Source organism: Virgibacillus sp. 7505 (assembly GCF_002272135.1).
In the GTDB taxonomy this organism is placed as follows: domain Bacteria; phylum Bacillota; class Bacilli; order Bacillales; family Amphibacillaceae; genus Terribacillus.
This window is the reverse complement of sequence record NZ_NPBF01000033.1, coordinates 112,620-170,290: the sequence shown is the minus strand read 5'-3', so window position 1 is coordinate 170,290 and position 57,671 is coordinate 112,620. Positions and strand designations below refer to the sequence as shown.

Sequence of the window (57,671 nt, the reverse complement as noted above, 5' to 3'; positions counted from 1 at the left end):
TACATTTGCTACACCGATTTTGAGCAAACCGATTACGCTTGGTGCTGATATTGTCGTCCATAGTGCAACAAAGTGGATTGGCGGTCATGGTACTTCTATAGGAGGGTTGATTGTAGACGGAGGCAGGTTTGATTGGAATTCACCGAAATTTCCGACATTTACAGAACCTGATCCAAGCTACAACGGCATCCGTTATGCATTTGATTTTGGCACACTCGCTTTCAGCACGAAATTGCGTGTGCAATTGCTCCGCGATTTAGGTGCTGCGCTAAGCCCGTTTAATGCATGGCAGCTGATTCAGGGGCTGGAAACGTTGCACCTGCGCGTTGAACGTCATGTTCAAAATGCAGAAAAGCTTGCGACCTATCTGGAACAGCATCCGGCAGTCGATTGGGTTGCTTACCCTGGGCTCAGCAGCCATCCATCGTATGAAATAGGTAAGAGAGTGCTTCCGAACGGTACTGGTTCGATTGTCAACTTCGGTATCAAAGGCGGCAGAAAAGCTGGTGCTACTTTGATCAACAATGTTGCACTATGGTCACACGTTGCCAATGTCGGGGATGCCAAATCATTGATTATTCATCCTGCGTCAACAACACATCTACAGCTGGATGCGGAAGGACTCGCTGCTACAGGAGTAAAAGAAGAATTGGTACGTCTATCTGTTGGAATCGAGTCAGTAGATGATCTAATCCACGATTTAGACCGTGCCTTGGAAAAAGCGACGGGAATCCGTTCTGAGTCAAGGAAAATCGTTATCAATGATGAAGCCGTCATCCGGGAAGCGCTCGGCAGTGCGACAGATGCGACAGGACGTCAGAAAACTATTGCAGTAGTGGGCTTGAGCAGTAAGGAACAACGTCCAAGTAATCGTTTGGCACGGAAGATGCAGCGACTCGGATACAAAATCATCCCTGTTAATCCTGCCGAAACGAGTGTATTGGGAGAAAAAGCTTATCCTGATTTGACAAGCGTACCTGAGAAAATCGATATTGCTCAGATTTTCCGCAGTCCTGAAGCAGCTGTGGAACTCGCTAAAGAAGCGGCGGAAGTTCGCCCGGAAATCTTCTGGCTCCAAGAAGGAGTCGTTTCGCAGGAAGCCGCAGCTATTGCAAGAGAAGCAGGATTGGAAGTCGTTCACAATCGCTGCACATACAAAGAAGCACAGCGCTTGCGCGGTTCGATCAGCACGTATGCCTGTGAACTAGATAACAAAGGAGTAACGATTGATGAATAAGATTCCCCTTATAGATAAAAGAAGTTTACTAGCTTTACTTAGTTTAGTTGTCATCGTCTTTCTGGCAGCTTGCGGAAACTCCAGCAGTGCATCAGGTGAACTAAAACAAATTCGCTTGGATTATGCCTACTACTCCCCAGCAAGTCTGGTGATAAAAAATAAAGGATGGGCAGAAGAAGCATTCAAGGATTCTGACATCGAAGTAACTTGGACTCTCAGCCAAGGATCTAATAAGGCACTGGAATTTTTGAACAGCAACAGCGTTGATTTCGGTTCTACAGCAGGCAGTGCCGCCTTGCTTGCCAAGGCGAATGGCAATCCGATTCAAGGTATATATCTGGCATCGAAACCAGAATGGACAGCATTGGTTGCTGCTAAGGACAGCGATATCCAAGAACCGGCAGATTTGAAAGGGAAGAAAGTCGCGGCAACTGTCGGGACTGATCCGTATATCTTCCTTCAGCGTTCTTTGCAGGAAGCTGGTTTGGACGAACAGGATGTTCAAATTGTAAATTTACAGCATGCAGATGGAGCTAGCGCTCTTCTGTCAGGTGATGTTGATGCATGGGCAGGACTTGACCCGCATATGGCGAAGCTTGAATTGGAAAATGACGCCCAGCTTTTCTATCGTAACGAAGATTTCAACACATATAATTTCCTGAACGTTCGGGAAGAATTTGCTGAAAATCATCCTGAAGAAGTGAAGGAAGTCTTGAAGCTTTATGACAAAGCAAGAGCATGGATCGAAGAGAATCCAGAAGAGACAGCTGAGATTGTTGCCAAAGAGGCGGGAATCAGCCAGGAAGTTGCTGCAAAACAGCTGGAACGGAATGATTTCTCGGAATCTGTACCAGGTGATACACAGCGGGAGATTCTGAATCAGTCAGGCGCTGTTCTGGAAAAAGCGAATCTATGGAAAGGCAACAAAGATGTAGCGGAAACGGTTGATTCGTATATCGAACCAAAATTCGCACAAGAACTTGGAGAGGAATGATGATTTATGTGGAAGAAATTAAGAACACATCCTGTACTGCTCGGTTCCCTGCTGCCGATTGTTTTGCTGGCAGCATGGGAGATTCTGAGCAGAGCAGGAGTCATTCCTGCCTATCAGCTGCCTGCGCCTAGTGCCATTTTGTCGACTATCATTACATACTTGCAGGATGGTACGCTGCAGGATCATGTATTACTTACTGTTTACCGGCTGTTTGTCGGTTTCATCATCGGGTCTATCGCAGCAATTCTATTAGGTACACTTGTCGGCTATTCTGAGCTTGTGGAACGATTTTTCGATCCGCTGATCCAAGCATTCCGGAGCATCCCATCACTGGCCTGGGTTCCATTATTCATCCTTTGGATGGGTATTGGAGAAACATCGAAAGTTACATTGATTGCAGTCGGTGTGTTCTTCCCTGTTTATTTGAATATCGTTGATGGTATTCGCGGAGTGGATCGAAAACTGATTGAAGTAGGCAGAATGTACGGCCTTGATGGAGTAGCGCTTGTAAGAAGAATCATTCTTCCGGCGTCCCTGCCGTCTTTCCTAACCGGTTTACGAAGCGGTCTTGGATTAGGCTGGATGTTCGTTGTAGCAGCAGAGATTATGGGTGCCAGCCAAGGGCTTGGTTATTTGCTTATTTTAGGGCAGAACACATACGCTCCCGATGTGATCATCGCCAGCATTTTCTTATTTGCACTGCTTGGTAAATTGACGGATTGGGTGTTAAAGCTTATTCAGAAGCGATCGCTTCATTGGCAGGATACAGCATTAGCGAAATGAGGGGGGATCAGCATGACACTACAAGTGAAGGCACTTGGACGACGCTTCGGCGAAAAACAAGTATTGCAGCAAGTGGATTTCTCAGTCGGAAAAGGAGAAATCGTAAGTCTGCTCGGTACAAGCGGTTGCGGCAAGAGTACTGTTCTGCGGGCACTGGCAGGTCTTGATTCGGATTATGAAGGCAATATCAGCATCCCTTCTGATCAGCGTGTCGGCTTTATCTTTCAGGAACCGCGGCTCCTGCCTTGGAAAACAGTCTTGGCCAATGCCACTTTCGGCTTGAAGGGCGACCGCAAAGAAAATGAGGCAAAGGCAAGGCGGTATTTGGAGCTAGTTGGATTGAAAGATGCAGAAAAACTATATCCACGGGAGCTTTCCGGCGGTATGGCACAACGGGGAGCTATTGCACGCGCGCTTGTGACAGAGCCCGATATCCTGCTGCTGGATGAGCCATTCAGTGCGCTGGATGCATTTACGAAAATGCAGCTGCAAGAGCTGCTATTGAAGATCTGGGAAACAACTGGAACAACAATTATTCTCGTTACGCATGATATCGATGAGGCTTTGTATCTGAGTGATCGTGTACTGCTCCTGCAGGGGCGGCCATCGACTTTGGCCAAAGACTTGAAAATAGCTTTATCAAGACCGCGTTCCCGAGGTAGTGCAGCGCTAGGAAAATGGAAAGAAGACATTCTGGATTTACTGGAAGGGAAGGAACAGACATATGACTACAGCCTTGTCACCGAAATCGGACAGAAAGCATAATCTGCCAAGCTATCAAGAGGCAGTTAACAACCATGACTGGAAGGATCTGGAAGAAAAGTTGTCCAGCAGGAAAGATGGAAAATGCAACGCATCCTATGAAGCTGTCGACCGCCACGTCGAGGAAGGCTATGGTGCGAAAACGGCCTTGCATTATGTGAAAGATGGAGTGCTGCAATCCAGTTTGACATTCGAACAGCTGCAGCAGAAAGTTGAGCATTATGCAAAGGTCCTCCGATCACATGGAGTGGAAAAAGGCGATCGCGTTTTTATCTTTTTACCGAAGAATCCGGAATGCTATGTTGCTATCCTGGCGACGATCCGCATCGGTGCCATCGCAGGTCCTTTGTTTGAAGCCTTCATGGAAGATGCAGTGCGTGATCGGATCAATGATTGCGGTGGTACGCTGCTCATAACGGATCAGGACTTGATAAACCGAGTACCGGCCGAGGATATCCCTTCCTTGCAGGAAATTCTTTTAATAGAAGAAATTGATGCAGCCGAGCCTGATGCGGCTGTTTCAGGAGAAGTAGAGTGGGTCGACAGAGAAGACGGTCTGCTGATACATTATACGAGCGGCTCGACTGGTAAGCCGAAGGGCGTCCTGCATGCCCACCGTTCTTTCATCCATCATGCTGTATCCGGCAAGTGGGTACTTGATGTGCAAGATGATGATGTGTATTGGTGCACGTCCCATCCAGGTTGGGTGACTGGCAGCGTCTACGGTTTGTTTGCACCATGGCTGAACCGAGCGACGATAGTTATCCAAGGAGGACGCTTCCAAGCAGAATCATGGTACAAAATAATTGAAGAGCTTAAAGTAACGACACTTTATAGTGCACCTACTGCTTTCCGTCTGCTCAAGGCAAAAGGAGATTTGTACAAGGATTATGATTTATCCAGCTTGCGTCATATCCTCAGTGTAGGAGAACCGCTCAATCCGGAAGTCATTACTTGGGCGTGGGATAACTTACAGCTACGTATCCACGATACGTGGTGGATGACAGAAACCGGCGGGCATATCATTGTAAATCTGCCTTCTGAACCCATCAAACCGGGATCAATGGGTCGTGCATTCCCAGGCATTCAGGTTGGTATCCTCGATGAAGAGGGGAATGAGCTGCCGGCGAATTCAATTGGTCAGCTTGCCGTTAAGACCCCGTGGCCGGGTCTTATGCAGGATATCTGGGGCGACCGAGGAAAATATGAGAGTTACTTTGTTTATCCAGGCTGGTATATTTCGGGGGATCTAGCATTGAAGGATGAAGAAGGATATATCTTCTTCCAAGGCCGAAACGATGATATGATCAATTCTTCCGGTGAGCGAATCGGTCCTTTTGAAGTAGAAAGCAAACTGATTGAACATCCTGCAGTTGCAGAAGCTGGGGTAATCGGAAAACCAGATCCTGTTCGCGGGGAAATCGTCAAAGCTTTCATCACGTTGCGTGACGGGTATGAGGAAACACCAGAGCTGCTGGAATCTTTACGACTGTTTGTCCGTAAGAACCTGGCTGCTCATGCTGCTCCAAGGGAAATCGAAGTAATGGAAGAACTGCCGAAAACACAAATCAGCGGGAAGATCCTGCGCCGGGAATTGAAGCAGCAGGAAATAGAAAAACAATCAGCTCTAAAAACGCCTTCCAAATAAGGAGGGCGTTTTTTTAATTTGTTTTCACCACAAGTCATCTCAAAAAATTGATAAAAGTGAGCATAGGTTGTCAATGAAATGCAGCGAAAGGAGTTAGAGGATTTGTTATTTTTCTTTGAAAACGCTTCCTGGAAAATTGTGAGAATACTCACTAAACAGCGAGGGAATAAGCGTTTATAGAGCTGATGTAGAGTCAAAAAATAATTTTTGTCTTTTTTAGGTAAAGCCCTTTACATTCTCAAAAAAAGGATTAATATAGAGTGAGTTTGATTTTAACGAAAAGGAGAATGTCTGTTGGGTAACCCAACTTCTACATCTGAGCAAACATTGTTTCGCATCTCTTGGCCGCTGTTTATTGAATTAGCACTTCATATGGGAATGGGTATTGTTGCTACACTGATGCTGAGTCATTACTCAGATTTAGCTGCTGCCGGAGTCGGCGTAGCGAATCAGCTGATTAGCATTTTTATTTTGGTTTTTAACGTCACGTCTATTGCTTCTATGATCATCATCGGCCAGAAGCTCGGTGCAGAGGATTTGGCGCATGCCCGGCAGACAGCTCGGACAGCGTTCGGTATGAACTTTTGGTTTGGCTTGATCGTTTCTGCTGTTGTCGTTTTGTTCGGTTCTGTATTTTTAAGTTTCTTTGATTTAAAAGGTGAGACACTCGCTTATGCTACCACCTTTGTGAAAATATGCGGTGCATCTTTATTCTTGGAATCTCTATCATTAACACTTAGTGCAATCTTACGGGCAAATGGCCGGACGAAGGTTTCCATGGTTGTTGCCGTATTGATGAATGTTCTGAGTGTGCTAGGCTATATGATTGCTATCTTTGGATTGTTCGGTATGCCGATCACCGGTGTTGTCGGAGTATCCTGGACAATCGTGATTGCCCGTATTTTTGCGGTTGTTGTATTGTTCTACTTTGTTTATCGTTATCTGGCAATCCGTTTTACAGGTACACATTTGATTAAGCTGAACGTACAAGATATCAAGGATATCCTGGTAATCGGTGTACCTTCTGCTGCAGAAAACTTATCTTATCAATATTCGCAGATTGTCATCACAGCTATTGTAGCGAATTTCGGCGATGCTTCACTGGCTGCGCGTGTATATATCAATAATATTTCCATGCTATGCTACCTGTTTACATTGTCTATTGCGGAAGGTACGCAGCTGCTTGTATCTCGATATATCGGCGGCAAACAATTCGATCGTGCGCTCAAACGAGGCTTGCGTACACTGAAGATAGCAATGGTTGCTTCTTTCATTGTTTCATTAGGATTTGCATTGACTGGAGCACCTATCCTGGAAATGTTCACAGATGATCCGGCTATTCTGGCAGTAGGTATCCCCATCCTTTGGGCAGTTGCCTTCACGGAGCCTGGCCGTGCAATGAATATCGTCTTGATGAGTTCACTCAAGTCTGCTGGAGATGCAAAATTCCCAGCAATCATCGGAGTCATCAGCATGTGGGGTATTGCTGTACTCCTTAGCTACACACTTGGCGTATCCTTCGGTCTTGGTTTACTTGGGGTCTGGATCGCGATGGGTGTGGACGAATGGTTCCGCGGCTTCTTCGCTTACCGGAGATGGCGTTCCCGTCCTTGGGAAAAGAAAGAACAGGCAGCTGTTCCGGAAACTGCATTAACATAATATATAGTAGGAAGGCATCGACTTGTGGTCGATGCCTTTTTGTTATGAAAATGTTAAGTTAAAAAAATATATAAATAAATTGTTTATTTCGATGGATTTAAGTTGAATATAGCGAATCTTACTGTTATGATAATCGTGCAAGAGGAATTTTTTTTATAGCAAGTGGGACAATATATGACATACTGGGACATTTTTGACCCATTAAGCTTTATGAAGAAGGGGTATGTTATGCGATCGATAATAGATCTACAAAAAAAGCTTTTCCCGGATGTTCTGGCAATTATGCAGCGAAGATACGGAATCCTGCAGTTTGTCAAAACAATGGGACCGCTGGGACGTCGCACACTTGCTGAAAACATGAATCTTGCAGAACGAGTCGTCAGAGGTGAAATTGACTTCCTTCAGAACCAAGGATTGATCTATATCACGACAAAAGGGGTACAGATAACCGAGTTCGGTCTGGAAGTTCACGAGCAATTGGAAGCTTTTATGCTCGAAGCCTCTGAAATAAGTGTTTTGGAACAGCGAGTCCGGGAAACACTAGGAATAGATAATTGTATTGTTGTCCCCGGTAATAGTGATACCCAAGATTGGGTAAAACAAGAGATGGGAAAACGGTGTGCCCAGCTTCTGGAAAAGACATTGCATCCGAACTATACGGTTGCAGTGACAGGAGGCACCACCATGGCCGCGCTGGCAGCAGCGATGCCGCCGATTCATACAGCTGAAAATGTCATGTTCGTACCTGCCCGCGGCGGTATTGGTGAGCAGGTGGAAAACGAAGCGAACACGATTTGTGCTGCTATGGCAAAGCGAGCCAGAAGTCAGTACCGGCTGCTGTATGTTCCTGATCCGATCGGGGAAGAATCATATCAGACAATTATCGAAGAGCCTTCCGTTAAGGAAGTCCTGTCCATCATCAACCGTTCGAATGTAGTCATTCACGGTATCGGTGACGCCATGACGATGGCGGAGCGGAGACGGACGCCTGCGCCGCTTGTCGAAAAGATAAAAAGCGGTGTTGCAGTAAGTGAGGCATTTGGTTATTACTTCGACGCTGAGGGGAATGTAGTCCATCGTGTCCGCACAGTCGGATTACAGCTGGAGGACTTAGATAGAGCAGAACATGTAATAGCTATTGCAGGCGGTGCCTCGAAAGCTCGTGCAATCGCCTCATACTTCAAACTGGGAAGAAACAATATCCTGGTAACGGATGAGGCGGCAGCGAACCAGTTAATAAAGGGCCATTGAACCCTTTAATCATTCAGTTATTACAAGGAGGAAATTTTCATGACAGTAAAAATTGGTATTAACGGTTTTGGACGTATTGGACGTAACGTATTCCGTCAGGCGCTAACTAACAGCGAAGCAGAGGTAGTTGCAATCAACGACCTTACTGATGCGAATATGCTTGCCCATTTGTTAAAGTATGATTCTGTACACGGTATCCTTGATGCAGAAGTATCCGTAAACGGCTCTAACTTAGTTGTTGACGGTAGAGAGATCAAAGTTCTTTCTGAGCGCGATCCTGCTAACCTTGGCTGGGGAGATCTTGGTGTAGAAGTAGTAGTTGAATCTACTGGTATTTTCACAAATGGTGAAGATGCGAAAAAACACATCGAAGCTGGAGCGAAAAAAGTTATCATCTCTGCACCAGCTAAAGGTGAAGACCTAACTGTCGTAATGGGTGTTAACGAAAACAGCTATGATCCATCCGAGCATACTGTAATCTCTAACGCTTCTTGTACTACTAACTGCTTGGCGCCGGTTGCAAAAGTACTTCATGATGCATTCGGAATCAAACGCGGTCTAGTAACAACAGTTCACGCTTACACAAATGACCAGCAAATCCTTGACTTGCCGCACAAAGACTACCGTCGTGCACGTGCAGCAGCTCAAAACATCATCCCAACAACTACAGGTGCTGCGAAAGCTGTATCTCTAGTATTGCCTGAATTGAAAGGTAAATTGAATGGTATGGCTATGCGTGTGCCAGTTGCTGATGCTTCCATCGTTGACTTGGTTGTTGAATTAGACCAAAACGTATCTGCTGAGCAAGTGAACACTGCATTGAAAGACGCTGCTGAAGGCGATCTTAACCACGTTCTTGGTTACAGCGAAGAGCCGCTTGTTTCTTCCGACTACATCGGAAACAGAAACTCTTCTACTGTAGATGCACTTTCTACAATGGTATTGGAAGATAACATGGTGAAAGTTGTTTCTTGGTACGATAACGAAATGGGTTACTCCACTCGTTGTGTAGATTTGGCTGTATTCTTGAAAAGCAAAGGCATCTAATTCTTAACGAGCAGTGGTAGAAAGGGAGGGGGGTGCACCTCCCTCCCTTTTAACCTATGCCTGTTCTTTTTCTGTGTATTCGACAAGAAGGAACAGAACCTGCCAATGGCGAATACATAGAAGGAACAGATACATAGGTAACAAGTATTCGAGGAGGCGTAGATATGAACAAGAAATCAATCCGCGATATCGATGTAGCCGGCAAGAAAGTTTTCTGCCGTGTAGATTTCAACGTACCAATGGAAAATGGCACAGTAACCGATGATACACGGATCAAGGCTGCCCTTCCGACAATCAAGCATCTCACAGAGCAAGGTGCAAAAGTTATTCTAGCAAGCCACCTTGGCCGTCCGAAAGGCGAAGTAAAGGAAGATTTGCGTTTGGACCCTGTTGCACAGCGTCTTAGCGATTTACTTGATAAAGAAGTTGCAAAAGTAGATCAGGTTCATGGCGAAGAAGTGAACGAAGCAGTAGCTGAGCTAGCTGACGGCGAAGTACTTCTTATCGAGAACGTACGCTTTGAGCCAGGTGAAGAAAAGAATGACCCTGAATTGGCAAAAGCTTTTGCTTCCATGGCAGATGTGTATGTGAATGATGCATTCGGTGCTGCACACCGTGCGCATGCTTCTACAGAAGGTGTGGCAAAACATCTTCCAGCTGTTGCAGGTTTGCTTTTGGAGCGTGAGCTGGAGGTACTTGGCAAAGCACTATCCAATCCGGAACGACCATTCACAGCCATCATTGGCGGTGCAAAAGTAAAAGATAAAATAGGTGTAATCGATAACCTGCTTGATAAAGTAGATAATCTGATCATCGGCGGCGGCTTGGCTTATACATTTGTAAAGGCACGCGGCTACGAAATCGGAAAATCCTTGCTTGAAGAAGATAAAATCGATTTAGCAAAAGAATTCATGCAAAAAGCAAAAGACAAAGGCGTCAATATGGTTATGCCTGAGGATGTTGTTGTTGCTGATGATTTCTCAGAGGATGCCAACAAGCGTGAAGTGAGCATAGAAGAAATTCCTGCTGACTGGGAAGCTTTGGACATCGGACCGAAAACTCGTGAGACTTACAAACAGATTGTCAAGGACTCCAAATTGATCATCTGGAACGGACCAATGGGTGTGTTCGAGTTGAACGCGTTTTCTGGTGGAACAAAAGCAGTGGGTGAAGCATTGGCAGAAGGAGAAGGATTCTCAATCATCGGCGGTGGTGACTCTGCTGCTGCAGTTGAGAAATTCGGCCTTGCTGACAAAATGGATCATATCTCCACTGGCGGCGGTGCCAGCCTTGAATTCATGGAAGGTAAGGAGCTGCCTGGTGTAGCTGCATTGAACGATAAATAAAAAGACTGAAGGGATGGAGAACTATGCGTAAAAACGTCATCGCAGGAAACTGGAAAATGAATAAGACAATTTCTGAAGCAAAAGAATTCATCGAAGCGACGAAAACGAAGATTCCATCCAGTGACAAAGCAGAAGCAATTGTTTGTGCACCAGCATTGTATTTGACTGAGCTAGTGAAGCTTACAGAGGGTACGGACCTTAAGATCGCTGCTCAAACAATGCATTATGAAGAAAGCGGCGCTTACACTGGTGAAATCAGCCCGACAGCGCTTAAAAGCATCGGTGTGGAATATGCGGTGATCGGACATTCTGAGCGTCGTGAATACTACAACGAAACAGACGAGTCTGTAAACAAGAAGACACATGCAGCATTGCAGCATGGAATCACTCCAATCGTCTGCATCGGCGAAACGCTTGAAGAGCGTGAAGCTGACAAAACTAACGAAGTAGTCGGCGGCCAAGTCGAAAAGGCTTTGGAAGGTCTGTCTGCTGAGCAAGTTTCAACAGTAATTCTTGCTTATGAGCCAGTATGGGCTATCGGTACTGGCAAAACTGCAACTGCACAGCAAGCGAATGAAGTCTGCACCTTCATCCGTAATGTTGTGAAAGAGAAAGTATCCGCTGAAGCAGCTGATGCTGTACGCATCCAATACGGGGGAAGCGTAAAGCCAGCAAACGTGGACGAACTTCTTGCAGAATCTGATATCGACGGCGCTTTAGTCGGCGGTGCAAGCCTGGAAGCAGATTCCTTCCTAGCGCTTGTGGAGGCTGGTGCAAAATGAGTCAGGACAAACTAGCTGCCCTCATCATCCTCGACGGATTCGGTATCCGCGATGAAGAAAAGGGTAATGCAGTGAAGCATGCCAAAAAGCCGAACTTCGACCGTTACTGGAACAAGTATCCGCATAACGAACTTACTGCTAGCGGAGAGGCTGTTGGTTTGCCGGAAGGCCAGATGGGTAATTCAGAGGTGGGTCACTTGAATATCGGTGCCGGACGCATCGTGTATCAAAGCTTGACTCGCGTGAATAAATCCATCAAAGATGGTGACTTCTATGATAATGAAGTGCTTCTTAAAGCAGTCGACCATGCGAAAAAGAACAACAAGAGTCTGCACCTCTTCGGTCTTTTATCAAATGGCGGCGTGCACAGCCATATTGAGCATTTATTCGCTCTTTTGGAGCTTGCGAAAAAGCATGACTTGGAGAAAGTGTACATCCATGGTTTCCTTGACGGCCGTGATGTCGGTCAGAAAAGCGCCAAAGAATTCATTGATCAGACAGAAGCTAAAATCAAAGAACTTGGTATTGGACAGATTGCAACACTTACAGGCCGCTATTATTCCATGGACCGCGACAAACGCTGGGATCGTGTGAAAAAAGCTTACGATGCGATGGTTTACGGAGAAGGACCTGCCTATAAGAGCCCTTATGACGTCATCGAAGATTCCTATAAAAATGAAATCTATGATGAATTCGTCCTTCCATCTGTCATCACAGAGGAAAACGGCGAACCGGTAGCGAAGATACAGGATGATGATGCTATCATCTTCTATAACTTCCGTCCGGACCGAGCTATCCAGATTTCCCGGACATTCGCAAACAAAGACTTCCGTGACTTCGATCGTGGTGAACACCCGCCAACGATCAATGAATTCGTCTGCATGACGAACTTCAGTGAAACGGTAGACGGCGATGTTGCGTATAAGCCAGTAAACTTGGATAACACGGTTGGTGAAGTGCTTTCCCAGAACAACATCAAACAGCTGCGCATTGCAGAAACAGAGAAATACCCGCACGTTACATTCTTTATGAGCGGCGGCCGCGAAGAAGAGTTCCCTGGTGAGGATCGGATCCTGATTAACAGCCCGAAAGTGGCAACATATGATCTGAAGCCTGAAATGAGTGCTTATGAAGTGACGGACGCGTTACTTGATGACTTGGATCAGGACAAACACCAAGCGATCATCTTGAACTTCGCAAACCCTGACATGGTTGGACATTCAGGTATGCTGGAACCGACTGTGAAGGCAATTGAAGCAGTTGACGAATGCCTCGGTAAAATCGTCGACAAGATTATTGAAAAAGGCGGTCACGCCATCATCACGGCTGACCACGGCAACTCGGATGAAGTAGTTACGCTTGAGGATAAGCCAATGACTGCCCACACGACTAATCCGGTTCCTGTAATTGTGACAAAAGAAGGCGTTGAACTCCGCAGCGGCGGTATCCTTGCTGACTTGTCCCCAACATTACTGGATCTATTGGATGTTGAGAAACCAAAAGAAATGACAGGCACAAGCCTAATCCAAAAATAAGAGGAGAGAAAAAATAATGCCATACATTACTGACGTATATGCACGCGAAGTCCTTGACTCCCGCGGTAACCCTACTATCGAAGTAGAAGTACTAACAGAATCCGGAGCTTTCGGTTCTGCAATCGTTCCAAGTGGTGCGTCCACTGGTGAATACGAAGCAGTTGAGCTTCGTGACGGCGACAAAGATCGTTACCTTGGCAAAGGTGTTCAAACAGCAGTTGCTAATGTAAACGAAAAAATCGCTCCAGAATTGATCGGTATTGATGTTACTCGCCAAGTAATCATCGATCAGCTTTTGATCGAACTTGATGGTACAGAAAACAAAGGTAAACTAGGTGCCAACGCTATTCTTGGTGTTTCCATGGCAGCAGCACATGCAGCAGCAGATCACCTTGGAGTACCTCTTTACACTTATCTTGGAGGATTCAACTCCAAAACACTTCCAACACCAATGATGAACATCCTTAATGGTGGGGAGCATGCAGATAACAACGTTGATATCCAAGAATTCATGATCATGCCTGTAGGAGCTCCTACATTCAAAGAAGCACTTCGCATGGGTGCGGAAATCTTCCACAGCCTGAAGAAAGTTCTTCAGTCTAAAGGTTTGAACACTGGTGTAGGTGATGAAGGTGGATTCGCACCAAACCTTTCTTCTAACGAAGAAGCTCTTGAAACAATCGTAGAAGCAATTAAAGCTGCTGGTTACAAACCAGGTGAAGAAGTACAGCTTGCAATGGACGTTGCATCTTCTGAGTTCTACGAAGATGGCAAATACAACCTTAAAGGTGAAGGCGTAGTTCGTTCTTCTGAAGAAATGGTTGCTTGGTACGAAGAAATGACAAACAAATATCCAATCATCTCTATTGAAGACGGTTTGGACGAAAACGACTGGGAAGGCCACAAGCTATTGACTGACCGCATCGGCGACAAAGTTCAGCTTGTTGGTGATGACCTATTCGTTACAAACACAAAACGTTTGAAACAAGGTATCGAGCAAGGCGTTGGTAACTCCATCCTTGTTAAAGTGAACCAAATCGGTACACTTACGGAAACTTTCGATGCTATCGAAATGGCGAAACGCGCTGGCTACACAGCTGTTATCTCTCACCGTTCTGGTGAATCTGAAGATGCAACAATCGCTGACATCGCTGTAGCGACTAACGCTGGCCAAATCAAAACTGGTGCACCATCCCGTACTGACCGTGTTGCGAAATACAACCAGCTTCTTCGTATCGAAGATGAGTTGAAAGCATCCGGCATCTACGGCGGACTTGCATCTTTCTATAACTTGAATAAATAAGTTAAAAGAAGAGGATGAGCTCATATGAGCTCATCCTCTTTTTTAATGCAAATAAGATTTTCGTTGCTTTAAAAAATAGCGGGCGCTAGAATAGATAAATGAGGAAAGCGCTTTCTGAACAATTGAGTTATATCAGATAGGAGTGATCAGATGTCAAATCAATATCCGGTACTAAAAGATGCGGAACCTTTTCAATTCGAGGGAAACCGTATAGGAATTCTCGTATCCCATGGCTTTACAGGATCTACTCAGAGTATGCGTCCTTTGGGAGAGGCATATGCCCAAGCAGGTTATACGGTATGTGGACCGCGTCTGAAAGGCCATGGAACACATTATGAAGATATGGAACAAACAACGTATAAAGATTGGATAGCTTCGATTGAAGAAGGCTATCACTGGCTGAAGGAACGGTGCGATACGATCTTTGTCACTGGCCTATCGATGGGAGGCACCCTGACATTATATATGGCAGAGAATCATCCAGACATCCATGCAATTATTCCAATCAATGCAGCAGTAACCGTACCATCTATGGAGAATGTTCATGAGCTAGAAGAAGTAAGGTATCTGGATGCTATTGGTTCTGATATAAAAGATCCTGAAGTAAAAGAGCTGGCATATGAGAAAACGCCGGTTCAATCCGTAAAGGAGATCCTGCAGTTAATGGAGAAGGTTAAGGGCGACCTTGCCAAGGTTACATGCCCTGCATTGATTTTTGTTTCAGATGAGGATCATGTAGTCCCACCAGTAAATGCACAGCTTATTCATGATGAGATTGGATCTGAAAGCAAAACAGTATACCCATTAAAAAACAGCTATCACGTCGCCACCCTTGATTTTGATCAGCAAATTATTATAGATAAAACACTCGAATTTATTGAATCAACCTTATAGTCTTATAGAACATATGCTCCAGAAGAATTGCCGGGCAAGGCCAGCAGTAAAGAACTGGTCCTGTCCCGTTTAATGCGTTAACATATATTAATATCGAGAAACGTACTAAGTATGTTCTTGATAAAAATGAAGAAGAATACAATAAGAGCCTTAGTTCAGCACTACTGGACGTAGCAATGCAGTAATGAGCATAACGCTTGTTGAGCTTGCATCAGGCTGATAATATAAAGCGAATGGTTTCATTGAAGGAGGAATTACATAATGGCACAATCATTACAAGGAAAAAGAGCTATCATTACAGGCGGCGGACGCGGCATTGGAAAAGCACTTGCAGAGGCACTTGCAGCAGAGGGTGTGCATATTGGCTTGATAGGCCGTACAGAAGAGCATGTAAAAGCAGTAGCTGCTAGTATAAATGAAGTGAAAACAGCTTACGCTTCAGCGGATGTTTCCAATCTGGAGGATGTCACAGCAGCAGTCAACAAGGTGAAAGAGGAATTGGGCGGCATTGATATTCTAATCAATAATGCAGGTATCGCGAAGTTTGGCGGATTCATGGATCTTGATCCAGAAGAATGGAAGCATATCATTGACGTAAACCTGATGGGTGTATACAACGTCACACGGGCACTATTGCCAGACTTGATAGAGCAAAAATCTGGCGACATCATCAACATTTCATCCACAGCAGGCCAAAAAGGTGCTCCAGCTACGAGTGCTTACAGTGCATCTAAGTTCGGTGTACTAGGTTTGACTGAATCACTTGCTATGGAAGTGCGCAAGCACAACATTCGGGTAACTGCCTTGACTCCAAGCACAGTGGCAACCGATTTGGCATTTGAAAACAAGCTGACAGATGGCAATCCTGAAAAAGTCATGCAGTCTGAGGATATTGCAGAGTTTGTCGTAGCACAGCTGAAATTAAACAGCCGCACATTTATTAAATCTGCGGGTCTCTGGTCTACAAATCCATAAGATATAATTAGTAAAGCGGGACATTCGATAGTTGTTATCGAATGTCCCGCTTTTTTTGTACGCTTCATCTTGGGGACTTGTGTTCCAGGGCACGAAATCGGGTATAGGAAGAGGGAGAAATTCTTTTCTTAGAATTAGAAGCCATACCTATAAATCAGGACAGAGCATGTACTAGTACATATGCTAGCTCATGACCTCCTTATCGGAGGAAAACATGCCATTAAGGAGGAGAATCATCATATGACAGTTAGAATCGGAGTAATTGGAACAGGTGCTATTGGAAAAGAGCATATGAATAGAGTAGAACAAAGATTATCTGGAGCGAAGATTACGGCCGTTACAGATGTTAATCCAGCAGCTGCAGAAGAGGCTCTTACTGAGTTGGGAATCAAAGCTAACTTTTATCCGGACGATCAGACATTGATAGATGCAGAGGAAGTGGATGCGATATTCGTTACAAGCATCGGACCAGCGCATGAAGCAACAGTACGTAAAGCAATAGAAGCAGGAAAATATGTCTTCTGTGAAAAACCTCTTTCCGTTACCGCAAAGGGCTGCCAAACAATCATGCAGGATGAAATGGAATATGGTAAACGTATTGTGCAAGTTGGCTTTATGAGGCAGTTCGACAAAGGCTATGAGCAGCTGAAACAAGCCATTGATTCCAAACTAGTAGGGGAACCGCTGATGGTCAAATGCGCGCATCGTGCTCCAGAAGTTGATGCAGCCTACACCACAGATATGGCGATTACAGATACCTTGATCCACGAAATAAACATTCTGCACTGGCTGTTAGGGGACAACTATGTCTCTGTACAAATCCTATATCCACGAAAGAATAAGCATGCTCTCCCACATCTGCGTGATCCGCAAGTCATCTTACTTGAAACGGAATCCGGAGTACTTATCCAAGCAGAAGTGTCCGTTAATATTAAATACGGCTATGACATCCAATGTGAAATAGTTGGAGAAGAAGGAATCGTGAGCCTTCCGGAGACAGAAAGTCTTAAAATACGGCATAACGGGAAACAAAGCACCGACGTCTTACAGGATTGGAAAGTGCGTTTTCAAGATGCCTATGATAAGGAAATACAGGTTTTTATCAATCAGGTGGCCAAGCAAGAGGCACTGCAAGGTCCTTCTGCCTGGGAAGGATATGTAGCTGCAGTTACATCTGATGCATGTCTGAAGGCACAGGAATCCGGTCAGAGAGAGCCGATAGAGCTAGGAAGCATGCCTGCTTTCTATAGTAAGGAAGAAGCAGCAGAAGCTAGCTATTAAGATAATTGGAATATACATTACAGAAGATGTAGTAATAGGAGGATTATAATGAAACTGGGTTTTAATCAGGCTACAACATTGGAAAATTCAAATCTAGCAACTGACCTCGATATATGTGAACAGCAAGGCTATGATTATATAGAAATCCGCACAATGGATAAGCTGCCGGAGTACTTGGAACAGCATTCGCTGGAGGATCTATCAAATTATTTCAAAGAAAATCATATCAAACCTTTGGCATTAAACGCTCTAGTATACTTTAATAATCGCAGCAAAGATGATTATAATCAATTGCTGAACGAATTCAAACAGATGCTGGAATATGCCGATAAATTGCATGTGCCTTATATTGTTGTGGTTCCGCTGGTTACAAAGGATAAAATACTTAAAAAAGATATCAAAGCAAGCAGTGTGGAGGTACTGAATGAACTAGCCGGTCTTGCAGAACCGTACGGTATTAAGCTTGCATTGGAATTTGTCGGACACCCGGAATGTACAATCAATACATTCGAGCAAGCTTACGATATCGTACAAACAGTCGGTAATTCGAATGTTGGTTTAGTATTGGATTGTTTCCACTTCCATGCAATGAATTCCAGCATAGAAGCATTGAAACAGGCAGATATATCAAAGATATTCATTCTTCATATGGACGATACAGAGGATTTTCCGATCGGAAGCCTTGTAGACGAAGATCGAGTATGGCCTGGACATGGAGTGATAGATTTAAAAGGAATACTATCTGTGTTGAAGGAAAAGGGCTATGAAGGACCGGCGACTGTAGAGCTGTTTCGACCGGAGTACTATGAGATGAAAGCGGAAGAAGTCATTATCAAGGCAAAGGAGACAACATTGGAAGCAGCCAGCAAATACTTTGAATAAAAGAAACAGAGCCAGTTGCATTGCTCGCTGGCTCTGTATTTTTTTATTCAGTTGCCGAAAGAGATGTGACAACTGCTTCAGCTGCTTGTGCAATCAAATCGTCATCTGCTTTTGCATCAGCTTCGTCACAGTCGGACATAATGGCCAATACAATAGGTTCTTCACCAGGAGGCCAAAGAATAGCAATATCGTTTCTTGTGCCGTAAGATCCAGCACCGGTTTTGTCACCGACTTCCCAGTCTTCTGGAACGCCTGCCCGTATAAGTGCATCACCAGTCGTATTTCCTTTGAGCCAATCTATAAGAAGCTGGCGCTTATCTGCAGCTAGGTGATCTTCTAGCGCAAAAGCACGAAGGCTTTCTGCCATTGCTTTTGGAGTACTGGTATCACGTGTTTCACCTGGTACTGTATTATTCAGTTCCGGTTCAATGCTCTCGGAATTTGTCACTTGATCTCCAATCTTTCGCAATCCTTCTTCAAATCCCTCTGGACCACCGATTTCTTCAAATATTAAGTTAGCAGCAGTATTATCACTGTAACTGATAGATGCCTCACTCAACTCTTTCAAAGTCATACCAGAATCCACATGTTTTTCAGTAATAGGATTGTAGTTTACAAGATCATCACCCGTAAACATGATTCTTTTATTAAGGTCTTCCATTGACTTTTGCTGCAATAAGACGCCAACAGATAATGCCTTATGAGTGGAAGCAAAACCAAAGCGTTCGTTTTCTCGATATGCTACTGTCCTTCCGGAGCCAGTATCAATTGCAAAGACACCCAGGCGGGCATCGTATGTCTCTTCTAAGCTGCTAAATGATGCCTTGTCATTTGATATGATGACATCCGTTGATTTGGTTTCGCCGGCATCACCCGAACACCCCGCCGCTATATAAAGAAAACAAAATGCAAAGAATATGTAGGTATACTGTTTCAACTTTCTTCTCCCTCTCCGATTTGGATTACGATTGTAGTCATTATTACACTTGTAATCCATAACTGTCAACTGTACAATAAAAATTATGAAGATAGGGGAAGGGAGAGCAAGAATGACATTTGTTCAATTGCTGCTGGCAATGACGTTGGCTTCCGTAACAGTTGGGATCATATTATTTATCCGAAGGTATCTGAATTCGCAGCTGGCTCCGGCTTGGCGGTATTATTTGTGGTTTTTTCTGTTAGGCACGTTATTCCTGCCATTCCTGCCGCTGAAGCGATTCAGTATGAAACAGCCTACGTCTTTCACAAACACTGATAAGAGTGATGTGGGTAGTTTTGCTTTATCAGATACAACCGGAACTGGATGGATTAATGATTTCGGAAATTCCGTCACAAGAATAGATGGTTCAAGTTTGGACCAGCTAACCAGCGGCCTCTGGATAGCAGGAGTGGCTGTTAGTGTATCGGCTCTTCTATTCACACAGATGAAAGTAATACACCTAGTAAACAAGGCGGAGGTTATCAAAGATGAAAAGGTAATCGAGTTGTTTCAAAAATGTAAAATGGAGCTGAACATACGGAAACAAATTAAGCTAAAGCAATCAGCTGATGTGTCAGCACCATTCATTTTTGGTTTGTTCCGTGCCTGTGTGGTTCTCCCAAGAGAAAGCGGTAGTTCGTCCAAAGAAATGAAGCATATCCTGCTTCATGAACTGCATCATTATAAGAGCAGACATGTGCACTGGAATTATCTCTTCTTGCTAGGGGGAGTCATTCACTGGTTTAATCCCTTTGTGCGGTACGCGATGAAGGAAATGCGATTAGATCGGGAGATTGCCTGTGATGCTGCTGTTTTACGCTGTTTGACCGATGAAAAGGAGAAAACTGATTATGGACGGACAATATTGCACTTTGCTGAGAAATCGAGATGGTCGATGGTCGACCAACATACCACTTCCATTAGAAGTACCAAGCAGCATCTTAAGAAACGTCTGATACATATTATGTCAGGACGTCTTACTTCCAAGAGGCTTCATGTAAAAAGCCTTGCTATATTTACTGTACTGGGCCTTATCGTTGCTTTTCAGGTGCCTGCTTATGCAGCTGTCCTAACGGATGAACAGTATACAATAGGCAGAAAAAATATAGCGGAAGCGAATGTCAGTACATATCTTAAAGGCGATAACAGCAGTTTTGTTTTATACAGCATGAAACAAGACAAGTATTATATCCATAATAAGAAGCAAAGCGTTAAAAGGGTTTCTCCCAATTCCACTTATAAGATATACAGTGCCTTAACAGCATTAGAAGCGGGAGTAATGAAACCAGTATCCACAGATATGGAATGGGACGGAAACAATTACGAATATAAGAGTTGGAATGCAAGCCAGGACTTACAATCTGCAATGCAGTATTCCGTAACGTGGTACTTTCAGAATGTCGATAGGCAGGTCGGGAAGCAGACCATCAAAAGGATGTTATCAGAATACCATTACGGCAATGAGGATGTATCTGGTAAGATAGAGGACTTTTGGCTGGAATCCACGTTAAAAATATCTCCCTTTGAACAGGTGGAATTACTACATAATTTATATGAAAATAAATTTAGTGCAACTCCAAAAAATATTGAGGCAGTCAAGACATCAATAAAGCTGGAAGTAAAGGATGGAGTCGTCCTCTATGGCAAGACAGGAACAGGTATTGTTAACGGAAAGGCAGCTAACGGCTGGTTCATTGGCTTTGTGGAAACAAAAATTGATACCTATTTCTTTGCAACGAACATTAGAGATGGGGATGCGACCGGGAGCAATGCTGCAGAAATCACACTGAGAATATTGAAGGAAAAGGGTATATATAAATAAGAAAGAGGAATAACCATGACCAAAAATGTACCAAATATTTCAGAATCAGAGTGGGAAATAATGAAAGTGCTTTGGGATAATTCCCCCCGTACAGCAAATGAGGTTGTTACCTCCCTTCAGGGGAAAGCGGATTGGAAACCTAAAACGATTCGCACTCTGCTTGACCGACTGACAAAAAAGAACGTAGTGGGCGTGAATAAAGAACAACGAGTATATACATTTTATCCGCTTTACGCCGAGGAAGAGTGTCAGCGTGCTGAGACTAGATCATTTATCGACCGAATCTATGGAGGAACGATGAAATCGATGCTGGTACAGTTTATTGAAGAAGATGATTTATCGGAAGAAGATATGAAGGAGCTTCGTCAGATTTTGGAGGAAAAAACAGAAAGTAAACGATAAAAAAACAGCTCTCCAATACGGAGAGCTGTTTTTTATTGACCTGTCTTCTGACGGACAAGCTCTTCCACTTCATCAGCAGTGCTTAGAGTCAATGCCTGTTGGCTTAGCTCTTGCATGTCTGCTTTAGAAAGCTTCGTGATTTGTGTTCTTGCTGGCAGGATGCTTGTTGCACTCATGCTGAATTCATCAAGGCCAAGGCCGAGAAGAAGCGGGATTGCGATTGCATCGCCTGCCATCTCACCGCACATACCAGCCCATTTGCCTTCTGCATGTGCTGCCTCGATGACATTATGCACAAGGTTCAGGATAGCTGGGTGGTAAGGCTGGTACAGGTAGCTAACGCGTTCATTCATGCGGTCAGCTGCCATTGTGTACTGGATCAAGTCGTTTGTTCCAACGCTGAAGAAATCAACTTCCTTCGCGAATTGCTTCGCAGCAACGGCTGTAGAAGGAATCTCAACCATGATACCAATCTCGATAGAATCAGAGACTGATACGCCATCTGCAACAAGTTTTTCTTTCTCTTCCAGAAGGATTGCTTTTGCTTGGCGGAACTCTTCCAATGTAGCGATCATTGGGAACATGATCTTCAGGTTGCCGTATACGCTCGCACGCAGTAGGGCACGAAGCTGCACACGGAAGATATCATCACGCTCCAGGCAAAGGCGGATAGCACGGTAGCCTAGGAACGGATTCATTTCTTTAGGGAGCTGCAAGTAGCTTAGCTCTTTATCGCCGCCGATGTCTAGTGTACGAACTACGACAGGCTTGTCTCCCATGTTTTCAAGAACAGCTTTATAGGATTCGAATTGTTCGTCTTCACTTGGAAGCTCACTCTTACCCATGTAAAGGAATTCTGTGCGGTAAAGGCCAACGCCTTCGCCTCCGTTGTTTTGAACGCCAGTAACGTCTTCTGGTGTACCGATATTAGCAACAAGCTCTACGTGCACGCCATCTGTTGTAATAGTAGGTTCGTTCTTCAGCTTCGCCCATTCTTGCTTTTGCTGTTCGAAAGCTTCTTGTTTCGCTTTGTATGCTGCTAGTTCATCCTCGGTCGGGTCAATGATGACAGTACCTTCAATACCATCAACAATGATCATCACATCGTTAGCGGCAGAAGATGTAATTGACTTCGTACCGACAACAGCAGGAATCTCAAGAGAGCGGGCCATGATAGCAGAGTGGGAAGTACGTCCGCCGATATCAGTTGTAAACCCTTTCACAAACTGCTTGTTAAGCTGTGCCGTATCGGAAGGAGTCAGGTCCTCAGCGATAATGATAACTTCTTCGTCTATAAGTGCAGGATCCGGGAAGGAAACCTGTAACAGATGTGCCATAACGCGTTTCGTAACATCCTGGATGTCAGCCGCGCGTTCCTTCATATATTCATTATCCATGCTGCGGAACATGTCGATGAACATTGTCGCTGTCTCGTCAAGAGCAGCTTCTGCATTGATGTTGTTATTGCGGATATTGTCTTTAACTGGATTGATCAGTTCGGGATCTGCCAATACAAGCAAATGAGCCGAGAAAATCTCGGCATGCTCGTCGCCAAGTGACACACGGGCATTCTCGCGGATTTTCTCCAACTCTTTTTTGCTGATCTCGAGGGCAGCATCCAAACGGCTGATCTCTTCTTCCGCATTCGCAACAGTTGTTTTATCGAAAGAGAGGTCTGGTACAGCTAAATGGTATGCTTTTGCAATTGCAATACCATTTGAAGCTGCAATTCCGTTTATCATGCTCATCGGAATTATTCTCCTAGGCCTTCGCTTTTGATTGTTTCCGCAATTGTGTTGACTGCTTCTTCTGCATCGTCGCCTTCAGCGGAGATTGTGATCTCAGCACCTTGTGGAATACCTAGGCTCATAACACCCATGATAGATTTAAGGTTAACGCTTTTTCCGTTGTATGCAAGCTGGATATCGGATTTGAAACCGCCCGCTTTATTTACTAAGATTGTTGCCGGACGAGCGTGTACGCCAGTCTCATCTGTGATAGTCATTGTTTTTTCTGCCATGGTAAATACCTCCAAAGAATTTTTATGTGAATGCTTTCATCCTATTTTTGTGAATGCTTTCATTCTATCTTATTTTATACTTTTCTTAGGTCTTTTTTCAACAGTCCTACAATAATAGCTGTGACAAAAGAACCGATAATGATGGAAAGGAAGTAAAGCAATGGGTTTCCTTCTACCAAACTTGCTGAAATAATGCCGCCATGTGGTGCATTCAGGCCAATTGCGAAGAAGGCTGATAGACCTCCTGCTACTGCAGCACCGATAGCTGTCGCTGGAATGACGCGAAGCGGGTCAGCAGCTGCGAAAGGAATGACACCTTCTGAGATGAAGAATGCGCCCAGTACGTATGCTGTCTTACCTGTTTCTCTTTCCTGTTTTGTAAACTTATGACGGAATAGGGAAGTTGCCAGTGCAAGTCCAAGCGGTGGTACCATACCACCGGCCATAACAGCAGCCATGAATTCCAAGTTACCAGCATCAAGCATTGCAATACCAAATGTGTAAGCAGCTTTGTTGATCGGACCGCCCATGTCAATTGCCATCATGGCACCAAGAACGATTCCTACCAATACTAAGTTCGTACCTCCAAGGCCTTCAAGGAAGTCAGAAAGTGCTACATATACTTGCGTCAAAGATGGATTGATCAATAGCATGATCATCCCTGTAATGAAAATACTTAGTACAGGGAAGAAGAGGATCGTTTTCAATCCTTCTAATACAGCTGGAAGACCAGATAGTGCTTTTTTAATACCAAGTGTCACATAACCTGCTAGGAAACCAGCAATTAAACCGCCGAGGAATCCGGAACTAGTTGCATCGCCATGACCATAGGTGACAGCAATCAAACCGCCGATAGCCCCAGGTGCGAAACCAGGTTTGTCAGCAATACTGCTTGAGATGAAACCAGCAAGTACAGGAACGATCAGGAAGAACGCTTGGCTGCTTCCGATTTCATTGAGCATTTCAGCAAAGCGGCTGTCCGGGAACAATTCTCCGAATAGGATGCTGAGTGCGATCAGTATACCACCGCCGACAACGAATGGGAGCATGTTGGAAACACCATTCATGATGTGCTTGTAGAATCCGGAACGCTGTTCTTTCTTTTGTCCGCCCTCAGCTGCTGTTTCTGTGCTGCGACCGTTGTTGTGATGAACTGGTGCATCTTGGGCAAGTGCTTTTTCAATCAGTTCTTTCGGTATTTTCAGTGCACGTCCAACTGGTACTTGCAGAACGTGCTTGCCTTCGAATGGGCTAAGATCTACATTGACATCAGCTGCAACGATGATCGCAGTTGCATCTTTAATATCTTCATCTGTAAGTCGGTTTTTAACTCCGCCGGCTCCATTCGTCTGGACTTTAATAGGAACATTCATCTCTGCTGCTGTCTGCTTCAGCTTATCCGCAGCCATGAACGTATGTGCGATACCTGTAGGGCAAGCAGTGATGGCAAGTACTTTACCTTGTGTGCCTGGTGCATCCTGTGCCAATTCTACAGCAGGATTTTCTTGTGCTTCTTCTTCACCTAGCTCTTCTTTTTCCTTCGCATCGATGATGCTCATGATTTCTTCTTCAGTCTTTGCATTTTCAATGTGAGACCGGAACGTGCTATCCATTAAGAAAGAAGAGAGTCGGGACAATGTTTCCAGATGCGTCTGGTTTGCACCTTCTGAAGCAGCAATCATGAAGAATAGGTGGGATGGCTGTCCGTCCAATGCTTCATAATCCAAGCCTTCCTTAGAACGGCCGAAGGCGATGGCTGGTGTTTTAACAGCAGCGGATTTACCATGCGGAATGGCAATTCCTTCACCGATTCCTGTCGTAGATTGTGCTTCACGTGCAAGGATTGCGTCTTTGAATCCTGCTTTATCATTCAATTTGCCAGCTTGGTCCAGTTTGGAAACAAGCTCCTCGATCACATCTGCTTTTGATTGAGACCCGAGCTGCAAGATGATGGTATCTTTTGTTAGTAGTTCTGTAATGCGCATGATTAACACCCCTCTTAAATAGATGTGAGTTTGACTTGGCTGACTAATTCTTCTATATATTGTCTCTCGCCGAGGTCATCACTGAATGCCGTAGCACTTCCTGCTGCTACTGCGTAGGTGAAAGCTTGTTCGTAATCACCTGATTTTTCATATGCGGCCAGGAAGCCTGCCACCATACTATCGCCAGCACCAACAGAGTTCTTAACTGTTCCTTTTGGTGTCTCTGCTTTCCAGGCATGATCTCTGTTCACGAAGATGGCACCTTCTCCTCCCATGGAAACGATGACATTTTCGATGCCTGTTTCATGCAGCTTCCGGGCATAGCTGACGATATCTTCAATAGAAGAGATGGTTGTATCGAAAAGCTCTCCTAATTCATGGTGGTTAGGTTTTACGAGGAACATCTTCTTGCCGATTAAATCACGAAGTGCCGCACTCGATGTATCAGCAATGAATCTAGTTCCATTTTCTTCACAGATATCAGCCATTCTCGCATAGATGTCAGCTGGAACGGAGCCAGGTGCATTGCCTGCCGCAACCAGGGCATCCTGTTTGCCTAGGCTTCTGATCTGTCCGAAAAGCAAAGCAAGCTGTTCAGTTGTGATGGACGGTCCAGGACCGTTAATTTCTGTTTCTCCGCCTGACTTCAGCTTAACATTTACGCGTGTCGGTTCATTTATTTCAATGAACTGATGTGCAATTCCAGCACTTTCAAGGGTTTCCCTGATGAAGGCACCGGTAAAACCACCGATATATCCTAATGCCGTTGTATCCACATCAAGTCGTTTCAGCAAGCGGGAAACGTTAATACCTTTTCCGCCAGCAAAATAAGCTGTCTGTGTAGCACGGTTCAAATCTTCTGCTTTGAAATCGGCCACATGCATGATGTAGTCAATGGATGGGTTCAGCGTACATGTGTAATTCATGGGTCCACAACCTTTATTGATGTAAGTTTCTTGTAAGCAGTCTGCTGTTTTGAACTGACAGTGTCGACGATAAGTTTCGCTTCTGTCAGATCCGCTATATGGGCGAAGGTTGTCTTGTCCAGCTTGCTGCGGTCAGCTAAAACGAAAGCCTCATCTGATCGAAGCAATGCCTGGCGTTTAATGGCAGCTTCCTCCGGATCTGGTGTTGTATAGCCGTTCTCCGGATGAACACCGTTGGTTCCGAGAAAGCATTTATCAAAACGATACTGGGCAAGTGCTGTCATTGCACCTCTGCCGATCAAAGTTCTCGTTTTATCCTTTACTAAACCGCCGGTTACATACACGGTGATATCCTTTTCATATAGTGCATCCAAATGTGTCAAACCGTTTGTGACGACGGTTACATTTCTGCCTGTTAAGAAAGGAATCATCTGAAATGTCGTCGTACCTGCATCCAAGAAGATGCATTCTTCTTCACCGACAAGGCTTGCAGCATAAGCGGCGATTTTTTGCTTGCTGGTTTGGTTTTGGGTTTCCTTCTCCGTATAGCTCATTTCGTAGCTTAATGATGATACAATCGTCGCTCCGCCATGAACCCGCTGCAGCAGCTTCTGCTTCTCCAGTTCAATAAGATCTCGGCGTATTGTCGAGATGGAGGCGTCAGTTGCCTTCACGAACTCTGGAATAGTTACAACACGCTGCTCTTGCAGCATCTGTAAAATCATTTTCTGCCGCTCAGGTGTAAGCATTTCCATGACCTCCTCCTGAACTTAAGTACACTATAAAGGAAACGGTTTCACCTTGCAACCAAAAAAGTTCAAAAAACTTCATTAAAATTCATATTTCGTAAAAATAGTTCATAATTTTGTCGCATATCGTCGATTGGACAAGAACATCTTGCCAATTATCTGACACATATGCTACAGTTGACACAGGTATTTGCTGTTATAGGAGGTGCTGGGATGCAAACAACTTTAGTAGTTCTATTGATAATCGATGCCATTGCGCTAATCGCGCTAGTCCTTTTACAATCTGGTAAGAGTGCAGGCTTGTCAGGAGCGATATCTGGCGGAGCAGAGCAATTATTCGGTAAACAGAAAGCCCGTGGACTGGACTTGTTCCTCCATCGTGGAACAATTGTAACAGGAGTAATCCTTTTCATTTTGACGTTCCTTTTGGCGTACGTCCTGCAATAATCGAATAGCCAATTTCATCCCTCGTCACAACTTCTGTGGTGGGGGATTATTTATTCCCGATAAAGGGAAAACTAGTGCGGAAATCTACTATATAATATAGAAATAACAGGGGAGATACATATGGTCACAATGAAACAGCCAGAGCCGTTCACATTTGAGGGAGAGGGAGATCGCGCTGTTCTGCTGCTGCACGGCTTTACTGGTCATTCAGCTGATGTACGGATGATGGGCCGGTTTCTAGCTGGTAAAGGGTACACAGCGCACGCTCCGATTTATCGCGGGCATGGAAAAACACCTGATGATATCGTTTCCTCCAATTCGGATGAATGGTGGGAGGATGTCCAAGCTGCTTATCAGCATTTGAAGGATAAAGGCTATGAAAAAATCGCAGTTGCCGGCTTATCCCTGGGCGGGGTGCTTAGTTTAAAACTCGCTTATTCCTATCCGGTAAAAGGCGTTGTAACGATGTGTTCACCAATGTTCTTTGATAACGAAACCCAGTTGAACAAAGGATTCAAGTTATATGCAAGACAACATAAACAGCTGCAAGGTAAAGATAATCAGGAAATAGAGCAGGAATTAGCTGAATTGATGGAAGCACCAGAAACATCAGACATGTTTCAGCGCCTTGGTGCTTTTATCACCGATGTGAGCAAGCATGTAGATGAAATCTATGCACCACTCTTCGTTGTGCAAGCAACAGAAGACCAAATGATCAATACAGACAGTGCGAATTTCATTTATGAGCACGCAGAGTCAGATTTGAAGGAAATCAAGTGGTACGAAAACTCTTCTCACGTCATTACGATGGGGAAAGAAAAGGAACAGCTGCATGAAGATGTGTATCAGTTTCTCGAATCGCTTGATTGGGAATAGTTCATACTAGATGAAAAAAGAGCCGAAAAGAAGGTGAAGCAATAATGGAAGAAATCAAACAGAAAATATTGGCTTATTTCAAAGAAAATGCGGCTAAACCATTAACCGTTGAAGAAATCGAGGAGCAATTGGCGCTCGATGATACAAGTGAATTCACTGTCCTCGTCAAAGGGCTGAATGAACTAGAAGCAGAAGGACAGCTAGTGCGGACAAGAAGCAACCGCTTCGGACTGCCTGAGAAATTGAACCTCGTACGAGGCAAGATCCAGATGCATGCGAAAGGCTTTGCTTTCCTCATACCAGAGGAAGAGGGAGTGGCTGATGTTTATATCCACTACTCCGATCTGCAGTCTGCCATGAATAATGATACAGTGCTGGTACGCATCGAGAATCAGGCTGAAGGCGGACAGCGTCAAGAAGGACAAGTTGTTCGGATACTGGAGCGAGCAATACAGGAGGTAGTCGGTACGTATGAAGATAATGGCCGTTTTGGCTTCCTTATTGCCGATGATAAACGTATCCCGAATGATATTTTCATACCGCGCGGTGCATCAGGCGGAGCGACTGACGGCCACAAAGTAATTGCTAGGATCACAAAGTACCCAGAAGGACGCATGAGTGCCGAAGGCGAAGTCATCCGAATACTTGGTCATAAGAATGATCCTGGCATTGATATACTGTCCATCATTTATAAGCATGGTATTTCTACTGAGTTTCCGCCAGAAGTACTGGAACAGGCAGCAAATACACCAGATACGATCGATCCTGCCGAGATAGAGAACCGTCGGGACATCAGAGATATGATGACTGTTACAATCGATGGAGCAGATGCAAAGGATTTGGATGATGCAGTTTCTGTCAGCCGTCTTGAGAATGGGAACTATCGTCTTGTTGTTTCCATTGCGGACGTCTCTTATTATGTGGAAGAGGGCTCTCCTATTGATGAAGAAGCTTTGGAACGAGCAACTAGTGTTTATCTAGTAGACCGTGTCATACCGATGATCCCTCACCGTCTTTCCAATGGTATCTGTTCCTTGAATCCACAAGTAGACCGCCTAACCTTGACATGTGATATGCAAATCACACCGCAGGGAGAAGTGGTGGAACATGAGATTTACCAAAGTGTCATCAAGACGAATGAAAGGATGACCTATGGTGAAGTGAACCGAATTTTGCTGGAGGATGATCAAGAGCTGAAAGAACGATATTCGGATCTTGTCCCGATGTTCCAGCAAATGGAGGACCTAGCGGCTATCCTTCGTAAGAAGCGTATGGACAGGGGAGCAATCGACTTCGATTTTCCAGAAGCGCGGGTTGCTGTCGATGAGGAAGGAAAGGCCATTGATGTTATCCTTCGGGAGCGCTCTGTAGCAGAGAAGCTGATTGAGGAATTCATGCTGGCTGCCAATGAAACTGTAGCGGAACATTTCCATTGGATGGATGTACCGGCCATTCATAGAATCCATACTGATCCGGACCCAGATAAACTGCAGAACTTCTTCGAGTTCATTACGAGCCTGGGCTATACAGTCAGAGGGTCATCTTCGGATATTCATCCGCAGACCCTGCAAAAGATCGTGGAACGGGTAAGAGGAACACAGGAAGAAATGATCATCAACCGACTTATGCTGCGTTCCATGCAGCAGGCGAAATATGATCCGCAAGGGTTGGGTCACTTTGGTTTGGCTACGAAATTCTATACGCATTTCACTTCGCCAATCCGCCGTTATCCCGATTTAATCGTGCATCGACTTATCCGCACGTATATTGTCAACAATCAGCTGGATAAAAAGACACAGGATCATTGGAAAGAACGGATGCCTGAAATCGCGAGACAGTCGTCAGAACGCGAACGTGCTGCTGTCGATGCAGAGCGGGAAACGGATGATCTGAAAAAAGCTGAATATATGCAGGATAAGATCGGTGAGGAATTCGATGGCGTCATCAGTTCCGTAACAGGCTTCGGATTGTTTGTCGAGCTGCCGAACACGATTGAAGGTCTTGTTCATGTCAGTTACCTGACAGATGATTTCTATCACTTCGATGATAAGCGTTATGCGATGGTAGGAGAACGTACTGGTAACCAATTCCGCATCGGTGATGAAATCACTGTTCGTGTTGTGAAGGTGAATATTGAAGAGCGTGTCATCGACTTTGAAGTAGTAGGCATGAAGCCGCGCAAGCCGCGTGAGAATCGAGACCGTCCAACTATTATCAAAGCCGAAAAGAAAAACAAGCCGGGTGATCATCGCCCGCCGAAGAACAAAGGAAAGCGGAAACCGCCGGCAAGAGGGAAGAAGAGCAAAAAACGCAATACAAGGAAAAGACCATAAACAACAAACGCCCCGACTTTCATAGTCGGGGCGTTTGTTATCTGATATATCTTCCGTAAATGAGCCAAGGATCATCATCTTCCATAAAGCTGCCACTAAAGGCTGCCGGTATGCTGGAGGCATTTTCGGATGACACATCCAGCTGCGGTACCAGCGGCTTGTCCGATTGTTTGAGATAGTTGAACACAGCAGCCCATAAGCCGTCTTGCTGAAACACATCTGGCCAGAGATATTGGATCTGAGCTATATCCATGCCTTTATGGTCTTCTTGAATTGCCATGACGCGGCTGGAATCAGGATCACGGAATACAGCCAGCTTTTCTATATATGCATCCTCTAATATAGCGGAAGCATAAGGAATCGGGAAATATGCCTCAAATGGATAGAAAGCGGCTTTTGTATCAACAGCAGCTTGTTCGATGGCGGCTCGCTTATTCTCTGTTCCTTCAATCAATTCCCATGGTGCAGCAGATGGGCTGACAAACTTCTCAGGCGCTTCCATCAGCAGACTGATAAAGGAGCTCTCAGCATGTATATGGAGCTTATCCAGTACCCTCTGAGCAGGAAGATTGGACTTGCGGGTGATCGCACCGACCCAATTCATCGTTGGATCATTTTCGCAAAAGGCAATAATATGCTGCAGCAAAGCAGTAGCATTTCCTCTGGAATGAAAACGAATATCACTCCGCAATCGGCCGAGAATTCCATTTCCGTTCGGTAAACGATACACTCCCGCCAATGCAGCAATACCTTCTTCTGTTTCCAAGCCGAATAAGGTTTGGGCTGGATTCTCGATCAGCTGAGGGAAGATCCGGAGTACATAGTCGTCCTCAATACCGGTCTGCATGTTGAGCACTGCCCGGTAATCATTTATTGTCAATTGTCTAATGGTTGTCATGTATGTACACTCCAATCAATCGGGATCACTTGTGTATACCCGTTTCAGTATTTGAATCGTTAGGATTATCATACAGTTTCTGATAAAATAAAGCTCGTAGTTAGGAGGAAGAAGTCTATGGCTAAGGGACAAGGTAAAGTACTCGCACAGAATAAAAAAGCTAATTTCGATTATGCGATCGAAGAGACGATCGAGGCTGGTATCGTCTTGCAAGGTACCGAGATCAAGTCGATCCGTGCAGGGCGGGTGAATTTAAAGGATAGTTTTGCTAGGATTGACCGCGGCGAAGTCCGTATCATCAATATGCACATTTCCCCTTATGAGCAGGGAAACCGATTCAATCATGATCCGACAAGGACTAGAAAGCTGCTATTGCATCGCAAACAGATAGATAAACTGATCGGTCAGACACAGCAGCAAGGGTATTCCCTGGTGCCGATAAAGCTGTATATAAAGGATGGCTTTGCGAAGATATTGATCGGTGTCGGTAAAGGGAAGAAGAAATACGATAAGCGTGAAGACCTCAAGCAAAAGCAGATGAAACGTGACGTAGATCGTGCTGTGCGCGACCGCGATTACTAAACTTGCATTTTCTAATAAAGATGATATAATGGAAGTTGTCTGGGATTTGATTATCCTGATTGAACGGGTTACTTCCTGTAGCTCCCATTATCATGGGGACGTTACGGATTCGACAGGGATAGTTCGAGCTCAGGCTGCGTGTCGAGGTTACGGCTCGTAAAACGTTACGCCTAAATATAACTGGCAAAACTAACAACAACTACTCTCTAGCAGCTGCGTAAGTAGCACTGGAGGATCCTTGCTGCTATCGCCCATGTGGCAGATTTGAGGGTCTCAAACTTAAGTGGGCTACGCCATTATTCTCGGCTTGCGGATAATCGGAAGAAGACAATCAAGCTAGCCTCGCTGAAAGCCTGTCGTTAGGTCGAAGCGTGTGCGAACTATAATATAACGACTACACACGTAGATGCCTGAGTGCCGTTATCTTTGGACGTGGGTTCGACTCCCACCGTCTCCATCCTTACATATTGGATGGAAAAAAGGCTTTGAAATGCTGATTACAGTGTTTCGAAGCCTTTTTGTTTCTATTTAAGTTTAATTCATCATTTTCGTTTCGGTATAGAATACAATGATAAAATGACGATTTTTGTATAAAATTAAAGCGGGATAAAGAAAGTGGGGTAGAAAAAATGATTGCAAAAACAGAAGAAGACTTTAAAGCTCTGAAAGAAATTGGCAGAATTGTTGCCTCGATCAGAGACGAATTGGTACAAAGAACGGTTCCAGGAATTACGACCAAAGAACTTGATAATATAGCCGGAGAGATGTTTGAAAAAGAAGGTGCAGTTTCCGCTCCGAAAAGTGAATATGATTTTCCAGGCCATACTTGCATTAGTGTGAATGATGAAGTGGCCCATGGTATTCCGGGAAGTCGCGTTATTTCTGAGGGGGATCTTGTTAATGTGGATGTTTCTGGCTCAAAGAATGGTTACTTCGCAGATACGGGAATCTCTTTTGTAGTAGGCGAAGGAGAAGAAGTATTAACGAAGATATGCGATGTGGCTAAACAAGCATTTGAAGCAGGCCTTAAGAAAGCAAAACCAGGTTCCAAAAAAAGCGGAATTGGAAGAGCAGTATTCCAAACAGCAAGACAGAATGATTTAACTGTTATCACAAACCTTACAGGACATGGTATTGGACGCACCATTCACGAAGCACCAGACCATATTTATAACTACAAGGATACATTTGATGATGAATTATTGAAGGATGGGATGGTTATCGCATTCGAGCCATTTATCTCAACTTCTGAGGAAGAAGTATTCCAAAAAGAAGACGGTTGGACATATGCTACAGAAAAAAGCTATGTTGCTCAAGTGGAGCATACGATTATCCTTACTAAGAATGGTCCGATTATTGTCACGCTATGATGCTTTCAAAAGCATTAGTTAATCCGAAGTTGTATTGTAGAAGAGCCTGGAACATTTAAACGTTCCAGGCTCTTTTTTATGCAACAGCAGAAGTGTTACGATCGATATCTGGCTCGATTAATAGGAGGATTAGTTAGCTGTGATGTGATATATATGGATACAGCTGGGATAGGAGAAGGTGGGAGGTGATTTTTTGCAGGATCCGTTGCATTAGTTCCTGTATAGAAATATGAGTGGAATATGTTTATAAGTAAGGCAATGCGATAAAATAACATTGCCTTACAACAATTTAATGAATTCACTATATGTTTTTGCTTTGATCAGTTTTTGCACAATGGATCTGTTTTCAATTATTTTTAATAGGATATCATATAGAGACTGCAAGTCCTCCATACTTTTCTTTTTAACACAGAGTAGTCCTATAAATTGTATGGGTTTATCATTCCACATGATAGCTTTTTCCAATGTACATACGGCTAAAATTGTTTCATTGGATTGAGGTGATATAGGATGAGGTATAGCTACTAGATTTTCATATGCAGTAGGAGCGATCTTTTCTCTTTCATAAACTGCTTCGAGAAATGTATCATCAACTAACCCATCTTTCACTAATTTACTGTTTAGAAATGCAAGAACTTCTTCTTTAGATGTGAACTTTTCTCTTAAAAATACAAGATTCTCAGGAAAGTAGATTTGATGTTTTTCCTTTTTTGTGAGGAAGTGTCTCTTTATCTTTTGCAGGTCTTCCTCTCCTAATACTGCGTTAACCTCGATTACCGGGACAGCCAATTTTTGCTGAATAGGAATAGAACTGATAATAAAATCAATATCAGTTAAGTCATATTGATTAAGCTTGTAGTATTCCGTTGTACCAACAACATCAAGAGATTGGCCAAAGTAGTTATTGAGTTTATAAAATATAAGTTTTGCTGTCCCTAACCCGGAAGCACAAACAACTAAACACCGACTCGGACCCTTTTTCAACTTGTTTTTTTCTATGGCAGCTCCTATATGTAAGGCAATATATCCCAACTCATTCTCGTCTATTTTAGATTCTATGGCTGCCTCAATGGCTTTACCTGCTATTACAGCGGCTTCGTAAGATAATAGGTAATTCTTTTTTATATCGTCCAACATTGGATTTCTAATATTCATTCCATATTTAAATCGGTTAATGGCGGGTTTTAAATGTAATGCTAAAGCCATTCTTAATTCATCATCTTCGTTGATTCCCAGGTTCAGTTCTTGTTCTACTTTTTGAAGGGCATAGTCTACTAGTTGACCGATCCTTTCTTCTATAAGCCCTTTAACTGCCTTATTTCCATGTGAATCTGCAACTATCTTCGTTCCCAGCAAGTGAATTGCAATATAGGCAATTTCCTCCTTTGGGAAAGTAACATCAAACGTATTCTCAACGTCTTTTACGATTTCTTTGGCGACAATATACTCATGTTTGTCCAATATGTCATCTAGATCGTTCTTAAATATTTTAACGTAGTTATTAAAGTTAATTCTGTTAATAGCAATTGAAATATGAATCAACAGATTATGAAAGGCTATATCAGATAAAGGAATATGGTGCATATTGATTTTTTCTAAAAGGATTTTCTTAACTGTATGGAGTTCTTCCTCAGACATAAATTGCTCACTCAGTAAATAATGATTGCCTTCTGCTTTTCTGTTGAATAAATACTCAGACATACAAAACCGCATTTTCAATTCGTTTCCTGATAATTTCAAGCCATGATTTGGTCGGGACGTGAGTTGGATATTATATTTTGAAAGAGACTCCTTAACGATTTTCAAATCATTTTGAACAGTGGATTTGCTAACAAATAATAAATCCGCAATCTCGTCAAGTTTCACATAATGTTCGCTCATGAGTAGATGCTTTATTATAAAGGATACACGGTCTTCTGGCTGACTTGGCGTATATTGAAGTTCTAGGTCTCCAGTTATAGAACGGATATATTTATAAAATTGCTTCTCGTGAATAATATGAAGCTGATAACCTTTACCCATAATAGATGCGATGGTTGCACCGTGGTCATTTATTAACGAGTTCAATATTTTTACATCTTCCCTTATGGTGCGGATGCTTACTTGATTATGATTGGCCAAATACTTTCCACTTATCGGTGTTTCAAGAGACATCAATTGCTTTAGTATAATTTTGCCTCTTTTTGTTAACATTTTGTAATCACCACTCCTACATTTATGAGAAAGCGCTTTCTATTTTCGTGCTGGAAAGGTTCTGGCTCAAACTGAACCAGAACCGCTTGATAGTATTATCGCTTATGATATTCTGCTTTCTTGGCTAAAATCCATTATTGCGTGAAACTTCGGTAAACCATTGAGCACTTTTCTTTAAAGTGCGTTCCTTTGTTTCAATATCTACGGAAATGAATCCATAACGGTTTTTGTAAGCATTCATCCAAGACCAATTGTCCATGAAAGTCCATAGGTGATAACCCTTCACATTACAGCCTTCTTCAATAGATTTATGCAGCCATTTTAAATGTTCACGAATAAAATCAATTCGATAATCATCTTGAATTTGCTTATTTTGTATAAATCTTTCTTCGTCTTCGACACCCATGCCATTTTCGGAGATAAAGGATTCTATGTTTCCATAGTTTTCTTTTAAGTTAATCAATATATCGAATATGCCTTTTTCATAAATTTCCCAACCGCGGTATTTATTCATTTTTCTGCCAGGCATTTCGTATCTATCAAAAAACCATTCTGGCATAAGTGGGCTTTCTGGATTAACAGTATATTCTTTTGCTTTTACACGGCGAGGTTGATAATAATTCACGCCAAGAATATCCACGGTATTATTTCTTATTAAATCTAAATCTCCATCAAGTATAGTCGGAAGCTCACTATATTCTTTGATAATCTCAATTAATTCTGGAGGATATTTTCCAAGTACTGCCGGATCCAGGAAGCAGCGATTAAAGAATAAATCTGCAATACCTGCGGCTTTTAAATCTGTAGGGTGGCTGCTTCTAGGATAGGAAGGTGTTAAATTAAGTATAATACCTATTTTTCCTTTCTCAAATGGAAGGGAACGATAAACTTCGACTGCTTTTGCGCTTGCTATAATTGTATTATAGGCTACTTGTGCTGCTCGTTTGAAATCAACTACATTTGGATAATGCATATTATAGAGATAACCTGCTTCAACCGGAACAATAGGTTCGTTGAAAGTGAACCATTTTTTAACTCGATCACCGAATAAATCAAAGCATATTTTCGCATAGTCTTTGTATGCTTCAACAACTTCTCGGCTTTCCCAGCCGCCTTCATTTTGCAAATCAAGCGGCATATCGAAATGATAGAGATTAACAAATGGCTCTATACCATTATCAATCAAGTTATCAATTACAGAGTTGTAAAAGCTAACGGCTCTTTGGTTAACTTCTCCGCGACCTGCTGGAATCAGACGTGACCACGAGATGGACATTCGGAATGAATTATGGCCAATTTGCTTCATCAAACGGATGTCTTCTTTATAGCGATGGTAAAAATCAGATGTAGATTCAGGACCGACGTTATTAAAAAAACGGTTTGATTCTAATTCATACCAATGATCCCAGATGTTTTTACCTTTTCCATCTTTATTTGCAGCACCTTCAATTTGTGTAGAAGAAGTAGCGCTGCCCCACCAAAAGCCCTCGGGGAATGTATAGGATAATTGCATTTATAAACCTCCATCTATTGGCTGCTATTTAAAACGATAAAGTTCTATAAATTCTACTGCCAGGTCCCGAACGGTCATTGCTGTCATTAGATGGTCTTGGGAATGAATCAGCAATACACTAATAATGTTCCCATTACCGTTTGCTTCTTCTTGTAACAGCTTTGTTTGAACACTGTGAGCTTTACTTAATTCTTCACCAGCTTCTTTGATCAATTCATCTGCACGTTCAAAGTTTCCTTGCTTTGCTTCCTGTATCGCTTCCATTGCATTTGCTTTACCGTTTCCTGCATAAAGAATGATTTGAAATGATATTTCTTCCATCGTTTCCATTCAATAACCTCCAATATAAGACTTATCTACGATGCTCATTAGACTTTAAATAGCCATATACAGCGCCTAACAAATTAGCATGTTGTGCAAATTTACATGTAGCAATACTAGGTTTGATTTTAGCTAAGTCGATTTTCCCTATGATAAGATCTAGCTTTTGGTTGATTTTTTCAATCAGGTCTGCTCTTTGGCTGATCCCCCCGCCAATTAATATCACTTCAGGATCATAGATGTATTGCAGGTTATATATTCCGACTGCTAAAAGGTGATAGAAATCCTCCACAATTTTGGATACCTCAACATCGCCAGATTCAGCTAATTCAAATACCTGTTCTCCAGATAAAACATACGGATCGATCTGTTTTAAAGTAGCAACTTTTTTTACTAAAGCTTTAGTGGATGCTAGCCTGCTCCAGACATCATCGCTATTTGTTATAGTGTCAGTGAGCAGCATATATCCAAATTCGCCACCATGTAAATTGGCTCCTTTATGTAAACTGCCATTCTTAAAAATAGCTCCGCCAATCCCAGTACCAATTACCATTACTAAAACATCGTTCTTTCCTTTGCCGTTTCCATCCCAAATCTCAGCATAGCCCGCACAATTTGCATCATTCTCGAGATATACAGGCAAACCTGTTTTTTCTCCTATAAGCTGTTTCATATTAGGGCCATGGATATAAGGAACAGCGCTGGATCCGTAAATGATTCCATCATCAGAAACAGCGCCAGGACAACTAACGGCTATACCTGAAATATTACTTAATGATTGACTTAAATGCTGGATAAAATCTAATAGAGATTGGAGGGAGTCTGGTGTTTTCACTTTATTTATGCGAGAGATTACAGCGTTTTCTGAAACTTCTCCATATTTGACGAATGTTCCACCTATATCAATAGCCAAAAAATTCTTCATAATATTTTCCTTCTTTGCATTGAGTCTGTCCGTCACTTATTTATATTCTTCTTCTGAAACTTCAAGCTGTCTCGACTCGATCAGCTCTTTATACCAATAACCCGATTTTTTTAGGCTGCGGTTACGATTTTCAGTTAAATTGATTTCAACTAGACCATACCGATTTTTAAATGCATTCATTGGTGAAACATTATCTGTAAATGCCCAGAGCATATAACCTGTGCAGTTGGCTCCTTCATCAACGGCTTTTAATAACCATTGTAAATGTTCATTGATAAACTCAATGCGATAATCATCTTGAATCATATTATCTTCGTTTTTAAAGCGATGTTCATTTTCAACACCCATACCATTTTCAGCAACGAACCATTCGATGTTGCCATATTCCTCTTTCATTCGAAGTGCGATATCATACATTATTTGCGGATAAATTTCCCAACCGCGATATGGGTTCATTTTTTTCCCTGTTAATTCGTGCTTGTCATAATAATATTCCGGATGGAAAGGTGTATCCTCGTTCCATGCTGCAGTTCTTGCTTTCACCCTGTGAGGGAAGTAAAGATTCAAACCAACATAGTCTACTGTGTTTTCTTTAATAAGTCTTAATTCATCTTCCGTATAGTCAAACGTGATATCATGTTTCTCCATTAGTTCAAATAATTCTGATGGAAACTCTCCCTTAATAGAAGGATCTAAAAATACACGATTAAAGAATAAATCATAGATACGTGCAGCTTTTTGATCATGTTCTGCAGAGGATCTTGCATATGTTACTTCAGGATTAATGATATTACCAATCTTCGCACCGAATTTCTCTTTTAACTGCATTTGCTTGAATAGCCTTACAACTTTTGCTGTAGCTAAAGATTTATTGTAATTCCATTGCATCCATTTTCTTGTATTTTGCTCAAAGGGCCAGCGAATGGCGTCTAAATGAACACGGGTCTGTACAACTATTGGTTCATTGAATGTAAACCAATGTTTGACCCGGCTGCCGTATCGCTTGAAAACCTTTTCTGCATACTTCTCAAATAATTCCACAACATGTTTCGAACCCCAGCCACCGTATTTTTCAAAAAGAACAGCTGGAAGCTCATAATGTTCGAGGCAAATCATCGGTTCAATGCCATTGTTGAGTAATTCATCTATTACGTTTTCATAATGAGAAGCATATTCTTCATCAACTATGGCATTTTCATAATCCACTAAAAACCTGGCCCAATTGATAGAAGTTCGATAATGAGTAAGCCCAATTTGTTTCATCAATTGAATATCTTCTTTGTAACGGTTATAAAAATCGGTTGCTACAGCCGGGCCATAGCCATTATGCCAGACATTCTTATTGTTTTTGTACCAAAGGTCCAAATAGGAGTCCTGAAAATCCTTTTTACCGGTCCAACCTTCTGTTTGCCAGGCAGAGGAAGCTGCACCAATAATGAAGTTATCAGGTACTTTGATTACTTTGTTAGACAATTTTATCATCCCGTCCTTGTTTTTGATCTTTAGCAGTTGTTTGCTCAGTCTGGAAATATTGCTTATCGAGAATTCTTAAGAATGGCAGCCAGATCAGTACAACAATTACTAGGTTCACTAATTGCATGATTGCTCCGGCAATTGAATTCGTAACCAACATACCGCTAATGAAAATTGGTGTTGTCCAAGGTACATGTACTCCAGTTGAAACCGGAACTAGTCCAGTTGACATTGCAAAGTAAGTGACGATAGTAACAACTACTGGAGAAAGCAGCCAAGGAATGATCACCATAGGATTCATGACAATTGGCAAACCAAAGATGAGAGGTTCGTTTACATTGAAAATTGCTGCTGGTCCACCAAGCTTACCAAGGTTTTTTAATTGTCTGCTCTTGGTGAATAAGAAAATACCTAAAATTACTGCCATTGTCATACCAGTTCCGCCCATTCCTACAATGAATGTATCTATAAACTGGTTGTTAACAATATTTGGACGTTCTAGACCAGCATTAAATGCTTCTAAATTTTCAAGGGATAATGTCATCCATATCGGATCCATGATTGAATTGACAATAATCTGTCCATGAAGTCCAAAGAACCAAAATACCTGTATTAAAAGAACGGCGATAATTGTTGCCACCAAACCGCTTCCTAAGGAAGTTAAGGGTTGTTGAATAAGAGTATAAATAAAATTCTGTAATGTTTCGTAAGGTGTGTAGCTCAAGATAGCGCGGATTGCTAAAAAGAAAGTTAATGTCAAAGTTAGTGGAATTAAGGAGCTGAAAGATTTCGACACAGCATCAGGTACACCCTGAGGCATTTTGATAGTCCAATTTCTCTTAACAAAAAATCTGTATAGTTCTACTGATACAAAGGCCGTGAAAATCCCTAGGAATAAACCTTGAGCACCTAACGCTGAAGCAGGGATAACCCCTGCAACCCCTTCTAAAACTTGAGGTGTTAAGATTATGAAAGAAGCCAGTGCAGCGAAGCCGCCATACAAAGCTTCCAACTCATAATGCTGAGTCAATTTGTAGGCGATGCCGAAGATGACAAAAAGACCCATAATACTTAAAGTAGAGGCAGAAGCAGGTCCTAAAATACTTTGATATTCTGCTAGAGCATTTTCACTGATTATTTTGTCCAGGAAAGGAATGTTCGCTAATACTACAAAAAGAGAACCGAAAATAATAAAAGGTAAAGCAACCATAAAACCATCGCGCAGTGCGCCAAGATACCGGTTATTATTTAACTTATCTGCAATAGGTAATAATATATTTTCTAAAGTCTCGGTAAATTTACTTCCCATAATGGTTCCCCCTCATTACACCTTTTTTTGGATCAATTCTAATGCCTTATCCAAAACAGCTTCACCATCGATGCGTCCATAAGAAATAGGGTCGATCACATCGACTGGTACACCTTTCTCACCAGCAACTTTTGAAATTTTTTTGAAGAGGAACCTCATTTGAGGTCCGATTAACAGTACATCCGCTTTTTCCATGTCGGATTCAGCCTTATCCTGTGCCACTGCCCAAATCTCTGCCTCGATTCCTTTTTCTCGAGCGGCATCTCTCATTTTGGATACTAATAAACTTGTGGACATTCCAGAAGAGCAAGCAAGTAGAATTTTCATCAAATATTTCCCCCTGTCACAATAAATGATATCGCTTACAAATTTGATTATATATATTGTTTAGATGAAACTGCACATATTATTTTGCCTCTTTAAGGGTGAAATCTTTAAAATCTATCCGAAGCTAGTTCTTTCATGACTTAGTTTTATGTAAGCTGAATTGGCTTAAGGAATTGAGAGGGGATTTAGTATATACATAAAAAATAAGGTGATGCTGAGAAAAATCTCGGCACCACCTTATATTTCTTCATGTTTCCATGTTGTTTCCTCACCCTTAGCAGGGCATACAGGAAACACATCATTTTCTTTTATTTCGACTCTTTCACCGGACTGACAGATGTATACACCTGTTTGAGGTACACCTTGTCCTGTACGGTATTCGCGCGTATCATTACTCAACTTGTACACCTCCAGATTTACATATATAGTTTATCCCTTCCCTTTTAAGCTTACTCTTAACAGTTATAGGAGGTTTTCTTATTGTTTGCGAATACGAAAACAGGCCATATCGTTTCCTTGAGTACCTGTATCGCGATACAATTAAGGCAGCTGCATTATAACGGAGGAAAATAGAACGGAGTGACGACTGATGAATGAAACAATTATAACGTTATCAACAGGTGAGAAAATTCGAACTGAAGCACCTGAACAGCAAATACTGGAGCATATAACGAATAACCAAGGCATGATGAATAAAGCTTTTGTCGTGATTGGGGACGTACATATTGCCACTGCGCACATAGTTAAGATTGAATCCACTCTAGATGAATTCGAGAGACCTATACGTTTTGAACATGCAGATGATGGAGAGGGTCAAGTAGAGCTTGAACAGACGGAAGAGGTATCGAATCCGGATCAGTTTGAACTTTTGGAACAGCAATTCAGGGAAGCTATGCAGACGAGAGATATATTTGCATTGGATACTTTTCTGCATGATGATCTTGTTTTTATCAATCATGAGGGCAGCTATGTGACCAAGGATATGGACTTGGAGGCGCATCGAACACTTGCTGTGCGCTTCACGCAAGTATCTTGTTTTGATTTGCAAATCAAACCGACAAAGGATGGAGCAGTAACAATTTCCCGTATCCACCTGGAAGGACAGGAAGGGGACGATAAGATCAGCGGTGACTTTATTTACACACGTGTGTGGCAGCTGATCGGTGATCAATACCAAGTGATTGCGGGACACTGTTCTAAACTGTAATTGATGCGCAATTGGTCATTTTTATGCATAAACTATAGGTGTCTGGCCTAACAGGTAAATAAGGGCATTGTCACGTATGCGAAAAGTGGTATACAATACAGGTTGGGGCACGCTCATTTGCAGCGGCTAATACAGTAATGAGGGATTATATGATGAATGTGAATGCATTGGAGAGAGACATAAAGCAATTTTTAGAGGCTACAGATGTACTTATAGAAGCACCGCTTGCGGATTATACGTATACAAAAGTGGGCGGAAAAGCGGATGTACTTGTTTTCCCGAGAAGTTACACAGAAATTGAACAGGTTGTTGCTTATACAAAAGAAAATGGAGTGCCGCTGACAATCCTCGGTAATGCATCGAATGTGATCATTCAGGATGGCGGATTGCGCGGAGTGGTCATGATACTGACGAAACTCGATGAAGTGAAGGTAGAGGGAAACAGGATCACAGCGCAATCAGGTGCAGCGATAATCGATGTGTCCAGAATTGCGCTGGATGCGAGTTTGACTGGATTAGAATTCGCTTGTGGCATTCCTGGTTCCATCGGCGGGGCATTGTATATGAATGCTGGTGCGTATGGCGGAGAAGTCAAGGATGTTCTGGAGCAAGTAGTGGTCATAACTGATACTGGTGAGCGTAAGGTGATGACAAGTGAAGAATTAGAGCTTAGTTACCGTACCAGCATTCTGCAGAAGAATAATTACATCGCTGTGGAAGCAACATTCGTATTGGAAGATGGTGACCAAACAGCGATTAAAGCGAAAATGGATGAACTAACATACCTTCGTGAGTCGAAGCAGCCGCTGGAATATCCATCATGCGGCAGTGTCTTCCAGCGCCCTCCAGGTCACTTTGCCGGTAAGCTGATCATGGATGCAGGGCTGCAGTTGACTCGAATCGGCGGTGTAGAGGTATCAGGTAAGCATGCAGGCTTCATGGTGAATGTAGCCAACGGTACAGCATCAGATTATATCAATCTTATTAAACACGTCCAGGAGACAGTCAAAGAGCAGTTCGGTGTAAGTCTTCACCGGGAAGTGCGAATCATAGGAGATGCTCCTGATAAATGAGGAAAAGTACATCACTGTAGAGTGGTGTACTTTTTTGGTGTTTAATGTAAATCCATAGCCGAATCGAATAAGGCGTAACACAAAAGAAAAAGGATAGATGAACATAATTGTTCATCTATCCTTTGTTTTATCTTTTAGGATTAAACTTCTTGTGGAAGTGCAATGCCTAGACCGTCAGCGACGCGCTGGCCCCATTCTTTATCTGCTTTGTAGATATGACCTACTTGGCGTTCTAGAATGTCTTTTCTTGTAACTGGCTTCATTGCATCAACAAAGTTCTGTACAAGACGAGCTTTTTCATCATCAGTCATAAGACGGTAAAGATCTCCAGGCTGTGTGTAGTGGTCGTTTTCATCGTAACCAACACTGTCAGCTTGTCCGGATACTTCGAATGGTGCCATCTTGCTTGCTGGATCTTCTTTCGGACCATTGAAGCTGTTCGGCTCATAGTAAACGCCGCTTCCGCCATTGTTATCGAAACGCATTTGTCCATCACGCTGATAGTTGTTCACTTCGTTACGCGCACGGTTGATTGGAAGTGCTTGGTGATTAGCACCTACACGATAACGGTGTGCATCATGATAAGCGAACAGACGACCTTGAAGCATCTTGTCAGGAGATACTTCGATACCAGGTACAAGAGTTCCTGGAGAGAACGTAGCTTGTTCTACTTCAGCGAAGTAGTTCTCTGGGTTGCGGTTCAATACCATGCGGCCGACTTCGATTAGCGGGTAATCCTTTTGGGACCATACTTTTGTTACATCGAATGGATCAAAGCGGTATGTGTTCGCATCTTCAAGCGGCATGATTTGAACATAAAGCTTCCATTCAGGGAAATCGCCATTTTCGATTGCGTTGAATAAATCTTCTGTATGATAATCTGGATGCTCACCAGCAACTTTTGCTGCAACGGCCGGATCCATGTTTTTAACACCTTGCTGCGTCTTGAAGTGATATTTCACCCAAACGCCTTCGCCTTGTTCGTTCACCCATTTGAATGTGTGGGAACCGAAACCGTGCATATTGCGCAATGTTGCCGGAATTCCGCGGTCAGACATAAGAATCGTAACCTGGTGCAGGCTCTCAGGAGAAAGAGACCAGAAATCCCAAACCGCGTCAGGGTTTTTCAAATGTGTTTGCGGATGTCTTTTTTGAGTATGGATAAAGTCAGGGAACTTGATTGCATCTCGGATGAAGAATACAGGTGTATTGTTACCGACTAGATCATAGTTGCCTTCTTCTGTATAAAACTTAACAGCGAAACCGCGAGGGTCACGTACTGTGTCAGCAGAACCAAGCTCACCAGCTACAGTAGAGAAACGGATGAACATATCTGTTTTTTTGCCTACTTCAGAAAGGAAGTTTGCTTTTGTATATTTGGAAACATCATTAGTGACTTCAAAGTAACCATGTGCACCGGCACCTTTTGCGTGTACAACGCGTTCAGGAACACGTTCACGGTTAAAGTGTGCTAGTTTTTCAAGAAGATGCACATCCTGGATCAGTGTAGGTCCACGTGATCCAGCAGTTTGGGAATTCTGGTTATCTCCAACTGGAGCACCCCAGCTAGTAGTAAGTTTTTTATCTGCCAAGAAAATCACCTCAGAGTATGTAGTGTTTGTAAATCTATAAACATAGTAACATCTTTTTATTAAAAATCAATACTTATTTATAATAATTATAAAGTTATTATAAGGATAATTAGAAAAAGGGTAGACCAGCCTGAAAGCCAGTTTACCCTCTAATATAGATGATACCGTTTTCAATAAATTTTATAAAGAAGCAACCCATGTGACTAAAGCACATCCTACTATGCTGCCGCTGATTAATAAGTTTGTTTTCCACATTGGCACCCCTCCTCCTTCGATAAATTAAGTCTATCAAAATATGAAAGGGTTTTCAATATACAAAGAAGCCCAATTATTGGAATTGGGCTTCTTTGTGCTGTTGTTTGGTTTTGCACATTTCCTGATCAGTAATATCTATCATTTCTGAATCAGTCAGCGTAGAGCCTGGGCATAGTCATGGATTCCGAAGCTTGCTGCGATCGGGTATCGTTTTATCTTATCTCCATCTAAATAGGTTAATTTGTCCTGCAGTTTTTTTAGGAATTCCTCTGCCTGAGGACAAACTTTTTTAGGCAGCAGAATAATGAATTCGTCGCCGCCATGTCGGAAAAGACATCCATCTCCAGTTAAGGTTGATGCTATAGTGGAGGCAATCAGTTGGACAAGCTGATCCCCTTCATAGAGCTCGATTTTGTCATTTACATGTTTCAGGTTATTCACGTCTACGAAACAGAGGCAGAAGGGATGTTTCCCCCTGTTGGAGCAAATCCTCGATAAATTGAATGCCCGCACGGCGGTTGAATAATCCAGTTAGGGCATCACGGCTGGCATGCTCCTACAGTTCCATTTCAATCCTTTTGAAGCTCGTCACATCCGTCACGCTGATTAAAAGTGCATCTTTTTATTATAACTGAGCAGCTCAAAATTCAGCATCATCCAGGTTGCATGATGTACCAGATTATGGTGATATAATTCTCGATTTTCACTTCGTTCTTTAGTAGTCCTAGCAGTATTTCCTGCTCTTTTTGATCAGGTAAGAAGGAGGAGAGGAAAAAGCTGCTGACTGTTTGTTGACTTATACCAAAAAAGTGTCCAGCTTGTTTATTGTACAGAATAATATTTTTAGTATGTAAATCAATAAGTACTACTGGCTGCGGATTGGCAAAGAACAGGGTCTTGAAGTTACGTTTTTCTTCCTCCAGCTGCACTCGGCTTCTGTCGTCTTTTCTCAAGTAGTGATAGAAACTGAGATTGATCACTGCGCTTACTACCAATCCGCCTGTGAAATTGATAAGCATGATAAGCGAAACAGAGCCAGGATGAAAGTCATATAATTCTCCTCCGAGCAGCATGATATGCGCTATACCTGATATAAGGACATAGAGTATCAGTTGTATTTGTTAAAAGTGAAGTGCAGGCAAGCAAGATGATGAGGTATGCATACATATTTCCCTTCTGAAAACGATTAAAAGAAGAGAATGCACCTTGGGCAATATACAGTCCTATATAACAGCTGCTGAGAATCCTGGAATGAAATGATGTGAGAGATAACAGGCAGACATCAGCATGCCAGTTAGGTGGACAAGTGCGAGAGGAAGTACATAATCCGGAATTGAAGAAAGTTGAGCAGGAGAGACGCATAATGGTATTCATTACAAACAAAAAAAAGCTGCAATAGCAGCTCTTTACAAATGGTTGTTATAAGCGGTTGTAAGATTTTCCACGATTTCTTCCACGTCATATCCTTCGATTTGTTCACGAGGGATGAAATGAACCAGTTTACCGTCCTGCATCAATGCGACAGAAGGGGAGGATGGCGGTTGATCTGTGAAGTATTCCCGCATCTTTTCTGTAGCCTCTTTATCCTGTCCTGCAAATACTGTTACAAGATGATCTGGTTTTTTAGCGTTCTGTAAGGATTCGCGGACTGCTGGTCGTGCAAGACCTGCCGCACAGCCGCAAACAGAATTGACAACTACCAGCGTACTGCCTTTTGTCTGTTCTACATAGTTTTCAACCTGCTCAGCGTCAGTCAGTTCCTGGAATCCTGCTTGTGTCAGCTCATCCCGCATGGGCTGGACGATGCCGCGCATATATTCTTCGTATGCGTTCATTTTCCTATTCCTCCTTTTGTTTGGCTGCTTCCGTCATTTGTTTCCAGACGGAGCCTTTTGCTGCTTCGCCTCCGGCAATCCTCTCGATGGCCATGTTCAGCTGCAGCTTCACTTCGAATTCAGTTTCCTGTCTTGCTGCTTTTTCAAGCATCGGCAGGCTTTCGCTATCCCCAAGTTCATATAGAAACATTGCAGCCCGCCACCTGACTATCCGACTCGGATCGGCAAGTGTTGCTTCCATCGCCGGTGTTGCTTCTTTAAACCCAAGATCGGATAGGCAGTCACCAGCTGTGCGTCTGACTGTTACTACCTTATCCTGCAAAGCACGGTATAACAACGGCAAGACAGCCTTATCCTCTATCATACCGAGATAAGCAGTTGCCAGCCGGCGAATGGAGGCTTTCGGGTCTTGCAGAGCTTTATCCAGGAAAGAAAGATGCTCTTTTTCAGGCTCCAACGCATCAAGGGCACGATAACGTACACGCCAATCATCTTCATCCCACACATCCATTGTAGGCTGTTCTCGCATTACCGGCGGAGCTTGGGGATTCCTGGCACGTGCTACGAGTTCTTGCAGCCTTTCTGAACTATAGCTTGCGAGCAATTCTTCATATATATCCTGTCCTACCTGATTTGGATCACCGTATCGGGGGTACTGTTCTTCCCATTTACGGGCAAATACAATATTGTCATCCCCGGCGGCTTCCATTGCTGCTTCCGTAAACAGAGCAGGAAGCCCGATCCGCTTCTCTTGTTCATCAAAAAGCAGCTTGATTTGCATCGGAACACCATAAATCGTCTGAATCTGGACATCTACTTGTCCGTAATGCGGCTCTTGGATGCCAGCTTCTGCAGTCGTATCCTGGCTTTTTTCTCCGAATGCTTCCCGTACAGCAGGAAGTATCGTCTCCCAAGCTGTTTTCGGACTCCGTTCCAGGGCTAGGAAGTCTGCTACACGATAAATCCCTTTGACACCTTCTATTTTGAATAAAGCTTGGATGTAGTCTGGATCAGCAGACGATTGAGCTTCTCGTTTGTAATCGTAACTGCTGCCCATTGGCAGCATGTCATCCACCACGATTTTCATCGAATATGGACTCGGGGTAGGCTCGATTGTCACGATTTTCATCGTATTCCCCCTTACTACATTAATCATTTTTCTTCTATAGACTATATCACAAATATGGTTAAAGGTGCGACAATGTGAACCTAGGACTTCAGCCCAATGAAAACTAAGTCTCTGTTTCTATTAACCTCTTGGGTGCTGTCTGCTAGAATGTTAATTATCCGTAAAAAATTCCACCTTTTCGAGTGCAGGATGCTATAATGATTTGGTAAATAATTTACGTTTGGAGTTGTAAAATGGATAATTGGATAACGCAGTTTATGGAACAATTCGGTTACTTTGCGATCGTATTGCTGATGGCAGGCGAAAACGTATTTCCGCCGATCCCCTCAGAGATCATCCTGCTGTTCGGCGGCTTCCTGACAACCACCTCTGATAGTGTCACAGCAGTTGGTGTTATTATCGCGGCGACAATCGGTGCCGTTATTGGAGCTATTATCCTTTATGGCATCGGGCTTCTCTTGGATGTAGAACGTCTGGAGAAAATCGTGGACCGCTGGGGACATATTTTGCGAATAAAAAAAGAAGACATACATAAAGCGGATGCTTGGTTCGATAAGTATGGCGTATGGACAATATTCCTTTGCCGATTTGTACCTGTGATTCGGAGTTTGATTTCCATACCGGCTGGGATGTCCAATATGAATTTCCCGCTCTTCCTCATTTTCACGACATTAGGAACACTCATTTGGAATACAGTATTAGTATTGCTCGGTCTATGGCTAGGTGAATCCTGGACAACAGTGGAAACATATCTTGGTTATTACCAGGATGTCGTCATCGTAGTACTGGCGATCCTTATCGTATTGTTCGTCATTTGGTTCATCAGACGGAATAAAAAGAAAAAAAGTAGCTAGAGGAGTAGAGGCATGAGTATCATTGAGTTCTTTTCGGCCTTGATCATGGGGCTGGTCGAAGGGTTGACAGAGTTTGCCCCAGTTTCATCTACAGGCCACTTGATCATCGTCGATGATATGTGGCTGAAGATACACGAATTGTTCAACGATGAAGTAGCAAATACTTTCATTATCGTCATTCAGCTTGGCAGTATTTTGGCTTCTGTTATTGTGTTTTGGGACAAGTTCATGCAGATCCTTGGTATTCGCAAGCTGCAGGGGAAAACAGAGTCGATGCCAGGAAAACAAAACAAGTTCAACCTAGGAATCGTTATTGTTGGCTTGCTGCCGGCAGGGATCCTTGGACTATTGTTTGATGATCTGATTGATGAGTATCTGTTTTCCGTATGGTACGTTATCGTAGCACTAGTCGTGGGGGCTTTCTTCATGATCTTTGCAGATAAAGTATCGTCTAAAAAGACAGAAACAATCGATTCTTTGGATGGTCTTACGTATAAGAAAGCTTTTCTGATTGGGTTATTCCAGTGTATCTCTTTATGGCCTGGTTTTTCCCGTTCCGGAGCAACAATTTCCGGTGGTGTCATTCTTGGATTGAATCACCGCGTTGCATCTGACTTCACTTTCATCATGGCAGTACCTATCATGGCCGGTGCGAGTCTTGTCTCACTGCGCAATCACTTGCACGCTTTCACACCTGACGTGATTCCATTCTTCATCGTCGGATTCATCAGTGCGTTTATCTTCGCCCTGATTGCTATCCGGACATTCTTAAAAATCATTTCCAAGTATAAACTTGTTCCTTTCGCCTATTACCGCATAGCTTTGGCGATTGTGATCGTAATCTTCTTGATCATCAACAATTGATCCCTGTCTTGTACAGGGGTCTTTTTTTTGGCTAGAAGTGCCTTTCATATTATGACGCTTAAGACAGAAACTAATGCAGAAAGGAGGAGAAGCATCATGAAGAAGAATCGTGTGGATGGCGGTATCTGGATTGACGATACGTATCAGCCAGGCATGGAGGAAGGGCTTACAGCCAATAGGGATGAACAGGATCCAAACAAGAAGCACGTGCGCGCCGACTATGAGGGCGAGACCGGTGATGCACATACGCTTGGTCATTATCGATGACAAGGCGCAATAAAATACTCGTGCCTGAGGCGCGGGAAGGTCTTGATCAGTTGAAACATAAAATCATTCAGGATGCCGCCAACCAGTCATACCAGACAGAGCATGCTGATGATTTAGGGAATAGAACGAGCAGAGACAATGGCAAAACAGGCGGCAGCATTGGCGGTAATATGGTCCGTGAACTTGTACGGATGGCGGAAGAAAATCTGAAGCATCGTTAAGGAGGAAAAGCCGTGAACGACAAGGATAAATCATTGGAAGAATATTACATGCGTTATACCGATCTTGATGGAGATGGGAGAGATATCTCCTTTTCGCAGGAGGAAGCGGATATCGATGATTTGGAAGCACAGGCACGTTCCGATAAAGCAGATGCGCGTGTCGCTAAAAGGCATAAATAACCGGTCATAAGTCCTCGTATGATACAGCATACTAACAAGGCACGATATTTTATAGGGGGTTATCACATTGGAAAATCAGATGCAGACTGCACAGATGAATCAGCCGACAACTTTGCATGGCAAGCAAAACCATGGTGGTCATGAAATTTTTGATACACATGAAATCCTTACTGGGATGATCAGTGTGATCGATCAATATAAAATTTTTGACCAGTTCATTCAAGATCCAGAACTAAAGACGGTTGCTCAGCGCCAAGGTGATTTCCTTACTCAAACGTATAACACGATGGTGGAAACATTTAAGACTGGCCAGGATCCAACAGTTCCAACCACTTCTTACAGCATGCAGCAAGGAAATGATGTTGTATATGGAATAAAGCCTTCCCAGCCTAAAAAGCCGATTGCATCCGTTAACGAACTAACGGACGAATGTGTTTCCACTTATATGCTCACGCAAACAAAGAGTCTTGCTACCATGAGCACACGTGGTGCTTGTGAAATCACTAACCCTGTCTTAAGAAGGATTGTTGCTGATTCGGTACCGAATTTGATCGAAATGAGCTACGAAATCTTCTTGTATCAAAACAAACACCATTATTATCAGGTGGCACAATTACAGCCAAGCGATATGGCTGCCATGATGCAAAGTTACGATTCAGCTCCAATGAATCAAACGCATTAAACAGAAGGTCCGCCACTTGGCGGACCTTCTTATTTATTCTTATTCTGTTGGTAATTTGCTTCTTCTTTTAACTCGTGACGAAGACTATCTACGCTTGCAGCGCGTCGCTCGTTCTTCTCTTTCAAAAATGAGATTTCTTCATCCGTCAAATGCTCACTGTTCGCTTTGACGAAGTCCTCTGTTTGATGCACATTCTGCAGGGTATGCTGGATTGTATCCTCAATCCGTTCGGCATTGTCTGCACGGTTGTCCGGGTTTGGCATAGTAGACCTCCTTTCGAAGCAGATATAAGGTAGTATCCGCTACCGGAAGGAAGTTTATGTATACTTCAGTTCCCTATGATGGAAAGGACAACCTCCTTGTATTGGCTCCGCATCATCTCCAATGAAATATTGCTTCCATTCATGATGACTATGATCACCAAAATGACCGATATCCGGATGTTTCGGGAGCTTGTCCCATTTTTCTACCCGATCCCGGACGGAACCCCGTGATTTTGTCCCCGCGGGCTTGTCTCCTTCCAGCCCGTCGAAGATACTGCGTGGCTGCAGTCCAATGACAAGGGATGGACCCAGGTCGCGTGTGATACGCTGCTTATATGCTGGCGCATTACCAAAAAGGAAGTAAGCCTCACCGCCAATATGATAGTCAAAGAGGAAATGATCCGGATCCCGCGGGCGTTCTGCTGGCCACGGTATGTCGTCCACTTCATGCAGCCGCTGAAGGAAGCGCCAGAAGTAATCGCGGTAATATTCGAGATCTTGTTCCGTTTCTTCAGGCTCAAAGAAAAGGAACAAACCCCGGCGCACAGCTTTTTCCTGCGTATGCATCAGTTTTGTGAATTCATTGATAATCTTGAGCGCGTCATCCCAGTTGTTGTGTGGTACGAAGCCATATCGCAAGTCACCTTTCTTTTGAGCCGCAATTCCGAAGTAGCAGGGGAAATCTCGTTTAGTGACTGTTTCAGCAAAAGGCTTATAGGCATCAAGAGCCCAATTAGGAAGCTGTTGATTTGAGGTGCTGATGTCTTCTTTCTTTAAAAGCGGAAGCATAGATACACTCCTTATGTAGGTTGAATATTGTTATATTTCTTTGTCAGTCCAAAACTCCTATTGACGAGTCTTTTTCCATTTACTATACTAAAGCTAGAATCTAATTGATAATGAATATCAGTATCATTGATGCTGCTGAAGAGGTTTGACGCTTATGAAGTTGATTTACTTAGTTGTTATTACTGTTCTATTAGCTGTTTGTTCCCTGTTTGTCGGGGTGGAAAACGTGTCATTTTCTGCATTGTGGAAGATGGATGAGGAATCCTGGAATATCGTTATGATCAGCCGGCTGCCGCGGATGCTCAGCATTGTCATGGCTGGAGTAAGTCTCAGCATATGCGGGCTTATCATGCAGCAGCTTACCCAAAATAAGTTCGTATCTCCAACAACTGCTGGGACGATGGATTGGGCAAGATTGGGGATTCTTGTTTCCTTGCTGTTCTTCACCGATGCCAGCCCGATATGGAAGATGTGTATCGCTGCTGCTTTTGCTTTATTTGGCACATTGCTCTTCATGGGAATTCTACAGAGGCTGAAGCAGAAGGATACAATTTTTATACCGCTGGTTGGAATTATGCTGGGGAATGTGGTCAGTTCGATCGCAACATTTTTTGCTTTAAAGTTTGACTTGGTTCAAAATATGTCCTCATGGCTTCAAGGAGACTTTTCTTTGATCATGGAAGGACGCTATGAGCTTCTTTACATAAGTGTACCGCTACTGATCATCGCTTTTCTGTTTGCCAATATGTTCACAGTCGCTGGCATGGGAGAAGACTTCGCAACGAATCTCGGTCTTCCTTACAAATATGTCGTGAATGTAGGATTGATTATTGTCGCAATCATAACTGCAGTTGTCATTTTGACGGTCGGCGTCATTCCGTTTCTCGGTTTGATCGTACCGAATATCGTCAGTATGTACAGGGGCGACAATTTAAAGAACAGTATCTGGCATACAGGTGTGCTTGGTGCAGCATTCCTGCTCATATGTGATATAGCAGGACGTTTAATCATCTATCCATATGAAATCTCGGTAGGTCTCATGGTTGGCGTCATTGGCACAGGTATCTTCCTTTATATGCTGTTAAGGAGAAACGCCTATGCTTAAACGAAAAATCATCTTACTGATTATTGTCGCCTTGTCATTGGCTGGCTTGTACCTTTTCATCCATATGAACTTCCAAGCAATGGAGTACCTGCTGCGCACGCGGCTGGAAAAAATCCTGGCTATGATCTTATGTGCTGTTTCGATTGGTGTTTCGACTGTCGTGTTCCAGACCATTACGCATAATAGAATCCTAACGCCAAGCATCATGGGACTGGATAGTGTTTATATGTTCATTCAAACCATCGTGGTCTTCCTATTCGGTTCTGGAACATTTGTGATCCTGCAGAGTGATGCGTATTTCTTCCTTACTATCCTGTTGATGGTCGGTTTCGCTTTCGGGCTTTATCAGCTGCTGTTCCGCAAGGGACAAAGTAATCTGTTTCTGCTGCTCCTTGTCGGGTTGGTACTGGGGACATTTTTCAGCAGCTTGTCCTCTTTCATGCAGATGATTATCGATCCGAATGAGTTTCTTCTGATTCAGGACAGCATGTTCGCAAGCTTCACGGATGTAAACACGGATCTACTGCTCATTTCAGCAGTAATTATTATAGTGCTTTGTATATACATCTTCCGTTATCGTCACTACTTTGATGTCATGTCCATCGGTCGCGACCATGCAGTGAATCTAGGTGTGCCGTATGAGAAAATCGTCAAACGGATGTTCTTGGTCATTGCAGTACTTGTTGCCGTGTCGACTGCATTAGTTGGACCTATCACTTTCCTAGGATTGCTGACTGCCAATCTGGCACGGGAATTCCTCCAGACGTTCCGGCATACGTACCTGCTGATTGCTGCGAGTCTGCTCAGCGTGATTGCATTGCTCGGCGGACAATTAGTTGTCGAAAGGATCTTCTCCTTCTCAACACCAATCAGTGTCATCATCAATTTCGTCGGTGGTATTTACTTCATTTATTTATTAGTAAAGGAGAGTAAGAAGATATGATCGTTGCAGAAAAGCTTTCCAAGTATTTCGGATCCAAGAAAGTCATTCAGGATGTTTCCATAGAGGTCAAACGCGGTGCGATCACTAGCTTCATCGGGCCAAACGGTGCAGGGAAGAGTACCTTGCTTTCCATGGTGAGCCGCTTGTTAAAACAGGATGATGGTATTGTCTATCTTGACGGGAAAGACGTTCATAAACAAAAGAGTAAGGATTTGGCGAAGACAATCGCCATTCTGCGTCAGTCCAATGTCGTCCAGATGAGACTGACTGTCCGTGAGTTAGTAAGCTTTGGCCGATTTCCTTACTCCAGCGGGCGTCTTACTGCCGAAGACGAACAAAAGGTTAGTGAAGCTATTGCATACGTGGATTTGGAGGAAATGGAAGATAAATATTTGAACGAGCTCAGCGGCGGTCAGAAGCAGCGGGCATTCATTGCTATGGTACTGGCGCAGGATACAGATTATATCCTGCTTGATGAACCGCTTAATAACCTCGATATGAAACATGCTGTACAGATGATGAAACTGCTTCGGAAGCTGGTGGAGGACTTTGGCAAAACGATATTGCTTGTTATTCATGATATCAATTTTGCTTCTGTTTATTCAGATCGGATCGTGGCAATGAAGGATGGCCAGATTGTAGCAGAAGGTCCTACTGAAGATATTATCCAATCTGACGTTCTGAAATCCATCTATGATTTGGATATCGACGTCCATAATATCAGCTGTAATCGTATATGTGTCTATTTCTAAAACCCGTACAGGTTAAAGGGGTGATGCCGTTATGAAGCTAACTGCCTTTCTTGGCCAGCATGTCATACATCAAACAGAAAAAGGAGATAAGATAAAATGAAGAAACTCACATTATTGATGACAGGTCTATTATTCGTACTTCTGCTAGCAGCATGCGGAAGCAACTCCGATAGTGCAAGCGGTGCAGATAAAGAAGAAGAGAAGCTTACAATCGAGCATGAGCTGGGTAAAACAGAAGTGGCAAAAAATCCAGAGAAGATTGTTGCGTTTGATATGGGCGCATTAGACACATTGGATAAACTCGGTGTCGATGTAGCTGGTGTACCACAAGAAAATCTTCCTGATTATCTTTCCAAATACAGCAGTAATGACTATGAAAATGTCGGCGGTCTGAAAGAGCCGGATTTAGAAAAAATTGCTGAAATGCAGCCGGATGTCATTTTTATCTCTGGCCGTCAAAGCGACTATTATGAACAGCTTAGTGAGCTAGCACCGACTATTTACATCGGCGTTGATACGACAGATTATATGAACTCATTCAAGAAAAACACAGAGACGATTGCACAAATCGTAGGTAAGGAAACAGAAGCGGAAACAGCGCTGGGTGAAATTGATGATGCTATTGCTGATCTGAAGACGAAAACAGAAAGCATGGATGAAAAAGCATTGATCACACTCGTGAATGACGGCAGTGTTAGTGCATACGGCAAAGCTTCCCGTTTCGGAGTCATCCATGATGTTTACGGAGTGCCTGCAGTGGATGATACAATCGAATCTTCTACGCATGGTCAGTCCATCGGCTTTGAATATATTTCTGAGAAGAATCCTGATTATTTGTTTGTAGTGGATCGAGGCGCTGTCGTTGAAGGCGGTTCATCTTCAGCTGAAAAAGTATTGGACAATGAATTAGTTAATGGTACAAATGCAGCCAAGGAAAACCACATCACTTACTTAAGTCCGGATTATTGGTATCTATCTGGTGGCGGACTAGAGTCTGAAATGGAAAAAGTGAAAGAAGTATCCGATGCATTAAATTAAGAAAGAAAAAAAGCGCAGATGCTGAGATGCATTTGCGCTTTTTTAATACATATCTTCTTGATGGAAGTAATTTGGCTTGATGATTTCATTCTTATAAGGTTTATGGAAGATATGAGTTGCTGCAGGTGACATTGGAGGAATGAGCCAGCTCCACATACCTGTCAAATCACGTCCAGCTTTTTGCTCCTGCTTCTCGAAATGGGCGAATTGCTTAGCAGCAGTGTGATGATCGACAATCGTAACACCGGATTTTTGGAAAGATTGAAGCACAGCGATATTCAATTCAACCAATGCGCGATCCTTCCAAAGTGTAGATGCCTTGCTTTGATCAAGTTCAAGAACCTCTGCGACTTTCGGCAGCATATGGTAGCGGTCCTCATCGGCCAGGTTCCGTGCACCGATTTCGGTTCCCATATACCAGCCGTTAAAAGGTGCTGCGTGATAGGTTATACCGCCGATTTCCAATTTCATATCTGATATGATCGGAACTGCATACCAGCGTATATCTAAATCAGCTAGTTTAGGATACTCCTCATGCTCGATTTGGACCTCCTTCACTATATCTGCAGGTATTTCTTGAAGTACAGGAGGTTGGTCACCCACTTGTACGACGAGCGGAAGAATGTCGTGCATCGTTCCTTTTCCTTCCCAGCCGAAGTTTCTGCAAACATTGGTGAAACGTACAGAAGCAGGGTCACCGATTATGCCATGCTCTGACTCGTACCCAGCATACCGAAGTAATTGATGATTCCAAATCCGGATATTAGCATCCGGTGAGAAGATAGTGATCATC

The 57,671-nt window shown here is 43.2% G+C and carries 58 protein-coding genes and 1 other RNA gene (2 of these 59 cut by a window edge); 36 read left to right on the top strand and 23 right to left on the bottom strand.

The features are described from left to right. The 16 genes from CHH91_RS15910 to CHH91_RS15840 all read left to right on the top strand — a co-directional run. Positions 1–1,237 carry the 3' portion of a PLP-dependent aspartate aminotransferase family protein gene (locus tag CHH91_RS15910; protein ID WP_095224456.1) on the top strand. 554 nt of this gene lie to the left of the window's left edge, so the window shows 1,237 of its 1,791 coding nt (coding positions 555–1,791); the start codon falls outside the window, past its left edge; the stop codon is at positions 1,235–1,237. Then, positions 1,230–2,231, top strand: a complete 1,002-nt coding sequence (locus CHH91_RS21290) for an aliphatic sulfonate ABC transporter substrate-binding protein (protein ID WP_286160810.1) — start codon at positions 1,230–1,232, stop codon at positions 2,229–2,231. The genes CHH91_RS15910 and CHH91_RS21290 overlap by 8 nt, the downstream gene beginning before the upstream one ends. A 6-nt stretch (positions 2,232–2,237) precedes the next feature. Further along, a complete protein-coding gene (locus CHH91_RS21285; RefSeq protein ID WP_286160809.1) occupies positions 2,238–3,014 on the top strand; it encodes an ABC transporter permease in 777 nt (258 codons plus the stop codon). A 12-nt stretch (positions 3,015–3,026) separates the two neighbouring features. Then, positions 3,027–3,779, top strand: coding sequence for an ABC transporter ATP-binding protein (locus tag CHH91_RS15900; protein ID WP_095224416.1), 753 nt, complete (start codon positions 3,027–3,029; stop codon positions 3,777–3,779). Beyond that, the gene (acsA, locus tag CHH91_RS15895; RefSeq protein ID WP_095224415.1) at positions 3,739–5,424 is read left to right on the top strand and encodes an acetate--CoA ligase; all 1,686 of its coding nucleotides are present in this window, start codon (positions 3,739–3,741) and stop codon (positions 5,422–5,424) included. The genes CHH91_RS15900 and acsA overlap by 41 nt, the downstream gene beginning before the upstream one ends. A 294-nt stretch (positions 5,425–5,718) precedes the next feature. Beyond that, positions 5,719–7,083: an MATE family efflux transporter gene (locus tag CHH91_RS15890; protein WP_095224414.1), complete on the top strand. Its 1,365-nt coding sequence runs from the start codon at positions 5,719–5,721 to the stop codon at positions 7,081–7,083. A 228-nt stretch (positions 7,084–7,311) separates the two neighbouring features. After that, entirely contained in the window at positions 7,312–8,334 is a 1,023-nt protein-coding gene (locus tag CHH91_RS15885) for a sugar-binding transcriptional regulator (protein ID WP_095224413.1), read from the top strand. A gap of 39 nt (positions 8,335–8,373) precedes the next feature. Continuing rightward, the gene (gap, locus tag CHH91_RS15880) at positions 8,374–9,381 is read left to right on the top strand and encodes a type I glyceraldehyde-3-phosphate dehydrogenase (RefSeq protein ID WP_095224412.1); all 1,008 of its coding nucleotides are present in this window, start codon (positions 8,374–8,376) and stop codon (positions 9,379–9,381) included. A 164-nt stretch (positions 9,382–9,545) separates the two neighbouring features. Continuing rightward, entirely contained in the window at positions 9,546–10,727 is a 1,182-nt protein-coding gene (locus tag CHH91_RS15875; protein ID WP_095224411.1) for a phosphoglycerate kinase, read from the top strand. A gap of 23 nt (positions 10,728–10,750) precedes the next feature. Next, on the top strand, positions 10,751–11,509 hold the full coding sequence (tpiA, locus tag CHH91_RS15870) for a triose-phosphate isomerase (protein WP_095224410.1): 759 nt from the start codon (positions 10,751–10,753) through the stop codon (positions 11,507–11,509). Next, positions 11,506–13,044: a 2,3-bisphosphoglycerate-independent phosphoglycerate mutase gene (gene gpmI, locus CHH91_RS15865; protein ID WP_095224409.1), complete on the top strand. Its 1,539-nt coding sequence runs from the start codon at positions 11,506–11,508 to the stop codon at positions 13,042–13,044. The genes tpiA and gpmI overlap by 4 nt, the downstream gene beginning before the upstream one ends. Positions 13,045–13,060: 16 nt before the next feature. Further along, positions 13,061–14,347, top strand: a complete 1,287-nt coding sequence (eno, locus tag CHH91_RS15860; RefSeq protein WP_095224408.1) for a phosphopyruvate hydratase — start codon at positions 13,061–13,063, stop codon at positions 14,345–14,347. 150 nt (positions 14,348–14,497) lie between these two features. Beyond that, the gene (locus tag CHH91_RS15855; RefSeq protein WP_095224407.1) at positions 14,498–15,241 is read left to right on the top strand and encodes an alpha/beta hydrolase; all 744 of its coding nucleotides are present in this window, start codon (positions 14,498–14,500) and stop codon (positions 15,239–15,241) included. Positions 15,242–15,502: 261 nt separating this feature from the next. Beyond that, positions 15,503–16,216, top strand: coding sequence for a 3-ketoacyl-ACP reductase (locus CHH91_RS15850; protein WP_095224406.1), 714 nt, complete (start codon positions 15,503–15,505; stop codon positions 16,214–16,216). Positions 16,217–16,456: 240 nt separating this feature from the next. After that, complete coding sequence (iolG, locus tag CHH91_RS15845; RefSeq protein ID WP_095224405.1) at positions 16,457–17,497, top strand: bifunctional inositol 2-dehydrogenase/D-chiro-inositol 1-dehydrogenase; 1,041 nt, start codon at positions 16,457–16,459, stop codon at positions 17,495–17,497. A 48-nt stretch (positions 17,498–17,545) separates the two neighbouring features. Then, the gene (locus tag CHH91_RS15840; RefSeq protein WP_095224404.1) at positions 17,546–18,379 is read left to right on the top strand and encodes a sugar phosphate isomerase/epimerase family protein; all 834 of its coding nucleotides are present in this window, start codon (positions 17,546–17,548) and stop codon (positions 18,377–18,379) included. A 43-nt stretch (positions 18,380–18,422) separates the two neighbouring features. Here the strand turns inward: CHH91_RS15840 and bla are convergent, their stop codons facing one another. After that, entirely contained in the window at positions 18,423–19,316 is an 894-nt protein-coding gene (gene bla, locus CHH91_RS15835; RefSeq protein WP_483372408.1) for a class A beta-lactamase, read from the bottom strand. 112 nt (positions 19,317–19,428) lie between these two features. Here bla and CHH91_RS15830 point away from each other — a divergent pair, with 112 nt between their 5' ends. Continuing rightward, the gene (locus tag CHH91_RS15830) at positions 19,429–21,180 is read left to right on the top strand and encodes a BlaR1 family beta-lactam sensor/signal transducer (RefSeq protein WP_176465820.1); all 1,752 of its coding nucleotides are present in this window, start codon (positions 19,429–19,431) and stop codon (positions 21,178–21,180) included. 15 nt (positions 21,181–21,195) lie between these two features. Next, positions 21,196–21,582 (top strand): penicillinase repressor BlaI, encoded by a 387-nt coding sequence (gene blaI, locus CHH91_RS15825; RefSeq protein ID WP_095224401.1) that lies wholly within the window; start codon positions 21,196–21,198, stop codon positions 21,580–21,582. A 32-nt stretch (positions 21,583–21,614) separates the two neighbouring features. On the opposite strand, the gene ptsP is transcribed toward blaI, so the two are convergent. From ptsP to CHH91_RS15800, 5 genes are all read right to left on the bottom strand, one after another. Then, positions 21,615–23,330, bottom strand: coding sequence for a phosphoenolpyruvate--protein phosphotransferase (gene ptsP, locus CHH91_RS15820; protein ID WP_095224400.1), 1,716 nt, complete (start codon positions 23,328–23,330; stop codon positions 21,615–21,617). A gap of 5 nt (positions 23,331–23,335) precedes the next feature. After that, entirely contained in the window at positions 23,336–23,602 is a 267-nt protein-coding gene (locus CHH91_RS15815) for a phosphocarrier protein HPr (RefSeq protein WP_038564763.1), read from the bottom strand. A gap of 74 nt (positions 23,603–23,676) precedes the next feature. Beyond that, positions 23,677–25,587 carry a PTS fructose transporter subunit IIABC gene (locus CHH91_RS15810; RefSeq protein ID WP_095224399.1) on the bottom strand — a complete coding sequence of 637 codons (1,911 nt, stop codon included), beginning with the start codon at positions 25,585–25,587 and terminating at the stop codon, positions 23,677–23,679. Between the two features lie 14 nt (positions 25,588–25,601). Beyond that, positions 25,602–26,513, bottom strand: coding sequence for a 1-phosphofructokinase (gene pfkB, locus CHH91_RS15805; RefSeq protein ID WP_095224398.1), 912 nt, complete (start codon positions 26,511–26,513; stop codon positions 25,602–25,604). After that, positions 26,510–27,262 (bottom strand): DeoR/GlpR family DNA-binding transcription regulator, encoded by a 753-nt coding sequence (locus CHH91_RS15800; protein ID WP_095224455.1) that lies wholly within the window; start codon positions 27,260–27,262, stop codon positions 26,510–26,512. Before CHH91_RS15800 ends, pfkB begins: the two co-directional genes overlap by 4 nt. 213 nt (positions 27,263–27,475) lie before the next feature. Between CHH91_RS15800 and secG the strand changes: the two genes are divergently transcribed. The 3 genes from secG (at position 27,476) to rnr (ending at position 30,918) form a co-directional block, all read left to right on the top strand. Next, positions 27,476–27,709, top strand: coding sequence for a preprotein translocase subunit SecG (secG, locus tag CHH91_RS15795; RefSeq protein WP_038564772.1), 234 nt, complete (start codon positions 27,476–27,478; stop codon positions 27,707–27,709). A 120-nt stretch (positions 27,710–27,829) separates the two neighbouring features. Further along, entirely contained in the window at positions 27,830–28,585 is a 756-nt protein-coding gene (locus tag CHH91_RS15790) for an alpha/beta hydrolase (RefSeq protein ID WP_095224397.1), read from the top strand. Between the two features lie 44 nt (positions 28,586–28,629). After that, on the top strand, positions 28,630–30,918 hold the full coding sequence (rnr, locus tag CHH91_RS15785) for a ribonuclease R (RefSeq protein WP_095224396.1): 2,289 nt from the start codon (positions 28,630–28,632) through the stop codon (positions 30,916–30,918). A gap of 37 nt (positions 30,919–30,955) precedes the next feature. On the opposite strand, the gene CHH91_RS15780 is transcribed toward rnr, so the two are convergent. After that, positions 30,956–31,816 carry a GNAT family N-acetyltransferase gene (locus CHH91_RS15780; protein ID WP_095224395.1) on the bottom strand — a complete coding sequence of 287 codons (861 nt, stop codon included), beginning with the start codon at positions 31,814–31,816 and terminating at the stop codon, positions 30,956–30,958. A 117-nt stretch (positions 31,817–31,933) separates the two neighbouring features. Here CHH91_RS15780 and smpB point away from each other — a divergent pair, with 117 nt between their 5' ends. From smpB to map, 3 genes are all read left to right on the top strand, one after another. After that, entirely contained in the window at positions 31,934–32,398 is a 465-nt protein-coding gene (smpB, locus tag CHH91_RS15775; RefSeq protein ID WP_095224394.1) for an SsrA-binding protein SmpB, read from the top strand. Positions 32,399–32,492: 94 nt separating this feature from the next. Then, positions 32,493–32,858, top strand: a transfer-messenger RNA (tmRNA) gene (gene ssrA / locus CHH91_RS15770). Between the two features lie 169 nt (positions 32,859–33,027). After that, a complete protein-coding gene (map, locus tag CHH91_RS15765) occupies positions 33,028–33,768 on the top strand; it encodes a type I methionyl aminopeptidase (protein ID WP_095224393.1) in 741 nt (246 codons plus the stop codon). Between the two features lie 279 nt (positions 33,769–34,047). Here map and CHH91_RS15760 read toward each other — a convergent pair whose 3' ends face one another. The 8 genes from CHH91_RS15760 to CHH91_RS20650 all read right to left on the bottom strand — a co-directional run bounded on the left by CHH91_RS15760 (position 34,048) and on the right by CHH91_RS20650 (position 42,228). Then, on the bottom strand, positions 34,048–35,961 hold the full coding sequence (locus tag CHH91_RS15760; protein WP_095224392.1) for a BglG family transcription antiterminator: 1,914 nt from the start codon (positions 35,959–35,961) through the stop codon (positions 34,048–34,050). A 124-nt stretch (positions 35,962–36,085) separates the two neighbouring features. Beyond that, positions 36,086–37,474: a glycoside hydrolase family 1 protein gene (locus CHH91_RS15755; protein ID WP_095224391.1), complete on the bottom strand. Its 1,389-nt coding sequence runs from the start codon at positions 37,472–37,474 to the stop codon at positions 36,086–36,088. A 24-nt stretch (positions 37,475–37,498) separates the two neighbouring features. Continuing rightward, positions 37,499–37,804, bottom strand: a complete 306-nt coding sequence (locus CHH91_RS15750) for a PTS sugar transporter subunit IIA (RefSeq protein WP_095224390.1) — start codon at positions 37,802–37,804, stop codon at positions 37,499–37,501. Between the two features lie 22 nt (positions 37,805–37,826). Then, on the bottom strand, positions 37,827–38,720 hold the full coding sequence (locus tag CHH91_RS15745; protein WP_176465819.1) for an ROK family protein: 894 nt from the start codon (positions 38,718–38,720) through the stop codon (positions 37,827–37,829). Positions 38,721–38,756: 36 nt separating this feature from the next. Then, positions 38,757–40,193, bottom strand: coding sequence for a glycoside hydrolase family 1 protein (locus tag CHH91_RS15740; protein ID WP_286160807.1), 1,437 nt, complete (start codon positions 40,191–40,193; stop codon positions 38,757–38,759). After that, positions 40,186–41,502 (bottom strand): PTS cellobiose transporter subunit IIC, encoded by a 1,317-nt coding sequence (gene celB / locus CHH91_RS15735; RefSeq protein WP_095224388.1) that lies wholly within the window; start codon positions 41,500–41,502, stop codon positions 40,186–40,188. The genes CHH91_RS15740 and celB overlap by 8 nt, the downstream gene beginning before the upstream one ends. Positions 41,503–41,517: 15 nt before the next feature. After that, positions 41,518–41,832: a PTS sugar transporter subunit IIB gene (locus CHH91_RS15730; RefSeq protein ID WP_095224387.1), complete on the bottom strand. Its 315-nt coding sequence runs from the start codon at positions 41,830–41,832 to the stop codon at positions 41,518–41,520. Between the two features lie 234 nt (positions 41,833–42,066). Continuing rightward, positions 42,067–42,228, bottom strand: a complete 162-nt coding sequence (locus tag CHH91_RS20650; RefSeq protein WP_176465818.1) for a hypothetical protein — start codon at positions 42,226–42,228, stop codon at positions 42,067–42,069. Positions 42,229–42,418: 190 nt separating this feature from the next. On the opposite strand from CHH91_RS20650, the gene CHH91_RS15725 reads away from it, so the two are divergent. Both CHH91_RS15725 and murB read left to right on the top strand, forming a co-directional pair. Next, positions 42,419–43,036 carry a nuclear transport factor 2 family protein gene (locus CHH91_RS15725; protein WP_095224386.1) on the top strand — a complete coding sequence of 206 codons (618 nt, stop codon included), beginning with the start codon at positions 42,419–42,421 and terminating at the stop codon, positions 43,034–43,036. A 152-nt stretch (positions 43,037–43,188) separates the two neighbouring features. After that, the gene (murB, locus tag CHH91_RS15720; protein ID WP_411260284.1) at positions 43,189–44,109 is read left to right on the top strand and encodes a UDP-N-acetylmuramate dehydrogenase; all 921 of its coding nucleotides are present in this window, start codon (positions 43,189–43,191) and stop codon (positions 44,107–44,109) included. Positions 44,110–44,249: 140 nt separating this feature from the next. Here the strand turns inward: murB and katA are convergent, their stop codons facing one another. The 5 genes from katA to CHH91_RS15695 all read right to left on the bottom strand — a co-directional run bounded on the left by katA (position 44,250) and on the right by CHH91_RS15695 (position 48,920). Beyond that, on the bottom strand, positions 44,250–45,701 hold the full coding sequence (katA, locus tag CHH91_RS15715; protein ID WP_095224384.1) for a catalase KatA: 1,452 nt from the start codon (positions 45,699–45,701) through the stop codon (positions 44,250–44,252). A 408-nt stretch (positions 45,702–46,109) separates the two neighbouring features. After that, positions 46,110–46,469: a GGDEF domain-containing protein gene (locus CHH91_RS15710; protein ID WP_176465817.1), complete on the bottom strand. Its 360-nt coding sequence runs from the start codon at positions 46,467–46,469 to the stop codon at positions 46,110–46,112. Between the two features lie 140 nt (positions 46,470–46,609). Further along, positions 46,610–47,029 (bottom strand): hypothetical protein, encoded by a 420-nt coding sequence (locus tag CHH91_RS15705; protein ID WP_095224382.1) that lies wholly within the window; start codon positions 47,027–47,029, stop codon positions 46,610–46,612. A 333-nt stretch (positions 47,030–47,362) separates the two neighbouring features. Then, on the bottom strand, positions 47,363–47,791 hold the full coding sequence (locus CHH91_RS15700) for a BrxA/BrxB family bacilliredoxin (RefSeq protein WP_095224381.1): 429 nt from the start codon (positions 47,789–47,791) through the stop codon (positions 47,363–47,365). Between the two features lie 4 nt (positions 47,792–47,795). Next, entirely contained in the window at positions 47,796–48,920 is a 1,125-nt protein-coding gene (locus tag CHH91_RS15695; protein ID WP_095224380.1) for a conserved virulence factor C family protein, read from the bottom strand. A 233-nt stretch (positions 48,921–49,153) separates the two neighbouring features. Between CHH91_RS15695 and CHH91_RS15690 the strand changes: the two genes are divergently transcribed. The 6 genes from CHH91_RS15690 (at position 49,154) to CHH91_RS15670 (ending at position 51,988) form a co-directional block, all read left to right on the top strand. Then, on the top strand, positions 49,154–49,774 hold the full coding sequence (locus tag CHH91_RS15690; RefSeq protein WP_095224379.1) for a DedA family protein: 621 nt from the start codon (positions 49,154–49,156) through the stop codon (positions 49,772–49,774). Positions 49,775–49,786: 12 nt separating this feature from the next. Then, positions 49,787–50,638 (top strand): undecaprenyl-diphosphate phosphatase, encoded by an 852-nt coding sequence (locus tag CHH91_RS15685; RefSeq protein ID WP_095224378.1) that lies wholly within the window; start codon positions 49,787–49,789, stop codon positions 50,636–50,638. 96 nt (positions 50,639–50,734) lie between these two features. Continuing rightward, positions 50,735–50,905, top strand: a complete 171-nt coding sequence (locus CHH91_RS20645) for a hypothetical protein (protein WP_176465816.1) — start codon at positions 50,735–50,737, stop codon at positions 50,903–50,905. After that, a complete protein-coding gene (locus CHH91_RS15680) occupies positions 50,902–51,126 on the top strand; it encodes an alpha/beta-type small acid-soluble spore protein (RefSeq protein WP_095224377.1) in 225 nt (74 codons plus the stop codon). The genes CHH91_RS20645 and CHH91_RS15680 overlap by 4 nt, the downstream gene beginning before the upstream one ends. A 12-nt stretch (positions 51,127–51,138) precedes the next feature. After that, the gene (locus CHH91_RS15675) at positions 51,139–51,306 is read left to right on the top strand and encodes a YfhD family protein (protein ID WP_353615331.1); all 168 of its coding nucleotides are present in this window, start codon (positions 51,139–51,141) and stop codon (positions 51,304–51,306) included. Between the two features lie 67 nt (positions 51,307–51,373). Next, the gene (locus CHH91_RS15670) at positions 51,374–51,988 is read left to right on the top strand and encodes a spore coat protein (RefSeq protein ID WP_353615330.1); all 615 of its coding nucleotides are present in this window, start codon (positions 51,374–51,376) and stop codon (positions 51,986–51,988) included. Between the two features lie 29 nt (positions 51,989–52,017). Here the strand turns inward: CHH91_RS15670 and tlp are convergent, their stop codons facing one another. Together tlp and CHH91_RS15660 are read right to left on the bottom strand one after the other, a co-directional pair. Next, positions 52,018–52,251, bottom strand: a complete 234-nt coding sequence (gene tlp / locus CHH91_RS15665; RefSeq protein WP_095224376.1) for a small acid-soluble spore protein Tlp — start codon at positions 52,249–52,251, stop codon at positions 52,018–52,020. Positions 52,252–52,305: 54 nt separating this feature from the next. Continuing rightward, entirely contained in the window at positions 52,306–53,040 is a 735-nt protein-coding gene (locus CHH91_RS15660) for a YqcI/YcgG family protein (protein WP_095224375.1), read from the bottom strand. 154 nt (positions 53,041–53,194) lie between these two features. Here CHH91_RS15660 and CHH91_RS15655 point away from each other — a divergent pair, with 154 nt between their 5' ends. The 4 genes from CHH91_RS15655 (at position 53,195) to CHH91_RS15640 (ending at position 56,878) form a co-directional block, all read left to right on the top strand. Beyond that, a complete protein-coding gene (locus CHH91_RS15655) occupies positions 53,195–54,145 on the top strand; it encodes an ABC transporter permease (protein ID WP_095224374.1) in 951 nt (316 codons plus the stop codon). Then, on the top strand, positions 54,138–55,088 hold the full coding sequence (locus tag CHH91_RS15650) for an iron chelate uptake ABC transporter family permease subunit (protein ID WP_095224373.1): 951 nt from the start codon (positions 54,138–54,140) through the stop codon (positions 55,086–55,088). The genes CHH91_RS15655 and CHH91_RS15650 overlap by 8 nt, the downstream gene beginning before the upstream one ends. Continuing rightward, positions 55,085–55,840, top strand: a complete 756-nt coding sequence (locus CHH91_RS15645; protein ID WP_095224372.1) for an iron ABC transporter ATP-binding protein — start codon at positions 55,085–55,087, stop codon at positions 55,838–55,840. The genes CHH91_RS15650 and CHH91_RS15645 overlap by 4 nt, the downstream gene beginning before the upstream one ends. Positions 55,841–55,936: 96 nt before the next feature. Further along, positions 55,937–56,878 carry a siderophore ABC transporter substrate-binding protein gene (locus CHH91_RS15640; RefSeq protein ID WP_095224371.1) on the top strand — a complete coding sequence of 314 codons (942 nt, stop codon included), beginning with the start codon at positions 55,937–55,939 and terminating at the stop codon, positions 56,876–56,878. Positions 56,879–56,920: 42 nt separating this feature from the next. Here the strand turns inward: CHH91_RS15640 and CHH91_RS15635 are convergent, their stop codons facing one another. After that, on the bottom strand, positions 56,921–57,671 hold the 3' portion of the coding sequence (locus tag CHH91_RS15635; protein WP_095224370.1) for a nitric oxide synthase oxygenase. It continues 317 nt past the right edge of the window; 751 of the gene's 1,068 nt are visible here — the last part of the coding sequence; the start codon falls outside the window, past its right edge — the gene reads right to left on this strand; its stop codon occupies positions 56,921–56,923.

Coding starts and splice junctions, on each gene's coding strand:
- CHH91_RS15760 (WP_095224392.1), bottom strand. CDS start 35,961: ATGTTAACAAAAAGAGGCAAAATTATACTAAAGCAATTGATGTCTCTT.
- CHH91_RS15900 (WP_095224416.1), top strand. CDS start 3,027: ATGACACTACAAGTGAAGGCACTTGGACGACGCTTCGGCGAAAAACAA.
- CHH91_RS15855 (WP_095224407.1), top strand. CDS start 14,498: ATGTCAAATCAATATCCGGTACTAAAAGATGCGGAACCTTTTCAATTC.
- CHH91_RS15875 (WP_095224411.1), top strand. CDS start 9,546: ATGAACAAGAAATCAATCCGCGATATCGATGTAGCCGGCAAGAAAGTT.
- CHH91_RS15810 (WP_095224399.1), bottom strand. CDS start 25,587: ATGCGCATTACAGAACTACTAACAAAAGATACCATCATCTTGCAGCTC.
- CHH91_RS15695 (WP_095224380.1), bottom strand. CDS start 48,920: ATGAAAATCGTGACAATCGAGCCTACCCCGAGTCCATATTCGATGAAA.
- acsA (WP_095224415.1), top strand. CDS start 3,739: ATGACTACAGCCTTGTCACCGAAATCGGACAGAAAGCATAATCTGCCA.
- map (WP_095224393.1), top strand. CDS start 33,028: ATGATTGCAAAAACAGAAGAAGACTTTAAAGCTCTGAAAGAAATTGGC.
- celB (WP_095224388.1), bottom strand. CDS start 41,502: ATGGGAAGTAAATTTACCGAGACTTTAGAAAATATATTATTACCTATT.
- iolG (WP_095224405.1), top strand. CDS start 16,457: ATGACAGTTAGAATCGGAGTAATTGGAACAGGTGCTATTGGAAAAGAG.
- CHH91_RS15725 (WP_095224386.1), top strand. CDS start 42,419: ATGAATGAAACAATTATAACGTTATCAACAGGTGAGAAAATTCGAACT.
- CHH91_RS15815 (WP_038564763.1), bottom strand. CDS start 23,602: ATGGCAGAAAAAACAATGACTATCACAGATGAGACTGGCGTACACGCT.
- CHH91_RS15840 (WP_095224404.1), top strand. CDS start 17,546: ATGAAACTGGGTTTTAATCAGGCTACAACATTGGAAAATTCAAATCTA.
- CHH91_RS15690 (WP_095224379.1), top strand. CDS start 49,154: ATGGATAATTGGATAACGCAGTTTATGGAACAATTCGGTTACTTTGCG.
- CHH91_RS15685 (WP_095224378.1), top strand. CDS start 49,787: ATGAGTATCATTGAGTTCTTTTCGGCCTTGATCATGGGGCTGGTCGAA.
- CHH91_RS15850 (WP_095224406.1), top strand. CDS start 15,503: ATGGCACAATCATTACAAGGAAAAAGAGCTATCATTACAGGCGGCGGA.
- rnr (WP_095224396.1), top strand. CDS start 28,630: ATGGAAGAAATCAAACAGAAAATATTGGCTTATTTCAAAGAAAATGCG.
- CHH91_RS15885 (WP_095224413.1), top strand. CDS start 7,312: ATGCGATCGATAATAGATCTACAAAAAAAGCTTTTCCCGGATGTTCTG.
- secG (WP_038564772.1), top strand. CDS start 27,476: ATGCAAACAACTTTAGTAGTTCTATTGATAATCGATGCCATTGCGCTA.
- CHH91_RS15700 (WP_095224381.1), bottom strand. CDS start 47,791: ATGAACGCATACGAAGAATATATGCGCGGCATCGTCCAGCCCATGCGG.
- CHH91_RS15780 (WP_095224395.1), bottom strand. CDS start 31,816: ATGACAACCATTAGACAATTGACAATAAATGATTACCGGGCAGTGCTC.
- gpmI (WP_095224409.1), top strand. CDS start 11,506: ATGAGTCAGGACAAACTAGCTGCCCTCATCATCCTCGACGGATTCGGT.
- CHH91_RS21285 (WP_286160809.1), top strand. CDS start 2,238: ATGTGGAAGAAATTAAGAACACATCCTGTACTGCTCGGTTCCCTGCTG.
- smpB (WP_095224394.1), top strand. CDS start 31,934: ATGGCTAAGGGACAAGGTAAAGTACTCGCACAGAATAAAAAAGCTAAT.
- CHH91_RS20645 (WP_176465816.1), top strand. CDS start 50,735: ATGAAGAAGAATCGTGTGGATGGCGGTATCTGGATTGACGATACGTAT.
- gap (WP_095224412.1), top strand. CDS start 8,374: ATGACAGTAAAAATTGGTATTAACGGTTTTGGACGTATTGGACGTAAC.
- CHH91_RS15755 (WP_095224391.1), bottom strand. CDS start 37,474: ATGCAATTATCCTATACATTCCCCGAGGGCTTTTGGTGGGGCAGCGCT.
- CHH91_RS15830 (WP_176465820.1), top strand. CDS start 19,429: ATGACATTTGTTCAATTGCTGCTGGCAATGACGTTGGCTTCCGTAACA.
- CHH91_RS15800 (WP_095224455.1), bottom strand. CDS start 27,262: ATGCTTACACCTGAGCGGCAGAAAATGATTTTACAGATGCTGCAAGAG.
- ptsP (WP_095224400.1), bottom strand. CDS start 23,330: ATGAGCATGATAAACGGAATTGCAGCTTCAAATGGTATTGCAATTGCA.
- CHH91_RS15745 (WP_176465819.1), bottom strand. CDS start 38,720: ATGAAGAATTTTTTGGCTATTGATATAGGTGGAACATTCGTCAAATAT.
- CHH91_RS15660 (WP_095224375.1), bottom strand. CDS start 53,040: ATGCTTCCGCTTTTAAAGAAAGAAGACATCAGCACCTCAAATCAACAG.
- CHH91_RS15655 (WP_095224374.1), top strand. CDS start 53,195: ATGAAGTTGATTTACTTAGTTGTTATTACTGTTCTATTAGCTGTTTGT.
- pfkB (WP_095224398.1), bottom strand. CDS start 26,513: ATGAATTACACATGTACGCTGAACCCATCCATTGACTACATCATGCAT.
- CHH91_RS15705 (WP_095224382.1), bottom strand. CDS start 47,029: ATGCTGCTCGGAGGAGAATTATATGACTTTCATCCTGGCTCTGTTTCG.
- CHH91_RS15680 (WP_095224377.1), top strand. CDS start 50,902: ATGACAAGGCGCAATAAAATACTCGTGCCTGAGGCGCGGGAAGGTCTT.
- CHH91_RS15750 (WP_095224390.1), bottom strand. CDS start 37,804: ATGGAAACGATGGAAGAAATATCATTTCAAATCATTCTTTATGCAGGA.
- CHH91_RS15645 (WP_095224372.1), top strand. CDS start 55,085: ATGATCGTTGCAGAAAAGCTTTCCAAGTATTTCGGATCCAAGAAAGTC.
- CHH91_RS15790 (WP_095224397.1), top strand. CDS start 27,830: ATGGTCACAATGAAACAGCCAGAGCCGTTCACATTTGAGGGAGAGGGA.
- CHH91_RS15640 (WP_095224371.1), top strand. CDS start 55,937: ATGAAGAAACTCACATTATTGATGACAGGTCTATTATTCGTACTTCTG.
- CHH91_RS15650 (WP_095224373.1), top strand. CDS start 54,138: ATGCTTAAACGAAAAATCATCTTACTGATTATTGTCGCCTTGTCATTG.
- eno (WP_095224408.1), top strand. CDS start 13,061: ATGCCATACATTACTGACGTATATGCACGCGAAGTCCTTGACTCCCGC.
- tpiA (WP_095224410.1), top strand. CDS start 10,751: ATGCGTAAAAACGTCATCGCAGGAAACTGGAAAATGAATAAGACAATT.
- murB (WP_411260284.1), top strand. CDS start 43,189: ATGAATGTGAATGCATTGGAGAGAGACATAAAGCAATTTTTAGAGGCT.
- CHH91_RS21290 (WP_286160810.1), top strand. CDS start 1,230: ATGAATAAGATTCCCCTTATAGATAAAAGAAGTTTACTAGCTTTACTT.
- blaI (WP_095224401.1), top strand. CDS start 21,196: ATGACCAAAAATGTACCAAATATTTCAGAATCAGAGTGGGAAATAATG.
- tlp (WP_095224376.1), bottom strand. CDS start 52,251: ATGCCAAACCCGGACAACCGTGCAGACAATGCCGAACGGATTGAGGAT.